A 57,671-nucleotide genomic window follows, 5' to 3' on the forward strand; every position below is an offset into this window, starting at 1 on the left:
GGCTGATCCAATAAGCCGTTGTGTTGGATGCAAAAGCCTTCCTGAAACGGTCCTGTAGATAGGCTTTATTTTTAATCTGAGTCTCAAGATCCGGGTAATGGATAGACAGATCTTCGCCCAGTTCCAACGCCTCACTGATATCCTGAAGCGGATTTACTTTAAATGCCCCGACAAGTACAACCGCACCATCGGTCGTATCGAAGACACCGGTCAACGGTAAAGCGGCCCAATTCAGGTCTGTCTGTTCTGATGTCCAGAAAGACGCTTCCTGCATCTGCATGGCCAGCATTGAATCGTAAAGGGAAACAGACACTTCCTGCCCGTCGCCTGTCTTATGGCGGTTTAGCAGGGCGGCCAGAATACCCTGAACCAGATGCATCCCCGCTGTATAGTCGCACAAGGCGGTTGGATAGATTGAACGTGGGATAGACCCATCGGCCCGACGCTCCATCACTCCGGTCATGGCTTGCGCGAGCACATCCTGTCCGCCCTTGTGAACATACGGCCCGGTTTGCCCAAACCCGGATCCAGAAGCATATATGATCCGAGGATTGATTTCCCTAAGCGTTTCATATCCGAACCCCATCCGGTCCATAACACCGGGACGGAAGTTATTGACAACAACGTCAGACTTTTTGACCAACTCATAGACAAGGTTTTTGTCTTCTTCATTCCGCGTATCCAAAGTAACGGACCGTTTGTTTCGATTAAGACTATAAAAAACCGGATTATTCAGATCCTTTTCGGTCTTGCCGCCAAAAACATTTCGGGACAGCTCGCCTGAACCGGGGCGTTCAATCTTCACCACATCCGCCCCGAAATCTGCCAGAACCTGTGTTGCACACGGCCCCAGCATTACTTGTGTAAAATCCACGACCCGGATCCCATCAAGGGGCAAGTCTCTCGTCTTGGTCATATCCACTATTCTCTCTTCAAAAAGCTTTAAATTGCTGCGAGTTCTTCAACCAGTGCATTGTCGGACGGCACGTCACCAGGATCAGCACCCTGTGCGCGCATCTGTTTCTGAATGGCTTTTGGATCGACGTCCCGCAGGGCAATATTTCCGTTTAGCGCCAGGGATGCGGCGATCCCGGCTGCCTCCCCCTGAACCATGCAAGGCGGAATCTCACGTGACATTTTTTGCGCATCCGGCTCTGCAGAATAATGGCGACCGGCGACAATCAATCCATCAAGGTTCTTGGGCAACAAGGCACGATAAGGCGTGTAATAATCCCGGCCACGGCAGACTGTATCTGCAAAATGGCGTCGGCTGGTGACATCCTCTTTCGTGACGATATATTCCCCTTTCAGCATCCGTGTTTGACGAACCCCCAACTGTTCTGCAGCCCCCAGCATGCTGGCATTCTGAAAACCGGGCAGGTTTTTCTTGGCATAATCGAAAAGCGCCATCATCCTGCGCCGCCCTTCATATTCAGCGTTGGTATTATCCTCGACCGACAGACCATCATAGCCCGGCATATGAGGGCAGTTGCACCAGACAACACCGGGAATTGGGGTTTTGAGCCACCACATTTCCCACGCACCGCCAATGATGCGGCGCGCCTCTCGATCCAGTTTGTTATATTCCTTAGGATGTTCGAACCGGAACCTTTCAGCTTCATCGGTATCGACATTTGCAATGCGGAAGACTGTTGTTACGATATACTGACCGGTCTGGAATTCGGCGCCGCCGCCTGCGGCAACATCCAGATCCCCAGTAGCATCCACAACAACATCCCCCAAAATGGCCTGTCGTCCGGTTTTCGTCTGGGCAATCACGCCTTTGACCTTACCATCCTCAACAATTGTATCGGCGAACCAGCTATGAAGGCGCAAATTGATATTCGCGTCCTTGACCATCTGAAGAGAGGCCCGTTTCCAGGCATCAGGATCAAAAGCCACTGCATGAATGATCGGTTGCGGATGTTGGGCAAGGTGGAAATTATGCACACCCCAACGAGACCATTTCTCCCACAAGGCTTGACTGGATCCGTAATCTTCAGGAGGTGGGAAAACGGCGCCATCTTCTCGGGCCATGTTTGCCACGACTTCGTCAACGATCCCCTTTACCGTCACTTCCATGCCGTTGACCATATCATCCAGGACCAGCACCATTCCTCCGGATGCCATCCCTCCAAGATGATGATAGCGTTCCAATAGTGTTACAGAACACCCGTTTCTGGCCGCAGATACAGCAGCAGTAAACCCGGCGGGTCCACCTCCAACTACGATGACATCTGATTGCGCCACAACGGGCACTTCACGCGTCATTTCAGTAATGCTTTTTCTATCGAAATTAGACACAGTTATCTCCTCAACCAGTGCCATCACTGGCACGATTTATAAATTTCTAATTAACGTGATTTAGATCAGACAGCCTGTTCGGGCTTCCACTTGATCAGTACTTTTTCGGCAATAGTTACCGACGCAAACAAGACAACGGCCAGCCCTGATGAGACGAAAACAGTCGCATACAGCAAGGGCGATCGGAAATTAAAGGTCGCATCGATAATCAAGGCCCCCAGTCCAACATCCGCCCCGACCCATTCGCCTACAATTGCCCCAATAACGCAGGTGGTTGAGGCAATTTTGAGCGCCGAAAACAGATATGGCAGTGACATTTGAAGGCGCATCTTCCAGAAAATCTCAGGCTTGGAGGCTGACAGGATCCGCGCCAGCTCCAGCATCTGTGGATTGATCGCCTGCAACCCCCGAACCATATTGACCAGGGTTGGGAAAAAACAGATCAAGGATGCAATGATTACCTTGGCGATTAATCCATTGCCAAAGATCAAAACAAGGATGGGGGCGATTGCCAAAATCGGTATGGTGTTCACAAATACAGCCAGCGGAAAGAAGGCCGCGTCCAGTTTCTTGAAGTGGACGAACACGATGGCGGCGAGAATACCAAACATGTTACCAAACAGAAATCCAAGCAGGCTTTCGATCAATGTGGGCCAGAAATTCTTGGCCAGAAGATCCAGTTCAGACACAAGAACTGTTCCAACATCGCTTGGCGCTGGTGCAATATAGGTGGGAACGCCCGCAAGCTTTACACCGATTTCCCAGACCACGATCAGGCCAAGGGCCGCTAAAACCGGCGGAACATATTTTATTTTGAACAATGCCATCAAAAAGTTTGCAGGCTTTGAAACCTTCTGATCCGCTGTGACGTTACTCATTGTGCTGCCTCCAGCAATTTTCTTAACCGCGCTGCGATTGCCACAAATTCCGGTGTCTCCCGAACGGGCAATTTCCTTGAACGGGGTAAATCAATATCCACAACCTCCATGACACGCCCGGGATGGGCACTTAACATGAGGCATTTTTGCCCCAGAAAAATGGCTTCAGGAATGGAATGCGTGACAAACAAAATGGTGACACCTGTCTCTTTCCAGATGTTCAATATCTGCTCATTGAGGTGATCCCTCGTGATCTCATCAAGGGCACCGAACGGCTCATCCATCAACAACAAACGGGGCTTACAGACCAAAGCCCGCGCAATTGCCACCCTCTGCCGCATCCCCCCTGAAAGTTCATGCGGTAACGCCGTTTCCCGACCTTTTAATCCAACCAGTTCCAGGAGCTCTTCAGGTGATTTTTCGCTCAGGTGAAGAGGGCGGTCTTTTCGAACGCCCATCTCCAGCGGTAACCTCACATTTTCAAGGGCCGTTCTCCAGGGCAGCAATGTAGAATCCTGAAAAACGAACGAAAATTCGCGTGGTAATCTTGCTTCTGTGGGTGTCCGGCCAAAAATCCGAACATCCCCCCCGGCGATCGGAACAAGATCCGAAATCAATCTCAGCAAAGTCGACTTGCCACACCCGGATGGTCCCAAAATTGTCATAAAGGTTCCATCTTCGACAGATAGATTTATTTTATCGAGTGCGGTGAAATCTCCAAACTTGACCGAGGCGTCGGTCAGGTGCGCGGCATAAGAAGACGGATCTATTTCCGGGCTTCGGTTCTCAACAGCAAGATTATTACGCATTTTCTTTAGCCCACCTTCGGACGATCAGCCTTCGTCGCGTCCAGAATGTCCAGAGTCATGACATCGCCCAGCGTCGGCACATCCCCTTTGAACTGGTCAAGCTTTGCATATGTTTCGATTTGCTGTTCCCAATTGATCGCCTTCATGGTGCCCCAGCCACCCGTTTTGGTTTCTTCATTGAAAACATATTTCAGGATAACATCGACCGCTTTTCGTTCGGATTCCAAGTTTAGATTTGGATATCTTTTCACCAGCAGTTCGACCGCCTTTTGTGGATTGGCATGAACCCATCCCCACCCTTTCGCCGTTGCCCGAACAAAGGCTTCCACTTTATCCGAATGCTGTTGCAAGGTTTCGTCTGTGACATAAAACGGGTTTGCATAAAGCTGGATGCCGCTGTCCCAAAGGCGCATATCAACACGTTGATCACCAAGAATATTGAGCGCGTTGATATTCGACTGCCATCCTGAAACCGCATCAACCTGACCGTTCATCAAGGGACCCATATCACCGCCCATAACAACAACGTTCACATCATCATATGCAATGTCGTGCTTCGCCAGCATAGCCCGAAGCAGAATACGCGCTGTTCCCTGAGTTCCGATGGTTTTACCAACCATGTCCTGTGGCGTTTTAATGGGGTTTTTCTTAAGCGAAAAATAGGTGAAGGGGTGCTGTTGGTATCCTGCAGCAACACATTTAATCGGAATACCGGCTGAACGCGCCAGCATCAGAGACGGGCTGGAAGACAATTGGCCAACCTGCGCTCTTCCGGAAGCGACGGACGCGACCCCATCGACATTGGGTCCCCCCGGCGTAATCGTTAAAGACAGACCTTCCTTTTCATAATATCCAAGATGATCCGCTGCGACTTCTCCCAATTGGCCGTTCGATGCGATCCAGCCCAATTGCATATTCACGTTGAACGTGTCTGCCTGTGCTGATTTTGCAAATCCAAGATAGGTTCCGGCTGCGGCCATGCCGACAGTTGCCCCAATCCCTTTTACAAAACGCCGGCGGTCCGTATTTAAATGTTGTTTGATTGCCATTTTGATATCCCCTTTTTTGTTTGATACAAACTGGTTTTCCTCCCAAAGAATAGTCAGTTTGACCTTATATTTCTTATAGGTTGACAGTAGCAGGATAAGTATGCTGCCATTAGAAGAGAAATTAGTCTATGGCGATGCCGAAAAGGCATCACACTTTAAGTCTTTGTAATATTTAAATAATATGCACCATCCATCTATTAGATATATCGATGAAGTCGCTCGTCAGGGCTCTATTCGCAAAGCCGCCAAGGTTTTGAACGTGGCTTCGTCGGCGATAAACCGGCAGATTCTAAAACTTGAAGAAGAGTTTGGAATGCGCCTTTTTGATCGGGTGCCAGAAGGAGTAGAACTGACGCCGGCAGGAAAGGTCATCGTTGAGCATTGCCGGAAAACACTTTATTATTTTAATCAGGCACGGGCCGAAATCGACGATATTCGCGAGTTAAAAACCGGACATATCAGGATCGCCGCAATAGACTCGATGGTTTTTGATTTTCTTCCCCGCGTCTTAAAAGACTTCTCCTCTGAATATCCTGGTGTTTCCTTTTCTGTTGAAACGTTGGGCCCCGGTGAAATTAATGAAAGCATCGCACGGGGGGAGACCGACATCGGTCTAAACTTCACCAATCAGGTCAACAGCCTGCATCCCGAACTCCGGGTTTTTGCCGAAGTGCCTGCCCCCCTTGGGCTGCTCGCCGCACCGAACCATCCTTTGGCCGATCGGGATTTTGTCAATATTGAAGACTGCATTCCCTTCCAGCAGGTAAGAACATTGGATGCCCGGCGAAAATCTTCTTTTATTGATCTAGAGATCGATACGATTAAAACGCCTCTCTCGACGATCTTTTACACGAACTCCCACGTCATGGCGAAACAAGCGATCCTTTCAGGGATCGGGATCGGGATTTATACCAAAATCGGATTTTTGTCTGAGGTCGAAAATAGGGAAGTCAGATTTATCCCGTTTCAGGACAACAGACTGAAGGACTATTCGGTGGGCAATATCGTTTCAGCCCACCAAAATCTGGGCAAGGCCTCTTATCTCTTTGCCAAACTCATTGAACGACATTTAAGAAACGCCGATTTTGTCTGAAAGCATCAACCGCGAGCGCAGAAAAGGGCCAGACAAAAATTATCCCTGATGGCGGACAAGGCCCCAACTGGTCTGTACGGCGCCGATAGAAGGTTTTTTGGCACCAAGCATACTCAACCGACACGCATAAGTACTCAACCTGCTATCAGACTCGGATTACCCCGCTTGGCAAAATCGGTCCCTCACACATCCTGTCGTTCTTGGTTGGCGATCCATCCATGCGTAATCAGCCAGAGTGCAATTTCAGACCTCTTCTTCATCGGGTGGGTCCGCCTCGTCAGACATGTTCGCGTCATTCTCTGCTGGTGCCTCACCGATCTCTAAATCACGGTCCCTAGGGTCTGAATTGCTGTTCTCTGGAATTTCCTCGATTAGGATGGCGCGCTCCGCAGCAGGCCGCACATCATCCTCTCGTGAAGGGCCGTCAACAACGACCTCCATTTGCACCGCTTCATCCATTTCCAAATGAGCTCTACCCCCTGGAAAAAAGGGAACCAAGTCTCCATGCCTTGGATGGTTTTCATCGTCAAAGACAGCCCGCGGTGAAAAACACCTGTTCATCCAGCTTGGGCAACTATTACTGAAAAGGACCGGTATCATGCCCCAAAATGGGTTGGGTTGGGACATCAGCATACTCAGCGGAATCTCACCGGTTGCAAAAGACAGCTTACCGGCCATTATTGTCATGGTATCCTGACCATATCCAAATTTCAGGACCACCAGATCCAGCGCCTGCCATGCAGCAAAACCCACCCATAGATTGACCAGACCCGAACAATAGCGCATGCAAAGCGAATTCCGATTACACTGACAGCGCGCCAATCCGATACGCATCAAACTGGATATAATCGAAGAACCGCCGCTTGCAAAAACACCTCTCGCAGCGTTCATAATGTAATAGTCCGAAGGGCACTGGAACAACGTCCATGGTCCACAGGTACTGTTTCCAATAAACGAGAGAAGAGGGCCCATAAAAACAGCCCCAACACTGGCACTGATCCCCGCACGGATCAGAACTGTACCGCATTCCCCTATTTCGTCAGTGCCGATTGCATGTCGGCGGGCACGACAGCACATAATCCGCCGATTTCGGTTTGCGGACGCATACACGCCCGGGATAACGGCCAATTGCGTAAACCACAAAGCAATGGAGATGGCCCATCTAAAGGCCAGTTCAGAATCATATCCAAACAACACCATATCCCAGGCAAAAAACAATCCGAACGAACTAATCGCCGTCATAACCGCGGTTCCCCAGATGGTCGCCGATCGACCATAATTTCGCCGCGCGGCTCGGGCACAGTTCGAACAGGGGCACAGTCCCTGATCATCAAAATTATTGATAGGATCCACCGGATAAGCATGCAGATCTGTAGTCGACCGCAAGGGGTCCGGGCTTAAAAACTGCTTCAGTGACGCCGCGTAAAATCTCTGTCCCGCATGATATAAACCGGAAGAAGGGTCAAACCTCATACCCGCATAAACCAGATCAAACCCGATACTTCCAACGCTGTTCTGTGGATCCAAACATCCGAAAGCATCAAAATCCAGACGGGCCGCGATATGGCCATTTTCCTTAGTTGCAAGAACGCTGGTCGCTTGAAAATCAAGATGCAGATAGAGCGTGCCGACCTGCTTCTGATGAAACTTGGCGCGTATGCCTGTCTCGCCCCCGTCACGGTTCCCGCCTGATATCGTTTCGTCCCGGTCATTTCTGGCATCAGATCGAGACCGCCTGGCCATGGGAAACAAAGTTTTTAGCCCCGGCCCCCGCGTGTAAGAGGCTGTCAGCTCCGCGACAGTGCCCAGTTCCGAACACACCTTAATCGTCGCTAGCAACCTGTCATCGGGCAGTCTGGTCAGCAGATAATCTTCATCGACGAAAAACGTTGTTGACCCCGCACCGTCTTCTTTAATCAGCAAATCGCCCAAGGCGTCATGCACGAACGAGGTGGACGCGATCCCGCCGTCATCGCTGCGCGACCGGTGACAGGTTTTAAGCCGGCCATCCGATCCATATTCAAAATGCCAGGCGTCGTTAATATGTGCCGCTCGCACCATAAGGCCAGCCGTATCAAATTTCATTTCTGGCTGAATTGGGTGCCCAGGCGGCGACCTCTCTTCGGTCGGCATTTCAGCCGCTTTGCTTATACTGCTGCCTGATTGCGCAACCGCCACCAATCTAGAAAACCGATCATAATCGTAGGTCTTTCTGATAAGTGAACGATCTTCATTCTTGCGGTCCACATTCTGCACAAGACCGGGAAAACCGGCTGATATTTGAAAATCCTGAGACAAAAGAGTTTTTGACGAGGTCCCCTTATTCTGGTGAACGGAAAAATGCTCAACCTGTCCATAACAGTTGGTTTTTCTGATTTCCTGAATACCATTTTCAAAGGTTGCCAGATGCGGACGACCAAAAATGTCGTGATCCTCAAAACAGACCAAAGGTGCCATCTGCCCCTGAAGCTTTGCCGATGAAAGCCATCCGCGCCCTTCATACTGAAATTCAAGACTTCGACCATCCGGGTAATGGCGACACCGGACACTGCCGTCTGGATGGAGGTCATTGCGAATTATTTCAGCATCTGCTTGACCGAAAAAAACCTGCCGCTCGATTATCTCGCCGTTTGGTGCATGCTTTAATGTTAATATCCACCCATCCGGATGGGTGGACGTGACGGATTGGCTACAGTTTTCTTGATCCAATGCATACTGAAATGTGTAATCTGCTTCGTCTTCTCTACCGACATTGTGGGTCTTTTTTATCAATTGTCCGAACCCGTTATAGTCCAGCTTTGACACTCTTTCATTGTGCGTCACACGGGAAATTCTGAGATCCGGGCCAAATTCCTGTTTCGTTATTCCGGTAACCGCATTTTCTTCCCATACACACTGCCCCAATGCGTTCCATTTGTAGGTTGTGTTCTGGTTATCAGGGCCGCATTTGGAAATAATTTGCCCGAACATATCAAACTCAATCCGGGTTTCTTCCTGATCGCCAGAAAGGACGGTGTGCAAACTTCCATTGTCTTTTACAGTTTCTATTTTCTGATCGACGACAATGCCATTGGGGCTGAAGGCCACTTCCTGTTTACAAAAATCCCCATCGTTATTCACGGAATAGGTAATGGAGGTATGCGAGCCATCGGGTAAGACCGATCCTGAATCCTGCCCAAACAGATCCCTTTTCTGCACGATCCACCTAACTTTGGTGGCTTTAATGGCTCGTACTTTTTTGGCCAGATTTTCTTTCTTGCAATGAATAACAAAAGGAAGGCTTTGGCGGCTTTCACTGGCCGAAATCGAGTTTTTAAAAAATTGAACCTGCCATTTTCCAGTGTCTATATTTGTAATCTCGGCAACAACTCGCATTTGACTATCGAGAATTTCATATCTTTCATGGGGGTCTCTCTGTGCACCCTGAAACCGTTTTTCCAACCGGACCATCGTATTGAAATGCTGATCTTGGTACAGATCAACCGAGTGCATGGGGACAAGTCCGGTGGCCTTCCCCCAACCGGAAGGGTTGCTTAAATCACAGGTATTGATGCCAATAACGGTGCCAAACGCATCCAACGTCGTCGTTGTAATCGCCCCAAATGGATTTTTTTCATACACCAGATGACCGAACGCCGGGGCATGTGTTTTTTCAATAATCTGTTCTTCGGATGTCTCTGGCAAAGAGATCGTTTCACGGCAAGGCAGGGAAAAGTCGTCATAATGATAAGTGTGAACTGTGCCGCCGACTTTGACCTGTTGGTAAATCAACCCCTTCGAATTCAATCGGCTTGTTTCGACGTTTGAATATTGATCTTTGTCGATCATCGACCGACGGGAAATGGAAACCGGCGCTCCCGATCCTTCTTCAAACCGATAATCGAATATCTCCTGCCTCAGCAAAGTCCCATTTCGATCATAGAGGGCGGACTGAACCAGATATTGCGCACGCCCTTCATCCGGGCCGTTGATATACTGCCGCTTAGCGATAGATTTATCATCCTCCAACCGGATCAGTAACCCGTCCGTATCATAAGCAAAATAGCGAATTTTCGACGGAAGCTTGTCCTTTTCAGTCACCCATGACGTGGTCACTTCTTTAGTTTTCAGAAATCCATTTATCAGATCAAACCATTGATAATCATACTGGATTTCTTCAATAATAAGATCTGACGCCTCGGCTTTCTCTTTTTTAAACGTACCTTCCAAACACAGCAGTCCCGTTTGCCGGCCAACAACATGATACTTCCAAAAGTTTCCTTTCTCTGAACCGACGGACCAGATCGCGATTTCCTCGAACATCAGCGTGCCGAACTGATCATGTGTCTCACCTGCCGCGGTGACTGTATATTCGGTCTCCTGCACCTTTCCCAGCGGGCCAGAGACATATTCCTGATACCCCGCCAAAATACCTCTTTCATCGGCGTAACACGGGTCGATTTTAGAACCGGTCGTATTAACAATGGAGGTCAGCAAGTGTTTGCTCTTCTCGTCATAAGCAAAGACAATCGGCTTTCGCGCGAAATATTCACCTTCGGATTTTGCTGATATCTGGATACGGCCAAGCATCCCGCATTCCTGAAAAAGGGAATATCCAAGAATTTCACGACTGCCTAAAAAACTGACAATACCAATCAGTTGACCGCTCTCATCGTCATAAGAAAAGACAACCCGTCTATCCTGAATTTGCCGGCAGCCATAAGCGATCGTTTTTGGTCGTCCGCGTTCATCGAAAGCGACCCGGATTGTATTACCGTATAGATCCGTCATGGCGAAGAGAGTGAACACTGTTTGGCCGGTACCGGGCTGGGGAACATACTCCGTTTTGGCTCCCTCACTATCAAAGTGAATAAGGGTGCCATCCTCGCAGACATTGACCGATAGTTCGGTGCCGTCCTGAATATATCGGCTTTCGCCGATTTTCTCGATCGTCGGGATACCACTTAAATCCCAGCCTGCGGAAAGGTAGGATTTTTGCGGAACCGATTGTAAACTTCTATACTGAAGGACAAGCACAGGCTGGACACCCCGCACGCCCACCGGAACATCAATAGGAAGCTCATAGCAGGCCGCGGCAGTTCTGGTATCGACATAAAAGCTGCCAAGTGGGGCGCATTCAATCACATTTGATATTTTCATGGGGGCGCTCATCCTTCCTGAAAAGAAAAAGCTGGCGAAAAATCGTCAGCACAAAACTGACGTTTTCTCAAACCTCCCTGTGAGATGAAATCGCAGGAATTTTTCTGAAAATCATTTCGTTTTTTGTGCCTTATGTGGCCAAGGCATAAAAAAGGCGGCAGGCTGAAAAAGGTGGCCCACCGCCCGACAGGGAGAAGATCGTTTCGGTTATCGCTATTGTATATCGCCCACCACACGGATGCGTGCCCTTATGGCATGACCTGGCAGATAAGAAATTGGCAGGTCTTCCATCTCCACAACTTTAAGATCAGCCTCCGATGCGCCCGCCGCTATTGCTTTTCCTTCCGCTAACCGGAGAGCTTCAGAAAGAGCATCTTCTCGCGACATTCCACTAAAGATCTGATCAACTTCACCACTGATTTGAGCGATCGCCGCCCCCACTGCGTTCGCGACTGCCTGATTTTCCACATGATGAACCTCACTGATGCCTTTTAGAATTTTTGGGACCAGTGCCGCGCCGCCGCCGACCGCAATCAGGGGCACATCCGCCGCTCCTATTTTGGTTTTATCAATCGCGATCTCGAGCTTTTCCCGAACCCCGTCCAATACGGTCTCCACGAAAGCCCCGCTTATGGACGAGACACGGCTTTTGTCGCCAACATCCATCAGTCCCGCAGCCACTGCGATATCCGTCAGGGTTAGCTGTTCACCGCCAAAAACCCGAGCCATTTTCTGTAATCTAAAGCCTACACTTTCCGGTCCAATCGTGACGGGATCCACCGACACTTTTGTGCCGCCACCCACGCCAATTGATAAAAGGTCGGGCATCCTGAACAGCGTGCGCACGCCACCAACGGAAACCGTGCTGTTGGCCTGCCGGGGAAATCCGTTAACAAGACAGCCGATATCTGCTGTTGTACCGCCTACATCGCAGACAATTGCGTCGTTCATATGAGATAAATACGCCGCCCCTCGCATACTATTCGTCGCCCCAGACGCGAAACAATAGACCGGGTATTTTCGCGCCATTTTCACACTCGTAACAGTGCCGTCATTCAGGCTGATAAAAAGCGGCGCAGCGATGCCGATTTCTTCCAGCGCATTTTGAAACGCGTCCGTCGCCCCTTCTGCAAGATCAAGAAGAGACGCGTTAAGAAGCGTCGCATTTTCCCGCTCCAGTAACCCAATTCGGCCCAAGGTGTGGGAACAGGTGACCCTGATATCCGGACATTCAGACCGTAAAATCTCCTCTGCCCGTTTTTCGTAATCGGAAATCAGTGGGGAAAAGACGGAACTCACGGCAACAGATGTTATGCCAGAATTCCGGATCGAACGGGCCGCCTCAGATATTGCTTTTTCATCCAGCGCTCCGATGGGGCGACCATCATATTCTGCACCGCCCCGAACCATATAGATGCCGCCGTTTGCAAGCGCTGCAATATCCGCAGGCCAATCAATAAAGGGCGGCAAGCTGGCCGCAGCAGGCAAACAAATTCTCAGCGCGGCGATTTTATTAAGCCGTTTTCTTTCAACAACGGCATTGATGAAATGGGTTGTTCCCAGTGTGATGCTTGAGGCAAGACCAGTTTGATCACCGCATAAGCGCTTCAACTCAACCAATGCATTTTTTATGCCCGTTGTGACATCTTCCGTAGTGGGGGATTTCACAGCCCCCACAACAGAGTTTTCATCAATCAACACTGCATCAGTATTCGTGCCGCCAACATCTATTCCAATACGAAACATAAGCCCCCCTAAAAAACGGATCTGTATTCAAAGTCGTATCCAAATGCTCTCGGGCCGACCAGATCCAGACCACGCTTTGAGAGGAATACAGGCGGGGATGGAAGCGCCAGAACGGAAACGCGCTGCCCATAACGCAGTGTTTCTGTCGCTATTCCATCTCCACTAACGCTATCGACCACACAGATAAGATCTGGCGTCATAACAACCGGTTCAAGGTCACAATACCCCACCGAAAATTCATTCTGAAAATCCAGAATAAAGTCAGCATTCTGGTCCTTACCCATACCTTCCAGTTTGGTTCTGCCTCGTAAAAACCCCTTGGTTGTCCGCCGCTCGACATCAACGATTTTTCCTTCGAAAATGAGCTTTCCGGTACATTGGTTCAGGATGGCCTGGACAGGATCCAAATGATCGGCGCGGGATTTCAGAACCGCATATCCCAGATCAATGGCCTTTGTCGTTGTGTACAAAACACCAAATTCCTTTACCTCTTTCCCGGTTCTGGGCGCCTTGCAGGTTGTGGCCGTGGACCCCATCTCTGTACAGATTGTCCGGCTTAGTCGTTCCATCCATTTCCAGTTTTCGGCTTTATGAATAAGGATTTCATTATCCCGAATATCGGCCATTGCCATCGGTGCACAGGGCAGGTCGGCCACAGAAAAACTGGTCATTTGGGCTTCCGGATACGCCCGTCCCATACTATCCGCGTCGATGACAGGCAGCCCCGCCAATATGGCCACCAATAAGGGAAGCAATCCGTTCCCGCCGCCAATTTCCAGCGCCATAACCGCGTCAAAATCCCGATTTTGAAACCGCTCCATGGCTCTCATCGGCTTGATCGAATTTTCCGGATTACTCAACCGCTCCTGTCCGACAATAGGCGCCCCCTGAGTAGACAGAACTGCGATACTCGCTGTATCCGGTAAATGATCCGGGTTCTGAAGAATAGCGCGATGACCCTCAGCATACAGTTTTCGCAGGTTCAAGAGGTTGAGATACGGCGACCCACCCCCGCCGGTTCCGAGAATCCATGCCCCCACAGCTAATGCCTCGATATCCTCTAACGTCAGAACACGCTGCCCCGGAGCGAGCGCTACTTTTCCTCCCTTTTCAAGGGCCGGGGTATCCTCTAATTCGAACATTGCTCAACAACGCTTTCATATCATCACTATTCAATTATTCTGAGCATAGACCGTGCGAAATTTTCAAAGAATACGTAGCTACACCTAATTTTTCCCTTTCCATTAAGGCATTTCATCCTAGTATATAAAAACCAATAGGTTGTACAAACAAGCAAAGAAGGGTTGAATGGGTCAGCGAATTACCTTTATTTCTATGGGACAAACGCCCCGCAACACCCTGATAAAGTCAATCTTGGAACATATCGACATGTCATGTGAGGTTACGGAATTTGGTGCTCTGGACGGACTAACCCGCACAGACATCACTGAATTGGAGCCGTCTGCCCATGAAGTCGGTATTTCCACGCTCCTGAACGATGGCACGGCTGTCGCCATTTCAGAAAGCTGGCTTAGACTACGTGTCAACGAATTATGCCAGGGGCGGGGAAAAAGCCTGTCAGATCTGACGGTTATTGCGTCAACCGGTGCCTTTGATGTGGGCAATACGAACGAATTTGTCATTCATAGTCAGAACACACTGGATCAGTTCATGGAAACCATGATCATTGCAGGACAAACTGCCGGCAAGATTGTTCCCTTATCAAGTCAGCCCTACCGGTTTGGTAAATCAAAGCACAGTTTTGCGACAGAGATATCCGCAGGATCAGGAGATATCAAGGCTTTGGAAAATGCGGCAGATAAGCTGAAATACTGCGATTTTCTGATCCTGAGCTCTATGGGTTATACAAATGAAGATCGGCAGATATTGTGCAAATTCGCAAATAAACCAGTTATTCTTGCTCATCGGATCGTCGCCGGTGTTATCAACAAAATTCTCAAGCAATCCTCGCCCACCTCGAACGGCGACAAACTGTTACAAGGGGGCACTCTAAGCAATCGGTTAAAGAAACTCACCAAACGGGAACGGCAGGTATTTGAATATGTCCTGGATGGGTTGGGCAATAAGGAAATTGGCCGAAATCTTGAAATCAGCTATCGTACTGTTGAAATCCACCGTGCCCGAATGCTAGCGAAAATGGGGGTATCCAATAGTCAGGAGCTTATGCGCCTGATCCTGCAAAATATCAGCAAAGCCAAAGCCAATTCAATCAATTGATGCTATTCCGCCTTTAACGGGATGGGCATTTCTGCTTGTGTTTCAGCCAGTTCCCTCTCTCGCGCAACCTTGATACAGCGGACCAGATGTCGGGACGGTAATTCGGTATTTGATATAGAAGACTGGTCACATAAACCGACAATTTTCTCGCGGCATCTCGATCCAAAAAAGCAACCTCTTGGCAAATTTAAAGGGCTGGGGATATCACCATGGAGCGGTTCTGAACGCCGTTTCTGATTAATTTCAGGCAATGGCACCGCCGCCAAGAGGGCTTTCGTATAAGGATGCTGGGGATTGCTAAATACGTCTTCTGTATCGCCCTGTTCAACAATCTGCCCCAGATACATGACGGCAACCTTATTGCAGATATGTCGAACCACAGCCAGATTGTGGGAAATAAACAGAAAAGTCAGATCCAGCTCAGTCTGAATTGATTTAAGAAACTCAAGGATCTGAGCTTGAACAGAAACATCCAATGCAGAAGTCGGCTCATCCAAAACCAGAAGTTCAGGATTGAGGGCGATGGCTCTGGCAATACAAACCCTTTGTTTTTGACCGCCGGACAATTCATGGGGATAACGGTATAAAAACTGCCTCTGTAACCCGACTATTTCGAGAAGCTCCTGAACTTTCCGCTTCAAGGCGCCCCCTCTTATTTTTGTTTGCAGGATCAATGGTTCTGCCACTGACCTGAAAATAGTCATTCTGGGATTAAGTGCCGAATGGGGGTCCTGAAATATCATTTGCGCTCGTTGCCGGTAACGCATCTCCTCCTTTGATGTCATTTTGGAAATTTCCTGACCATCAAAGACAATACGTCCAGACGAGTTTTTATTCAGCCGTAAAATCGTTTTACCAACGGTCGATTTTCCGGACCCGGATTCCCCGACCAGACCAAGGGCGTCTCCTTTTTCCAAACGAATATCGACCCCATTTACCGCCATCAATACCGCTTTTTCACCACTTTGACGGACAGGAAAACCGACTTTCAGATCTTTAACGTCAAGCATCCGTCATATTCCTTTCGCCAAATGGCAAAGCACTTCGTGATGCCCGGCATTGAAGCGTTTCAAGGGCGGCGGGTTATTGCACTGTTCATTGGCGCGCGAACACCGCTCGAAAAATCGACATCCCGCGGGCGGATTAAGAAGATTAGGAAGATATCCGGGGATACCCGACAGATCTTCTGGCGGCCGTTCCGGATGCGGAATGGATTTGAGCAACCCGTCTGTATAAGGGTGCTGTGGTTTGCCAAACACATCCTTGATCGTTCCATACTCCACGACCTCACCCGCATACATCACAGCAACCTTGTCACAGATCTTTGCAACAACGCCCAAATCGTGGGTTATGATAATTACGGACAGCCCCATCTGCGCCACTAACTCGGCAATCAAATCAAGGATCTGGGCCTGAATGGTGACATCCAACGCGGTCGTCGGTTCATCAGCAATTAGAAGTTTGGGATTTCCCGACAGCGCCATAGCGATCAAAACCCGCTGTCGCATCCCCCCCGACAATTCATGAGGATATCGGCTCAACTGTTTTTCCGGATTGGGCAGGTGCACTTTATGCAACATCTCTATGGCATGCAAACGGGCTTCCTTTTTATTTTTCCGCTGCGTTCTTGGCAGAAATTTCTGATGTGCCATAATCACATCCATCATCTGACTTCCAATCGAAAATACCGGATTGAGATAGGTCATCGGATCCTGAAAAATCATGGCGATCTCGACACCCCGAATAGATTGCATTTCCTTTTTCGATAACGTCAGCAGGTCTCTGTCTGCATAGAGAATTTCCCCCGAGACCACCTCAGCCGGTGGGCTTGGTAACAGGCCCAGAATATTGCGCACGGTTACAGATTTTCCGCATCCGGTTTCGCCAACGATGCCCAAGGCTTCCCCTTCTTTTACGGATAAATTCACATTGTTCAGCGCGTGATACACCCCATCGAACGTCTTAAAATTGAGAGAGTAATCTTTAATGCTCAGGATTGTATCCATGCCTATTCCCTCCCTCTGGGATCAAGAATATCCCGCAGGCCATCCCCCAACAGGTTGAACCCCAGAACCGTGAAATAGATGGCCAGACCGGGAAACATTGAATACCACCACCAGTCAGGAAGGTAGTTGCGCCCAATACTGATCATCGCACCCCACTCTGGATAGGGTGGTTGCGCTCCCAGTCCCAGAAATCCAAGGCTGGCGGCCCCAAGAATGGCCATCCCCATGTCCATACTGCCTTTGACGACAATCGGGGACATGCAATTAGGCAGAATATGAACGAACACTATTCTAAGTCGGCTAGCCCCAATAGAGCGGGCCGCTTCGACATAGATTTCATTTTTTAGGGATAGGGTTTTCGCTTGTATCAAGCGCACATATCCGGGCCACCATACCAGTGACAGTGCGAGCATGGCATTAAAGATACCCGGCCCCAGAACCCCGGCAATCGCAATGGCCAGAATAAGACCCGGGACCGACAGAAACACATCGGTTACCCGCATAATGATTTCTTCAATCCATCCGCCCATGAAACCCGCGATAATGCCCAGTGGCACACCGATGAGCATGGCAATGCCGGTTACAATCACACCAATCTGAAGAGAAATCTGCGCCCCGATCACCACACGGGTGAAGACATCATTTCCAACTTCATCTGTCCCAAACCAATGTTCCGCACTTGGCGGGAGAAGTTTTTTAGACAAATGCACCGCCCCCATCGCATCTTCCGGATAAGGAACAATGAAAGGACCAAAAATAACGAAGAACATAAAAACCGTTATGATGCCCAACCCGAACATGGCAGAGCCATTGCTTGAAAATGTTTTTGCATATAGCCGAAAGGTCCGGATTTTGCTCGCATGGCGATCCTGCCAACTGAAGTGATCTGGTTTTTCAAGGATGTCACTCAATGTCTCAACCCCCTAAGCCTTTTGAGCAATACGGGGATCCAGCCAGCCGTATAGTAAATCAATGACAAAATTGACAATCATGAACCACGCCCCAAGAACAAGCGTCGCTGCAATGACAGGTTCAAAATCTGACGCGGTCGCCGCCTGAACCGTATAGAGGCCAAGTCCCGGCCAATCAAAAACGGTTTCAATCAGAACTGTTCCGCCCAGCATCCATCCAAACCGAAGCCCGATCAGGGCCAATGACGGCAACATGGCATTTTTCAGCGCATAGAGATAAACGATCCGCGTCGCTGAAATACCCTGCGCTTTGGCGTTCGTGATATAATCCTGATTTAAGGTTTCCAGCATTTCGGCCCGATTGACCCGAATAATCGAAGCCAGTGCCGGAAAACAGAGAGCGATAGACGGCAAAATCAAGTGATGAAGCGCTTCAAAAAAGACTGCAAACTCAAAGGTCAGCAAGGCATCCAGCGTATACATCCCGGTAAGCGTGGTCGGCGGATCTGTCATAAGATCCAGTCGCCCCCCTAAAGGAAACCATCCCAGTTCCAGTCCAAAATAGAGTTGTAACATGAGGCCCAGCCAGAACATGGGAAGCCCCACACCGGACGAACTTAAAATACGTATGCAGTTATCAATCCAACTATTCTGCTGAACTGCGGAGATCACCCCAAGGGGAATTCCGATGAGAATAGACAAGGTTATTGAAAACAATACCAGTTCAAATGTTGCGGGAAAATACGTGATGATATCATCGAATACTTCCCGTGTTGTATGAATTGATGTTCCCAGATCCCCCCGCAAGATGCCTGTCGTATAAATGAAGAACTGCTCGGGTATTGATTTATCAAATCCTCTTTCTTTACGGATCTGGTCAATCATTTCCGATGTCGCATCCGGACCCGCCGCCAAGGCGGCCGGATCCCCTGGGGTCACATGCGAAATAAAAAAGGTTATGACCAGGAGGCCAAAAAGCATCCCGACCATTAAGACACTGCGTTTCAGAACCATGTTGACCATATCAGTTCCCAAAAAAAACCGGACCTGCGGACAGGTCCGGCTGATCACCTGAAGCGTTATTTACCAATACCCAGGCCGTATAAATCGATTTCTGCTGCCATTCGGACCGGGCTATATGTAAATCCTGTTACATAATCCCTGTAGGCAATGAGCCGTTTCCTCATCATGCCAAAGATTTCAGGCTGATCATCCACAATCATACGCTGAATATCTGCGTAAAGTGGCGCCCTCTTTTCCCATTCTGTTGTATTACGGGCCAGCTCAATCAACGAAGTGACTTTTGGATTATCGTAAAAGTGCGATCCGTAATACTTACCCCATGAATTCGGATGATATTGATAGGCCACTGCATCCGGATCTATGGAAACCGGCGTTGTGAAAATCGCCGTAATGTCGGCAGCCGTTTCCGGTTTTGATCCTCGTGCAACAATATTAGGCCATGTCAGAGGCACCATATTGACCGAAATGTTCAGCGCCTTCAGATTGTCGATAAGAACCAAACCCATTTTGCGGGTCACTTCAAAGCCTTGAACATAGACATAGTCCAAAGTAATGCCGCCCTCTGGATAGCTGGATTTCGCCAGATATTCCTTGGCTTTTACCACATTGTATCGCGGGATTTCCTCAACGCTGATTTTTCCCTTAATTCCATCTGTAAACGGACTGGTTTGCAACTCCGCCTTGTCATTGAAAATCTTGAGTAAACTGTCGTAATCAAAAGCAAAGGCGACGGCTTTTCGCAAATTCTTGTCCGACATGTATTTTCCCTTGGTATTAAACTTGAGTCCAAAGGAGGTCAGTGCCGGTTCAGTGGATGTTTTGATCCCTTTCGTTTTCGAAACCTGATCAAATTCATCCGGTGACAGCCCAAGAACGATATCAGCCTCACCCCTGAGCAAAGCGGCTCGTTGTGCTGATGACTCCCGAATAAGTTTATATACAACACCGCGAATATTGGCGCCGGTATCCCCGTCTTTCCAGTAGTCTTTTACTCTCTCGAGTTCGTAAAGTGTTCCTTGTTTAAAGCGTTTTAGCCGATAAGGACCACTACCCGCCTCATTCTCAATCATCCATTTCTGACCCAGATCACCCTCTTGCGTATTTGCGGCGATCTGCGCGGGGTTCATAACGTACCACCAAGGCAAAAACGAAAGAAACGCACCATACGGTTTTTCGAGATTAAACCGGATGGTATGGGGGTCGACGATTTCAATCCCTTCTTGTTTCAAGAAACCGGCGAGCATCCATGAGGGGCCTTTATTAATCTGCATCGTTCGCTTAAAAGAAAAAGCAACAGCCTCGGCCGTTACCGGATCTCCGTTGTGGAATTTAGCATTTTTGGCCAGATTAAATGTCCAGCTCTTACCATCTTCGCTCACGTCCCAGCTTTCCGCCAACCAGGGAACGACTCTGGGCGGTGTCCCCTCATATTTGACCAAACCGTCATACAGGGCCTGCTGCATCATCCGGATAGAGGCATTGTATTTAATACTCGGATCCAGAGTATCAACGGGCTGCCGGCCAGCCACCACCAGAACCTTTTCACCATCAACTCTTTCGAACGCGTGGGTGTTATTAACATTTCCAACCGCGACAGCTCCCAAAGCCAGGCACCCTGTTATTGCGCCGCTCGTTAGTCCTTTAAGCCAATGCTTCATCGTAAATCCCTCCCGGATTTCAGCACGAAATTCTACTGCGAATATGCAAGTGACGAACCGTTCTCCCACGAGATCAAAACAATATGTTTTTGCTCTCTTGATTTTCTTGTTTTCAGCGGAACAGCACCTACAGCGTATTCATTAGGATGAACCCAGCCTGAAAAATTGAAAATACGTACAAACGCGTACTATGAGCAACATCTCATATTATTATCTATAAGTTGAATTAAATCACATTATTTCTCTATTCCCGTCCTGTTTTTACTTAGATTTTAGTAGTAAAGGCATGGATTATTCATGACATTAGAAAATATTATTGAAGATTTTACGCGAGAATTTGGCGAATCTAATTTAGAACCGCAACACAAGGTCATGATTATGTGGCTGACACGAATTGCGAGTAACGAAAATGACCGTCCCATTTATTTTTGGAACAAAAAAGGTCAAAAAGCGGCCAAGTCCTTATGGCCAGACAATGTCTTCGCCCCCATTCTGGCAGAGTTGATGGGAGGTCCCCTTGACAATCAGGTCAGAGCCATGCTGGAGACCAAAAAAAAGGGAACAGCCGAACAGAAAGCGTTGGATTTCGTTTACAACAAATACTTTGGGATATTATCCAAAACCTTCAAGAAATTCAAAAAACCGGGCAAAGAAACGCCTGAAGACTTCAAACATTATAAAGAAGCTCTCAAGAAAATCCTGACGAGTATTGGGGTGCCTGACCGAAAAGCAAAGAAATTCTCTTTAAAAAAACTTCCCAGTCAGATTGTAAAAGATTTCCGCTGGGCGCTGGCGAATTGCGTCGTTCGAGACAATAAAGAAGATTTACTTCAGCCCATTGGGGAAATCAGAAAGCTGGAAGACCTGATCCGTTTTTCGAAATCCGCCGGTCTACGCGAACTCCACCGCAATATTGAGGCCGTCGATTATCTCCTTGGATCAGATCAGAGCGCCGACGGAAGTCGTTATCTGGTCGAAACCGTCGCGCACGATCACATACCGCCCTATGTCGCGGTACAATTAGCCACCCTTAAAGAGGGAAAAGAAATCAACCGACCAGCCCCGTTCGACCCATTGGCCGCAGCCCCTGCCAAGCTAACCATCAAATGTAATCAAAAAACCCTAAGAAACCTAAAATCACGAGACGCCAAGACGTTCCTCTCCTCATCGAAAACGGCTCGGGACGTGCAAAACTTCATCGCGGAAATGACAGCGGTCATTCACGCACACGAGGAGAATTTGCGCCTCGAACAAAAAGGGACCTATGACGATAATCACATTGAGCAAATTCGGAACGATATTTCGTTAGTGACGTCACTACTTGCCCAAGCCGTTGAAAAAGCAGCAAAATCGGGTCCTGCTTCGCCCGTGGCATCTGGAACACCCGCCTTGGCAGCTTCCGCGTCCTCCGATCGTATTTTTTCTGATCAGCTGGAACGCTGTTTTCAGGCTGGCAAGGGAATTGATGATTACAGAACCTTTGTCGAGGCTGTCGTAGCAGAAAGTCACAAAATCTTTGCTAGTCTGTCTGGCCCTGACGACAATTTCATGAAGGCCTGCGAATATGAGGCCGTTAATGCCTTGATTGCCGGTGATTTGCATAGACTGGACCCGGTTAACGGCGATGCCTCCTGTCAGTTCCGCGTCCCATTTGTTGCCGATTTATACGCGGCGGTTATCAAAGAGTTTGACCCCGCTGATCTTGCCGCAGCCGCTGACGAATACAAACGCAACGGCATTAACGTCATCGATTTCATGGCGCAAACCAGTCAAAAGACGGTGTCTTCAAAACAATCCCCTGCCATGAAAAAGATCAGTAAGCAGATTTCCCATAAATTCACGACATTTGATTTGAAAATACCTGAAATCCCTGCGCAGGATATCTGCCCGACCCTTGAACTCGATAACATGCCAGCGTTTAAAAAAGCGTACGAAACTGTTCTGGAAATCATTTCAACCCTAACTCTTTCAACGATGACCGGTTTTGCATCAGCCGAGCCAAAATCACTTGAAGAAGTTTGGAAAAATGTACAGGACGTTCCTGCCAGCTATATGACGACCAAATTCGAGCGGGTTTATTTCTCTGAAACCAGCACGCTGCGGTATCTTACGCTTTGTCGGGCCCTCACCGTTAAAAGACTGTCCTTTTACGATGATTTTTACGTCACGTCACATGTGATTTCAAAAGAGTTTCCCGTGATGACCGAAAGCGACATGCAGGAAATATATGTAGAATTAGCCTGGTATTCTTCTGCCTATATCAAGGCCATTTTTACGGATATGGTGGATCTACCGTATGAGAGAAGCGGCCCTGCTGATGACCTGAATTTTGACTATTCCCAACTTGCCCATGAGGACGGACGTTTTCACCTTTGTACCGATCAGGTCGACAACGGCTTTAATCCCGCCGCCGAGCACATGAACGAGATGCTTCAGGAAACCGAATGGTACTACATTCCAAAAACCGCTGCGGGCAATGTCATATCCTATTATGAAAACAAACGGTTGCTATATATGTATCTGTTCGTTCGCCAGATGCCAATTATTCTTGATTTGCGACGGATTATTGCGACGCCGACAGGCATAGATCAATATGCCTACGCCTATTCAGGCGGCGGCGTTTATTATTTTACTCCTTGCCCGAAAACAAAACGGTTTGTCCATATTCCTGCCGACCAATTGACACAGGAACAAGCCTGCACACAAGGATTGTGCATTGAAGGCTATAGCATGATGGTCGACAAGAAAAGCAAGGCTCATGAGGGCCTTCCTGACTTTGCAATGGAAAAAGACTATTCAAAATTCGAGGCGGCGCTTTTACAGAAGACCGACCTGATCGATCAGATTTTGATTACAACAATGTCTCATCCACCTGCAACGGGCAGTACCGTTCGGCGTTCAAACGATACGCAACACTATATGCGCAAAGCCCCCCATGACAATAATGGCTTCACCAAACTGACAAATGACGACGCCATTAGTCTTTACGCCCGGACACGATACTTCGATGACCATGAACCCAGCGTTGAAGCAGAGACGCCCGCAACCGATCTATATCTAAGCGAAAAATACGCAGATATTTCGGATTTTGATCTGGAACTAACCGGTGAAAAACGCGGTTTTCTGCCCCTCTTTGCAAATTCTTATAACGGAAATGAATGGAACCTCGAAAAAGAACGCGCGCTGATTGCTGCCATCAGTGAAGAAGCCGGATATCGCGGATATTTCTACGCCAAAATGGGGAACGATAAACAAGGAAACAGCTGCTATATCAGAAATGCCGTCACGTATCTTCTGACCTGCCGACATCTATATGTAAGCAGCTTTGAAAGAAAAATGGGGCATTATCAGGCATTCCACAAGATTTTAGGAAAGCCTGACAGTCAGAGAAAGTCTAAGGACCGCTACTTGTCACCAAACAGCGGAATTGATGGCAATCTGTTTATGGAATAAGTCTGGAGCCAACGGATGTTGCGCCGCTCTCTTTATCTGAGAGCGGCGTTTCCAAATGCAAAAGCCTGCAAGGCCAATCCACCCGGCATGCTTGGCCAAACATCAGTGTAATCACTGAAAAAATGGCAGTTTTTCTTTAACATTCAAGCGATATATGCACCCTGCTCTCAACTCATTCCCTGAACCGGCAGTCAATATTCTCTAATCCGATTTGGCGACTCTTCGCACCCTTCAAAAACTGTTTTGAAAGATAATGAACACTTACAATGTACAAGATAGGCACCTCTTGATTATGGGAGTAAATACCTGAGTCAAAAGGAAATATCTTGCACATATAAAGAGAGGTCAAATCGTTCGGCCGTTTTTTTAATGGGCTAGTCCTGATCGGTATATCTTTGAATTTTGTGCTGAACAAGGGTCACCGCCGATACATATCTTAGGAAAAATACGGACAACCAGTCGACCAAAACAGATCGGTTTTTGTTGAATATATAAATCGGTTTCAACCCAAAGATGGAACGCAGCTTCGCACTATAGAACTCCTTCGAATATCGAAAGGTCGTGGGCAAATGATGGTTTTTGCCATGTTTATATAACTCGCTGCAGGTTAAATAATTCGTGAAAAAGAAAATGTAGTCAGCATGGCGTTGTGCGAATTTTTCAACAGAAAGGGGGCTCTTTTTATTATGGTGTTTGTATTTTCCAAGGCCGAGCCAGCTAAGAAGACGGATATAGGAGACCAGCATATCATGGTTCGAAATTCTGTGGACCCAGGGTAAATGCAGGTGAACCTCGTACACACAATGTTTTGACGGGAAAAGATGCACCGCAATGCCATTATCACGCAGAGTTCTGTATGTTTCGGCAAAAAACATCGGATGGTCTGCGACATGTTCCAGCACTTGATTGGACAGGACAATATCAAAAAATCCATCCGGATAAGGCCACGGCTCATCCGCTGAGATTACCCGCAGCCTTTCCTGCCAGGGAATGTTCGGAAAGCTTTCTTCCAACAGGGCGATGGTCTGTGCGAAATACCCTTCTGATTGCACACCATGATCGTCAACATCAAATCCATATATCTCGAATTTCATCGCCGGATTAAGAACGCCGATATTCGCTGTCAAATACTTGATCAGATGGCCATCCCCACAACCAATATCAAGAACCCGAACCGTGTCGGCCAGTTCCAATTTTGCAAGTTCAGTATTCAAAACGCTCAGTAAATGTTGGTGCGTTATGCTTTCAGCTTCACTAATCATATGCCCCGCCAGAATTCCCCCAGATCGACACTTTACCGAAATCGTACCCGCCTTTTTTACGGCGTCTTATTTTGTGGCGCCTTATAGTGTCTTGCAGGTCAGTCCCTCATGCCGTTGACAAAGGGTCCAAACAAGAAAAACAAACCTTCTTGCTGTTGTTGAAATCAAAGTACCTGCGCCGATAATACAGGGTAATCTCAAATAAATTTCTATCGCAACCCCTTTATGGCCAATAATTATTTTTATTTTTATTTTGTCTAAATTAGATATAGTTCATTATAGACAGTAGGGTTAAATCAGTTTCCAGAAGTAATTCGCCAATAACAACGGATTATAGGGCTTGGTATGGATTTTAACGAACTGCTTATTCAATTAGGCGAAACCATCTCGCGAAGGCGGCGTTTGTTTTTGGTGTTTTTTATTGTCTGTTTCTTAGCGGCTATCGTCGGCGCCTATCTTAAGCCCCAAAAATTCGAATCTCAGGCGACCATCTATGTCACACTGGCCTCACCGCGCCTCGATACCTCCCAATCAGAAGAAAAGAACAATCTGGCCATAATCCAACCCTCGGAGTTTGTGGCATCCCAAGTTGAACTGATGCAAACCAAAAGCCTTGTCGAGGAACTAGTGGATACAGTACCCCCCTGGATTTTTGAACGAACACCCTCCTCTAAATGGTATATCCGCATGATAGTTGGTGTGGCCGATTTTTTCCTGCGTGGTTTGGACACCTTACTTGTCAAAATGAAGCTGATCGAACCTGAGAACAAGCGTTATGAGCGCATCAAACTCATCGAAGACAATCTCAAGATTTTCCCCGTTCGTAAATCGCAGGTAATTGAAGTGAGCTTCACTTCAAAAAATCCCGCGGTCCCTCAAGTCGTCCTAGAAACATTTATCGACATCTATCGGACCCGGCTAGCCAAATTGCGGTCTACCTCTGAGGGGGCAACCGTCTATTTGCAACAGGCCGAAAAGCTCAGTACGGAACTGGCAAAAGCAGAGCAGGCCCTGGCAGATTTTATGGCCGAAAAAAACGTCTTTGATATCGAGGCTGAGAAAGCGCAGATCCTCACCCGACTGGATAGTTTTGCCCCCCTTATAAACTCCCTAAAAGCGGCTAGCAAAAATGCAGACAGGCTGGAATTTACAGTAACCAGTTTTGCCGCCCCGCCGCAAATTCTTGAGAAAATCACCACCCTTAACGGTTTACTGATCGAGCGGATCCGGCTGGCAGCGAGTTACACGGAAAACCAGCGCGATGTCCTGCGATTGGACAAACAGATCTCAAGCCTGCGTGAGGCTTTGCGCGGCGATTTTGAGCGTTTAAGTGATGTGATCGAACAAGACCGGGCCAGACTTGAATACCTACAGAAAATTCAACCCCGCTACGATTGGCTGTCCCGTCAGACCCGTGTGCTGGCGGCTTCGTATGAAACTTACAGCAAGGCCGCAAAAGATCGAGAGACCTTTTTTGATCGCGACAATCAAATCCTGACTCAGGTTATTGATGCCCCGACCGTTCCATATCATCCCCTGAAACCCTCGCGGTTGTTTCTTGTGATCACCGGTTTTTTTCTATCGTTAATGCTGGCGATGGCAGCCGCCCTGATTACCGAATGGGTATTCCGCATCCGAAGCCTGTACGCCACATCGAATAACAAGATGCCGGGACAGTCCGGGCCTTCTGGAAAACCCGCCTCACCCGCATTACAGGATGCAGGGACGGCCGCTGATGATGGCACCCAAACGGCCACATTGCGACCAACTTCTAAGTGGCCTGTTCACCCCAATTCATCTGTTGGAGATTGAGACCCATGGCATCTGCAAGAGAATAACCAATGACCCAATGGGCAGAAAATCGCGGAACGGAGAGATATCTGGTCCTGACATTGGTCATTTTGGGCGGACTGATTGCTTTCGCTTTCGCCATCACAAACCCAATATTCGTTGGCGCCCTTCTGGGATTACTTGCAGCCGGTATAGCATTTGTCTGGCTCAGCTTCGAACGACCGCTTGTCTCGCTGATAATTGTCACCGTTGCGCAGGTTTTAATCCCGCCCTACATACGATTGCCCATTCCTGGATTACCGCCTGTGCCATTGGCACTGCTGTTGATGGCCATATTTTGCAGCATAGTCATTCTAAAAGGAATGCTGAAGCCTGCTCGCATTGACATTGGCAGGGACGAGCGGTTATTGACCCAAACCCTCCTTCTATACAGCGCTGTTCTGCTCTTCACTACGACCATCGGAACGTCGGATCTTTCGGCCATACAGATGTGGATAAAAACCGGGTTTATTCCTGTTCTGATGTATCTCATTGTCGTTCGGATAATTAACAGCATCGACGCCTTTCAGCGCCTCCTGGATATGTTGCTCCTGTCAGCGGTCGCCTGTGGTGTTCTTGCCGTTCATGAATTTGTGACAAACACCAACATTGTCGCGCTTTATTTTGCACCAGAAGTGTCTCCGGAAGATGATTTTTTTCTCTGGTATTTGGTGGCGGGGGAACGAGAAACCCTTGAACAGCCCTACCGTGTGTTCAGTTTCTTCACCCAACCACTGGAATTTTCTGCCTTCATGATAATGATGATGCCTTACGCCATTCTCAATTTTGTAAATCAAAAACCATTAGGACGGCGGTTAATGTATGGGCTGGCAATCATTATCGTTTTTGCCGGTTATGTTGTCACATTTTCACGCGGCCCTACGCTGGCACTGATTGTTACGATCTTTGTCCTCGCAGTCCTTGAAAAGCCGCTGCGAAAATGGGTCATGGTTGGTATCACCTGTTTAACAATTCTATCCATTAGCGCGTCTCCCTGGATTATCGATCAAAAATTGATGGATCGAATTCAAGGCACTGAAAATGTTTCCCTTCGGTTTCAGCTTTGGCAGAACGGTTTAGCAATTTTCCAGAAAAATCCCCTATTCGGGATCGGCTATGGCGCTTACCCCTCCCATCACGTTAAATCCATTCGAGAAAACAAGATCGGTCCAATGTACGAATATCATTGGAAACGAATAGAATTGGTAACAACGGTCGAAAATATCTATGTCACCCTTGCCGCCGAAACCGGCTTGGTCGGCCTGACAGCTTTCTTTTTCATGTTGTTCAGATATTTCAGCATCATACGAAAAATCCTGCGGCAAACACTCTCCGTCAAGACACGTACATTGGCGCTTGGGTCCTTGGGGGGGGTTCTCGCCTATCTGCTCAGCGGCATGACCGTCGCCAATATTTTGGGCTACACCATCTCTATTATATTCTTTGGCGTATTCTTGGCCGCAGCGGCCATATTACCCCGCAGCCTGCCAGACAAGACGCGCCCACCAGCCCGTTTGCAACCGCACTAACCAACCCAGGATAACCATAAATGCTCTTTAATTCGTATAGCTTTATTTTCCTGTTTTTACCGATCGCCTGGATCGGTTATTGGATCGCCCGCGGGCGCAGCAATGAATGGGGAATGATCGCGCTCAGCATAGCGTCCCTTTTCTTCTATGCGTATTGGGATGTGAGATTTCTGCCCGTCCTTCTTTTCTCGATCGGCATAAATCACTTCGTTGCGGGCATGATCACCCGAATAGGGCAGTGGCATTCACGCAGTTGGCTCATGGCTGGGATTGTCTTTAATCTCGGTTTGCTGGGTTTTTTCAAATATATGAACTTCTTTTCAGAAGTAAGTGAAAGCCTGACTGGTGTCGCGATCCTGTCTGTTCACATCCTGCTACCCATCGGAATTTCTTTTTTCACGTTTCAACAAATCACCTATCTTATAGATGCCTATCGCGGAAAAACGGCCCGCTATGATCTGCTGCACTACACGGTCTTTGTCGCTTTTTTTCCGCAACTGATTTCCGGTCCGATCGTTCATCATTCTGAAATGATGCCACAATTCAAAACGGCGTCACGCCCAGAGGCTCGAAGCATTGCAATCGGCTTAAGTATTTTCATCGCCGGTCTGTTCAAGAAACTGGTTCTGGCAGACAATATAGCCCCCTTCGCCAGTGCTGTTTTTGCCGCAAGCGATAGCGGCGCAGACGTTACTTTTGTCGAAACCTGGGGGGCGCTCGTCGCGTTCAGCTTCCAGATGTATTTTGATTTCTCAGGGTATAGCGATATGGCCATCGGATTGGGGCTAATGTTCGGTATTCGCCTGCCGATCAACTTCAGAAGTCCCTATCAGGCGCTATCAATCCGCGAATATTGGCAACGCTGGCATATTACCCTGGGCCGGTTTTTGACGGATTATGTGTATATACCGCTTGGCGGCAGCCGGGTGACGCTTCCCAGAAATCTTGCCAATCTAATAATCTTAATGTTTCTAAGCGGGATGTGGCATGGTGCGGGTTTAGGCTTTATTTTATGGGGTCTTTTGAACGGGTTCTGGCTGTGCTGCAATGTGATCATGTCGCGGATCAATCAGATGCTGGGCATCACCCGGGGCAGTCTCATTCCAGCGCCTGTCGCCTGTATCATGACCTTTTTAGCCGTCTCATTTGGCTGGTGTTTCTTTAAATCCGCTAATTTTGCAGGGCTTGTCAATATGACGGAAACGGCCATGGGGTTTAACGGATTAACGCTGCCTGCCAGTTTCGCCTTGGAACTGGGCAGCTTCGCCCCAGTACTGGAATTCCTTGGTTTTTCCTTTTCCGGGCCCGGTCATGTTGCAATTGGAGAGTGGGCGACCCTTGGGGTACCGATGATAATTGCCTCCTTTTTGATTGTCTGGACAATGCCAAATACAAACCAGTTATTCCTCTCGAACGATCCGGAATATAACGTGGAGGAACAGGGGTTTCTCATCTGGCGGCCAAACATGGTGGGCTTTGTCTCCGTCTCCGGCATTTTCTTCTTCGCCATGCTTTTTGCGAGTTCAATCAGCGAATTTCTGTATTTCCAATTCTAGGATGGCCGACAATTAGATGCATAGAGAAATCACCATAACAAACACCCACAATGCCAAACTTTTCTCGATTTTGATCGTTCTGGTTATGGCCTTATGCGCCATTGGCATCAGCTTATTCGGCAACAGTCTCGGACCTCCGGTCGGGGATCTCACCCGGATTGGTGGTTTGTCCGAAAAAAACTATGGTTTTCGTCGCGAAGGTATCGGATTTACTGACAATCATTTTACCGTATTGAGGTATGACGACCTTATGAGCGGGAAGGGAAAAGGCCAGATCCTTACCTTCGGTGATTCATTCTCGACCCCTAAAGATCATAATATCACCTGGCAAAATACACTTTATGAGAAATCCGGACTGACAATTGATTTTGTAGAAATTGAAACACTGAAAGAGATTCGCAAGTTTTTCCAATCAGATACCTTTCGAAAAGCACCTCCAAAGGCAATTATCCTGGAAATGGGGGAACGCACGATCTTTCGTCGCGCGCTCCCAAATATGGAGCAGGTGAACTGCGCCATGCCACCCAAACAACCAGCGCTTACCCTGTCTCCTCAAACTGTCCCGCGCATCCGCTGGAAGCAGCGCACGGACTTTGCGAGTTTTGACGAACGGCTCTCCTGGGGGGCTCTTGCTTTACGCTTTCGCCTGCTCAAACCAGGTAAAACAGTGGACGTTGCTTTGTCACGGTCCGATCTTTTTTCCAGTTCACGCTCTGATCGGCTATTAATCTATCAAAGCGACATTATTCGGCATACAGAGCGGGCCTTTTTACCAATGGAACCAGAGGTTGCCGCAAAAAAAACCCTATGCGCCATGCATGATGTGATCAATGCCGCAAATGGATTATCACCTGTGTATCTATTGATTGCCCCCGACAAACGATCCGTCTATACCCCGTGGATACAAACCGGCCTACCGCCAAAAGCCATCAATTTTCTGGAGGTCTTCTCCAAGCAGGCAGGCAGCTATTACATTGACGTCTTCTCACCGCTATCAGCCGCAGTCCATGCTGGCAAAAAGGATGTTTATTTTCCGAATGACACGCACTGGAGTGCGGAAGGTCATGCAATCGTCGGCAGCGTAATTGCCGAAACCCTAGGTCGGTAATTCCGCTTCTAGCTCAGACTCCATATCCCTCAATATTCAGTTTCACTAATTTATTGTTGACGCATCGCGTTTTATTTATTCTAATTTAACATTCTGTAATGTTTTGTAACTTTCTTACTGATTATGGCCTGAACAAAAATTTGGGAAATGCGTCCATAGGGGGGAGGCTAGTATGAAGATCGCAAGCATTAGAATTCCTCGTACAGCACAAACGATATTTTTTGTGGATCTGCTGGTTATCGGAACGATGACCGGACTGTTTGCGAACGCTATTTTCGAGCTTGCGAATACCTCCGCTATTGACGCGCCAACAAGATTTCAATTTACCCCGATCATGGGAAATGTTGCCGCTATCGTTTATGGCCTGTCAATTCATGCGGCCTTGTTTTCAATGGGTCTTTATCAACGCAGATATATGCGCGGTATCGGACTACTGAAAAGCGGAATAACAGCGGGATTATTAACCTGGCTGCTTGTAGCGTGGCCAATGGCAACAGCTGGTTTACTGCACAACCATGTCCCTACCTTCCATTTTCTGCTGGTGCATGTCATTCTATTTGCCCAATTAATCTGTGTCCGCCCGATCGTCTGTTTCTATTTTCGTCGGTTTGCCAAAAAACGCCGTGTCGCCTTGGTCGGTTCTGAAGCCATGCATTCGATTTTTATGGATATAATTCGCCAGACCACACCAACAGAATTTGAAGTGGTTCGAAACAAATACGTGGATTGCAAACTGGCAAAAGACGACTTGAGAACGGTTCTGAAGGATCTGTGCAAACAAGACGATATTGATCAGGTTATCGTCGACCTTCCACCCAGAGACATAAATGCACTATACACCCAGAGCGAGCCAAACCAGCCGGGCAGCTTACCTGTCAAACTCACCACCATTTCCAACACCATAGAACAATGTGCCCGCTGGTCAGAAACCGAAGATAAAGACCTGACGGTTGCTCGCGTTCAGAGCCAACCACTGGCGCGACGCGCAAAATATCTTGCGGAAATTTTCATTGCGCTTTGCGGTGTGATCTTTGTTCTCCCGGTTATGATCGGCGTTGCCCTTGCAATTAAACTGGATGACGGCGGACCAATTTTATACCGCCAAAGAAGAGTTGGTAAAAATAATCGTGTGTTTGACGTTCTGAAATTTCGATCAATGCGTCAGAATGCCGAAGCCGATGGAAAAGCCCGCTGGGCCAGTATCGGAGACAGCCGTGTAACCCGCATCGGGCGTTTCATCAGAATGACCCGTATGGATGAATTGCCGCAACTCATTAATATCATTCGCGGTGACATGGCTTTGGTAGGACCACGACCTGAACGGCCTGAATTTGTAGAGCAGATCGCCGAGGAAATTCCGGGCTATAGACTTCGTTTGAGCGTGCGTCCGGGCCTCACTGGATGGGCACAAATCAACATGTCTTATACCGCCAATATGGCGGAGACGATCCGCAAGACCCAATTGGACTTATATTATATCAAAAACTGGTCTCTATGGCTGGATCTGGCCATTATTATTCAGACTGTCCGCATCGTCCTATTTGCGGAAGGGGCTCGTTAGTTTTGACGGTACAGGGCTTCGTTCTCATATTTTCAAAATCGAATACGGGGGCGTGTTACCGAACCGCAATGATGCCACAGGAAAGATTGATCGCTTCAGGACTGTCAGGCAGCCTTTTTAAATGTTTCAAACGATAATGAAGAGAAGGCTAATACAAATGGACCGCTCAGGCATATTATTTTCGCACACAAGGCTGTTTATAAAAATGGTCCTTAAATGTCTGTTGATGCCTGTCGGTTTGTTAATCCCCGGAAAAAATAAAGGTTTACGCGTTCTTTTTTATCATCGGGTCAATTCGTTTGCGTTTCACGAACTGGGCCTTGTCTCGCGAGAGACAACCGTACGGGAAACCGCTTTTGAACGCCAACTTGCCCATCTGGCGCGCTGTGGATATCGCTCGGTTACGGTTGATGAATTTGAAAAAATGAGAACCGGAAAGCAGGCCATCGACCCGAAGGCAATTTTGATCACGTTTGATGATGGATATGCGGACAATCTGGAATGTGCTGCGCCTTTGCTCAAAAAATATGGATTTACTGCCATTGTATTTGTCGTCACTGACATGATCGGTGGAAATAATGCCGTCTGGCCGATGAGTGACGCTGAAGAATTTGGTCGGATGATGGATGTTCAGGCCCTGCATCAATGGGTATCAGAAGGCCATGAAATTGGCTCGCACAGCTGTTCACATCCAAACCTGACAACACTCGCGATGCCCGCTTTAAAGCACGAAGTCAGTGCGTCGCGCGCCTATATTGAATCAGAATTCAAACGCTCCTGCACGGCCTTTGCCTATCCCACCGGGGATGTAAATGATCAGGTTTCCGGTGCTGTCGAAAATGCTGGCTACAGCCTCGCCTTTACAACCCGTTCCGGCGTCAACAAAGCGCAGGCTCAGCCCTTTAGAATTGACCGAACAGAAGTTTCAGCCAGTGACCCCTATTTCATCTTCTGCTTAAAAATAAGAGGCGTATACGACTGGCTGGGCTTTCGCGACACAATGCTCTACCGAAATACACTGCGCAAGACCTACACATTGTTTGCTCGCAAAAACAGAACCACTCATAAAGTGACGACATGATGCTAAATCGTTATTCTGCTAACACACCTATCCGCATTGCAATCCTTGTCACCCGTATGGATATTGGGGGTGTCCCCGACCATATCATGACATTGCTCGACGGGATGAGTGACGGAATGAACGTAACCCTGATAACGGACAGCCTTCACCCGGAGCACCAAAACGCCATAGAGGCCAAAGGCATCAAGATCATCTTTCTTCCAATGAGCCGGTTGCTTGATATCCGCGCCGACATAAAAGCGCTACGGCAGCTTCGCCATATCCTGAAGGAAGGCGGCTTTGATATTCTGCATACACATATGTCGAAAGCCGCTCTTCTCGGCGCCATTATCGGCACCCTTTCCCGCGATCTCATTGTTGTTAATACCGCCCACAACCTTGGTTTTATTGCCATGCCCCAACGCTGGAAGAAACTTGTTTTCTGGGCTTATGACAAGATCATCAGTGCGCTTGGCATTGATGCGACAATCACAGTTTCACAACGGGTTGCAGATGCGGTCATTCACGCAGGCATCCTGCCTCGCAATCGTGTATTTGTCATTCCAAACGGCATTCGGCTACAGAGTTTTTCAAGTCGGGCCGCAGAAGACAGCAGCTTCCGGCAAGAGATTATTGGTAATGAAGGATCTGGAAAAATCATCATCTGTGTAGCACGACTGGTCTGGTTTAAAGGCATTGAAACGCTGATTGACGCCTTCGCCCTTGTCGCCAAAAATCATCCCGACGCGCATCTTGCCGTTGTTGGCAGCGGCGAACTGGAGGAAAGCCTTCGCGCTCAGACACGCCAACTCTCTTTGGAAAAACATGTTCATTTTTGCGGGGAAAGACGAGATGTGCCAGCCCTGTTAACTGCCTCCGATTTATTTGTTTTATCATCAGTATCTGAGGGACTACCGATTTCGCTTCTGGAAGCCATGGCGGCTCGCCTGCCGATTGTCGCAACCGATGTAGGGGGTGTTTCCGAAATGATCATTGCTGGAAAAACCGGCCGGATCGTTCCCGCTGCAGAGCCGCATTCCCTCGCCCAACATATCTCTGATCTTCTGGCTAACCCTGATCTCTGCCATCAGTATGGAGAGGCCGGATTTGACCTCTTGAACGAAAAATTTTCTCAGCAGGCAATGGTCGCCCAAACGGAAATTCTGTACCAGAACCTTGTTCTTGCCCAAAGCCGGGAGGTCGTCCATGCATGAACGCCTCTATTGTCCCGGTGAAGATGACGCCGCCCTGCTCAGCCTGCGGGCAAAAGTATGGGGCGCAGACCATCCCCATACTAATCCGGCTTTCTTCAAATGGTTGTTCCGGGACAATCCAAATGGAGAGGGTTCCGGGATCTTGAAAATCCGGGACGATACCATCATCGGATTTGCGGGCTTTATCCCGCGGCCCTGCCAGGCAGGCGAACAGACCTTAAAGATGGCCCACGGCCTGGAATTTATGGTCGATCCTGAAACCATGCGCCACTTGAACCGCGTACCTTTTCAACTAATGGCCGCCCACAATCAGCGCATTGAAGAGGCGGGGAATGACTTTGCCATAAATTTTCCAAATGACAGTTCCGTTCGGATGTTGACGTCCAAGCATGTGGGCTATCAACAGGTTTTCGAACCCCAACTAATGGTGCGCCCTTTACCAGGCTTTTCATTTCTGACATTTGAAAAAGGCGCCATTTTCAGTCAAATTTTAAAAACCTGTGCAGCAAACCTCGCCTCTGTTTATTCCACCCTTATTTCATTACGCTTCAGAAACGATATTCAGATTGAGGAACTGGAAAGGTTCGATGATCGATTTGATGACTTGAATAAACGGCTCGCCAGTGACGGTAAAATTCGCCTAAACCGGGATTCAAAAACACTGAATTGGCGGTTTTGTCAGCACCCAATATATCAATACCAAAAATATGCAGCAATACAGCAAGGCCAATTGGTTGGGTATATCGTCATGAGCCCACGGCAACTGTTTAACACAAAGGCCGGACTGATTTGTGATCTATCCGTCGAGGGAAATGACCCGCGGGTGATTGCACTGCTTGTCAATGCGCTTTGCAAAAGGAAAGAGGAAAAAATTTCCATCCTTGTGGATCAGCAAATCCCGGGCAGCGCCCAAATGCGTGCATTGACACGGTGCGGTTTCTTTAAAATACCGCCAAGCCATAACCCCAAGCAATTCCGTATGGTCGCCCGTGTTTCGACAGACCGCGGCAAGGTTGCCTCTCATCCCGATAATTGGGCCTTTTCTTGGGGGGACATGGATGTTGTATAAGCAATTGTCCCCAGAAGGGCAGGATGGGAAGGGCCTGTGTAATCTTGATTTTGTAGATCGCTATGCAGATATCTTGCAGGCGAACCTGCCCAATAAATTCTCTGACTTTGACAGGTTTTTTTCCGGCACTCAAAGGCTTGAAACCCTGGCGGCCATTCTCAAGCGCCATATTCAGGAAGATGGGTTGACGGTTCTGAATGTCGGAAGTGGTCCTTTTGCAACCGAATTGTTCGTTGAACGATTGCAGAAACAGCAGGTTCAATCCATCGATTACACGCCTGAATTTGCCCCCTTTTATCAGCTTCTTTTGAACGAAGGGTATATTGCCAACACGTCTTTTGAGCAGGTTGATGTGATGGAGGTGGAGTTTCCGCAAAAAGCCTTTGATTTGATCATCATACATGACGTTCTGTTTGAAAAAGCCCTTGAAATGGAAACCCTGATCACGCGTTTATCACCCTTTCTAAAGCCCGGCGGATATTTGTATTTCGACTTTATCAACAGCCGAACACAATGGGTGAAACGTCTATTTGGCCGGCATGATCAGTTTCGATATTATGACCCGGTAAAGGTGAAAGGTTTTGTTACCCATGCCGGATTTGAAATCCTGTCCTTTGAAGCAACCCGCAAAGCACATTCCTGGCCGATTAGAGTATTACATCATGCGCTTCAGATCCTATCGAGAGGGAGCGGTAATTATTCTGTTCTTGTCCAAAGTAAGAGCCGCCCATGACAGACAAAAAAGAAACAGTCTCGGTGATCATTCCCAACTGGAACGGTGAGAAACTGCTGCGCCTTTGCCTGAATAGCCTGCGCGCACAAAGCTTTCAGGATTTTAAAGTATATGTGGTCGACAATGGTTCTGTTGATCAATCTATTCCTTTGTTGGAACAAGAATATCCCGAAGTGGTTATTTTACGGCATTCTGAAAATCTAGGATTTTCTGCGGCCATAAACACCGGTATTGAACAGTCCAGGGGCCCCTATATCGCCGCTTTGAACAATGATACAGAAACCGACCCCAACTGGTTGGAAACGATTGTCAAAACCATGGACGCTCATCCAGAAGCGGGCTTCTGTGCCTCGCAGCTTATGGATTTCACCGACCGCGATACGATCGACTCATTGGGCGATGGATTTTATCCTTTTGGCGTGTCTTTTAAAGTGGGGAGTCGCCGCCAGAACAATGTCTGTGCAGTCACAGAAATCCAGAGTGCCTGTGCCGCAGCTTCTGTTTACAGACGCGATATGCTGGAAAAAATCGGCCTGTTTGACCCAGATTTTTTCGCATATATGGAAGATATTGATCTGGGCCTCAGGGCCCAGATGGCAGGATATCGTTGTATTTTTGTGCCCGGCGCCATTGTTTATCATATGGGGAGCGCATCATCGGGCGGAACGGCCTCTGCCTTTTCAGTCAGGCTCACAACCTGCAATGCCTATCAGGTAATCCTAAAAAATGTACCGGCTCTGTTGATCCCCCTCTACTTGATCTTTACCTTTGGCACACACTGCCTTGCTTTCGTTATCAGTTTGATTATTGGCAAGCCACGATTTCTCCGCACCCACTGGCAGGCTTTTTTCTCGGGACTGCTCGATGCCTGCAAAGAAGCCCGCAAAAGCCTTCACAAACGGCGCAAGCTTGCAAATTTGCGCGCTGAAAGTACTTATGGCTTTCTCACAACGACAATACGGACAATTCGGCTTAATCGATCAATTTAATTATGATTTTATTTATTAGTTTGTTAAGGTATTCGTGCAATGAATAAAAAGTGAATATTTGAAGTGATTAGTATGTTGATCTGGGAAGCTCATCAGATCGTTGGAGGTATACATTGCATAGTACGAGCAACAGTCAAGATTTGAACTCTCAGAACGGGTCCCTTATTTCAGACAGGGCAGATCTTTTTGAATTTACCCCCCCAAGCCAAAAAACAAAGCGACTGAGCAAACGTGCCAGCCTATTGGTTATTGGCGGTCTTAGTGCGTTGGGTTGGGTTATAATTGTCGCCGTTTTACAAGCCTTATAGGGCCCTGTTAAGTCTCGAAAGTAAACTGCCGGGCGCCCCCCGGCAATAAGCGTCTTGTCATAAAAACCACCGCTGCATAGCTCGCCAGTGCGACAGTCAGCCTAATCATTTCCATGCTTGCAGGCATCAACCAGTAGATCAGGGCCACCACTGCCAACCCGGTGCCCGGTGCAATGAACGCCTGCGCTGTTTTTGCCAATTCGACAAATCGGTTGAGAATGAAAAAAGTCGATGCAAACGCGGCAATGCTCATAAAGCCCAGAAAACTGTATGCCGCCCCCCAAAGCCCAAAACCGTTTTGCAGCACCGCGTTTATCGTGACTTGCAGTAACGCAAGAGCGATTAACAGGATCAGGGGCTTCGACTGTTTCACGGCGCCAAATAACACAAAGGTATTCAGCAAGTACAGGCAAGCCGCTGGGTAGCCAAGGAACAATAGCTTCAACACACTGTCCAGCTGCGCAAACCCTCGGTCAGGCAGGATCCAGACGAGCACCGGTGCCAGACTGTAGGCAAGGAGGGCACACGGGATGACCATCAACAACAGGACCTCTACGCTGGACCCATATAACTTGGTCAGCACTTCCATCGGACGGGCATGGGCAATCGCAAAGCGCGGGGCCAGCACAGTGCCGAAGACAACGGGCAATAGCAACGCAGCTTCAAGGATTTTTGTGGCCATACCATAAAGACCCAGATCTTCGGCGGACCCAAAGTAACCCAAAATCAAAAATTCCGCCCGCATCACCAGAATGACAATAAGTGCGGAACACAGATACGGAAACGCAGGTTTTAGCAATTGCCCCAGAGACACCAGCCCACCGAAATGAAACGGTCCAAGATCAATTTTACGCACGCCATAAATCATCAGCGAACAATAAAAAAGATTAGAGACCGAAAAGACTAATCCGATGATCAGGGTAGAGCCACCGCTCAAAAGAACGACCACCCCGATCACGAATTGGGTGACACTAAGGCCGACATGCGCCATCGCAATAATTGAGAATTTTTGGTGAGCCTGTAACACGCTTTCAAATAACATTGAAGGCGCGGTGAATAAGATACTCAAAACAGCGACAACGAAGATAAGGCCATTATCGCCAAAGTCACTTCCATACAGGATCAGGACACAGGACAGGCCGTACACAACTACTGAGGCGCATAATTTAAAGGGCAGCAGGGTGCCTATAAACCAGCCGGTTTGATCCGGAAATTTGGAGATTTCGCGCAGCGCATACCGCGACAGGCCCAGGTCGATCACGATATCCAGAAAAACAATAAAGGTCAGCGCAAAATTGAGGATCCCAAACTCTGCTGTTGGCAACGACCGGGCAAGCATAATGAAAAAGACAAAATTCAGGGCCCGAGCCCCGAGCTGTGAGCCTAGATAGAAAATGCTTGATTGGGCCACCTGTCGCCCGCTATTTGTTTCTTCAGGCGCACTCATGGGCGAGCATCGCTTTTGGTCATTTTTGTCTTCGGCGAAGGCATCAGAATAGGCGTCATCTGGCAGCCGTTTCTCTAAGAATTTCCAATAACTTTGGTGCTGTCACTGAAAGGGAATATTGCTCGGCAACTCTTTGGCGTCCTTTTTCTGCCATTTGTTTGCGAAACGTCTCATCCTCTATCAAACGGGAAATCTGATCTCGCCATTGATTTGGAGTATTGGCAAACAAACCGGTTTCGCCATCAGTGACAATATCGGTATTGGCGCCAACCGGACTGACAACAGGGGCCACACCACAGCTCATATACTGAATGATTTTAAAGCCGCATTTTCCCCGTGTTTCTTCATCATCCGTCAAGGGCATAATGCCGATATCAAAGTCTGAAATATCGTCTATTTCGCGCTTAAGTGACCAGTCTCTAAGTTCAATTGGCAAGTTTTCAGTATCAAACGGCTCAACCCCTACAAACACCATGCGCAGTTGCTGGAAACGGTTACATAACTCTTTGAATACCGGCATTAAGTCCGCAACATAATGGGAGCCGCGCGGTGTCCCGATCCAGCCCAGTGTGATTGTTTCATCTTTTGCGCGATTATTTTTTGGTCGGTATATCTGATCATCGACAACGGTGGGTAAAACGCGAACCTGTCCAGTAGACTGACTATGTTGCTTTGCATAGGCTGCAAGATAGGAACTCCCGGTAATGATGGTGTCAGCGGCCGCAATCACCTTTGCCGTTTTGCTAAAGTCCCGAAGGCGATCAACCGGATTATCATAGGCCAGCGACCGCGTGTAAATTGCATCGTCAAAATCAAAAACCATACGCCCACAGGCTTTTTTCAGGGCGCGCTCCAAAAAGGGTGGCCCCAAGGCAAACGCCTCACGCAGGATAAACACAATGTCGTATTTTTGCGCGTATACAACATCGCGCATACGGGCCGCCAGCCCCCGCAAGGTCAACACAATTTTTGTGCCGGTATTGCCGGTTGCATACAGTTCCTGAACATGTTCGGACGAAACAAAGGGCCTGATATCACACTCAATCCCATGCTCTCTGAGATAAGGAATATATTGATAGACGCGAAACCGGCTTGAAGGGCCTTCAATCGGGTGGGGAAGGATAAAAAGAACACGCATGGACACTCCCAGCATATTTTTGCAAACCTGATCGTTGCGTGCCCCTATTCGGACAACCGTTCGATTTGTACCGTAAAACCTACATTTGAAACCCGACTGACCGCAGTAAAAAATAAAACACAAATAACTAATATTATGAGTATATGCATAGATAAATAACATCGCAAGACATGCTGAAGTTATGGCAAAGAATAGTCCCCAACATACCTGCCCCTTCTTAATATTAGAAAAATATAAAAAACACTCTGTTTATGCATAAAATCTGATATAATATCGAACATAACCCCTTTGTAATGTTGTGTAATTCCAGTCTCCTTAACCGATTAAGGAGAGTCTTGTTGCTTTTGAGGCCCGGTGACGCGGCTTCCCTATGCATTAGAATAGAGGTTTCAATAAATGAGCATTTTGATTACTGGAGGTGCAGGCTATATCGGCAGCCATATGGTCCTGCAACTATTAAACGAACAAGAAAAAGTTGTTGTTCTGGATAATCTTTCAACAGGGTTTCATTGGGCCGTTCCGCCCTGCGCCATCTTTGTGAAAGGGGATGTGGGGGATCAGGAGCTTGTCACCAACATTATTCAGGATCATCAGGTAACCGCGATCGTGCATTTTGCTGCCTCTTCCGTTGTGCCGGAATCATTACGCGATCCAATGGGATATTACTACAATAATACGGCCAAATCCTGCGCGTTAATAAGAACGGCGCTGAAACAAGGGATTAAACATTTCGTCTTTTCCTCAACAGCGGCGGTTTATGGGGTCACGGATACATTTATTGTTACCGAAGACACACCAAAGAAACCGATTTCGCCGTACGGATCCTCAAAATTGATGATTGAGAAAATGTTATCAGATGCCGCCGCCAGCCATAATTTCAACTATGTTGCGCTTCGGTATTTTAATGTGGCTGGCGCAGATCCGGAGGGGCGTATCGGCCAGTCCACGCCAAACGCCACACATTTGATAAAGGTGGCCTGTCAGGCCAGTCTTGGACTTCGCCCGTATCTGGAGATCTTTGGCTCTGATTATGACACTACTGACGGGACAGGTATCCGAGACTATATTCACGTTTCAGACCTCGTGGCGGCCCATTCAGCAACCCTTTGTTATTTGCGAAACGGCGGCCGCAGTGAAGTTCTGAACTGCGGATATGGCCGTGGGAGTTCCGTACTGGAAATCGTGAACTCTGTTAAACAGGCGGCGAACAGAGATTTCAGGCTAAAATATTCCCCGCGGCGTGCGGGTGACCCTGCGGCCCTGATTGCCAATACAGAAAAAATTCATGAAATCTTGGACTGGTGCCCCCAATATAATGACCTCGACCTGATAACCCGCCATGCACTGCATTGGGAAAAACACTTGTCCAGAGAGGCCTGTGCGAAAGACAACAGGTTGACCGCCAAAGTCATTTAATCAGAGAATTGCTTGGCAAACTTTAGAATATCTGGCCACGGGGCTTGTGTCGTATCACGCAAAGCTGCCTGCCCCCACCATATCACGGCCTCAACCTCATACGCCTCGGCGGCGGCCAGCATGGTTTCAAGCTGGTTGCTATCCGGGGGCTGTATGATTGCCCGCAACGCATATGGTACGGCGGATTTAAGAAAATCAAATTCATACATATCCGTATAGGCAAAGCCCTGAAGTACCATCAGCTTGCGTTTTTCCGGAAGATGATCCGACATCCATTTAAGGTAGCCCGGTACTGCCTGATCGGTTTCTACCTGTTCCCCGTTGCTTAGCGGGGTCGCCAGTTTGGCAATCATTCCGGGCACTGGGTAAACGTCAAAACCGACAATATCTGCATAACGACTATAACGTACGACATCATGAAGGTATTTCTGACGTTTGGAATGGTTGGAAAATTCCGGTCGGTCCATCACCAGCGGGCCATGCACCATTAAGACGGTAAGGCTTGGATCCACGGCTTTCACCCGCTCATACAACCGCTGCACATCTGTGATGGAACGACCATGAAAGGCGGCCTCGTCATAATTAGTAATACCGTAGATTTGATCCCGTCCGACACAGGAAATCAACTGTACCAATGGATCATTTTCCGGGATCGGCCCCGATAATTGTCCGGCGTCGGGATAAATAAGTTCGCCCGGAACCAATAGCTTCACGCTAGATCTGCGAAGGGCTCTAAACGGCGGATCATTTGCCGAACAGGGTGCAACAAAGTCACTTTCAAAGCCAAATGACCGCGGCTCGGGAATTTCCTGATATTGAAAGGTCGGCAGAAAGGCAGCAATTTTATTAGCCTGCAATAACGCAAATAGTGCCGAGTAATTCTCATTTTTTACCAGCGGGCGTGGGGCCCCTGCCAACAGGAATTCCATGGCCTGCCCCTGCATGATGGTGGATGATAGAAATAAAAAGGCGATCAGCAATGACCTAACGAAAAACCGCAGGCCGGGCCACCTGACTTGGGCGCCGTTTTTCATGGTGCATTCCCATAGGCCGCGCTCGCTATTACACCGCTTGCCTGCTGGGGCTTTGAAAGGGTGGGGATCACCTCTTCATACACCTCTCTCATCGGCGCCCATGAAAAATCAGTTAGCAATTTGGTTAGTTTATTTTCCATATGAGACAAGCCGCCATAATGGCGGAGGCGTGTTTTCATATTCACAGAAGCGACCGGTTGGTCAGGGTCAATCTCCCACGGATGCGCATAAAAAACCATTGAAGTGGCGGCTTTCTTTCGCAGGGCAGAAGCAAACCCTTGTTTGAAAATCGCATAGGGCATCAAACGGAAGAAACCGCCGCCCGACGGAATTTTTCGGCGCAACATCGACAGTGTTGTGATCGGTATTTCCAATAAATCATGGTCGGTCGGATAAAACGGAATGGCAGGAATTGAAAGATCCGCCCGGTCAAGACGCCCATTGCACAAACTTGAACTATATGTGAAGCCCGCCTCTGCCAAAATCTCATAGGCCCACCAATTCGCCGGGCCTATGGAAAAACTGGCGGCCCGGTATCCTGATACAGGCTTGCTTATAATCTGTTCAAGAATAGTTTTTGACCGGCTCACATCTTGACGAAAGGTTTGTGGATCCTGACCGTTGGCTTTGTAGTGATCAAGACCGTGGCTGGCAACTTCGTGCCCTCGATTGATCATTTCCCGGATCAGCGCCGGAAAGTTTTCGGCAACAGTGCCTAGAACAAAAAAGGTAATGCGAACATTATGCTCATCAAATAGATCTAATAACCGCTGGGTCGACCGTTCAACGCGCTTTTCCAGTTCGAACCATTGATTTCTGGGATATTGGGATTCCAATGCATGGGCATGATAATAGTCTTCAACATCAATACTCATTGCATTGATAACACGGTGATTATCGTCGCGCCGTGCGACCGGTTGAACAACCCTATATTCAGCCCTACCGTTCATGCATTCACCCTATTCTGAAGTTGTTCGTTGATCGACAGGCCCCTTTGTCATCCCCCGCCTCTTTCATAGAGTTGAACCGTATCCAGACTGGGACGAATGCGCAGGACAATGAGCGTATCTCCCGGCAGGATCGGCGTGTTGAAGTCGATTTTTCCAGTAAGCAACTGATCTTTTCTATGTATTTCAAACCCATACCCGATTTGATCAGACCCGGCGGAGGGTCTATACCCATCGCCGGTGCTTTCCATAATTTCCAATTCCCCTTTGATGGAGGTTTTGAGAATTGAAATCTGATCTTCCAGCTCACGCACTTCCTGAGCCAGTTCGACTTTGAGCCCTTCAGTCAGCGAAATCAGTTTTTCCTGGGAAAGGCTCAAGGAAACCTGCGCTTGCCGAAGAAGGCTGTTGGTTTGCAAAACCTGTCCGCGGATATTCAGTTGCTCGCGGATCAATCGATTAACCCGCTCGACAGGAACAAGTCCCTGTTTTCTGAGTTTTCGGACTTCTCTGACCTCTTTATCAATTTGATCATTCAGATCGTCTTTTGATGACATTCTTTTCTTGTAACTTTGCAATTCCAACTGGCGAGCAGCAATTGTCTCTTTGACCTGATCCAATTGTTTTTTATGAGAGATCCGTCGCTTGGCAAAAAGGGACTGTTCGGTTTCTATGATGGTGCCCAGATTTGGCAGTTTTGAAATAATCCCTGACCCTGGATCGAAGGTAAATGTGTCTTGATCAGCTTGTTCGGCCAAAACGCGTGCCCGACGAACTTCCGCAGAGGCCAGCGTCGTGACGTTATTGCCCAACGCCTGTTTTGCGCGCAAGTTAGCGAGCTGTTTTGAAAATTGGTTCAGATCATTGCGCGTGCTTTTAAAACCTTTTGCAACGGACACAGCCTTTAAAACGGTCAAACCCGGCTGGTACGGGTAACCACCCGCCTCACCGACTTCACCCAGAATAAAAAACGGACGATACTCCACCATCTGGACGGCCAGCGAAGGCTGGACCACCGTTTCGGATATACGTTTTAGGAGTTTTCTTTCCAGACCACGGACCGTTTCGTCCCGGGCAACAATCGTGCCGATGCCCGGCAAGGAAATTGTGCCGTCCATACCAACGATGACATCCCCGGATATTTCGTTGCGTTCCAACAATTTTATGCTCAATACGTCCCCGGTATCCAGCGTGTATTCTGCTGCTACACCAGATTTTCCGAGCGATAGGCCCGTGCATAGCACAAACGTCATTATCAGTAAGTTTGAAATAAAGTGACGCATATATTCTGCCAACCCGGTTTTCACGTATGTCATAAATGAAATGGACGATATTTCTTAATATTAGATAAGACTTAAGCGTATCACCCAGCTCAAAAATCTGCAACATTTTAACAATCTAATATGGAATATGGGAATATCTGTGACGGCGGGCAGGAAGCCCAAAAAATGGGGTTTAACAGCAGAGCGGAAATAAAAAAATCGGAAAGGCGTTTCCGCCTTCCCGACTGTAAATTCCGCTACGGTTCTGCCTGTTAATGGGGCGCTGTTACGTCACCCTTAGAAAGGACAGATACGATTTACTCGAAAAGAAAGTTGATATTGCCCCAGTCAGCTTCTGCAACGCCGATCAAGACAACACTATCATCCCCATAGGTAATCTGGGTATGCTCTGACAGGGCCGAAATAGATAAATCTTCGGCAGTTATACCCCCTTCGAATAACAAGGCATCCTGCCCAACGGCAAAGTCCAGAACAAGATCGTTTCCATCGCCATTTGCAAAAATGAAGATATCATTATCCTCTCCGCCCTGCATAGTATCGTCACCGATATTTCCGGAAATTCTATCGGCGCCGGCATCGCCCGTCAGTTGATCTGCACCGGAACCACCCATAAGCACATCCTCGCCATCGCCGCCTGAAAGATAGTCATCATTGGCATCGCCAAACAATGTGTCATTCCCAGCTTCACCGACTATTGCATCGATACCGTCGCCGCCAGAAACGTCGTCATTCCCGGCGCCTCCATAGATAATATCGCTGCCAGCTCCTCCGAAAATGACATCATCTCCGTCCAGCCCAGCAACAACATCATCGCCTGCCATCGCGGTTATTCGATCGGCACCGCTTGCACCCGTGATTTCATCCGATGCCAATGTGCCGTCCACAATATCAATCTTATCATTTACGTTTAAGACAACATCCAGTCTTTCCTCAGACCCATCTGTAGAGCGGGCCGTTGCGTTGATGGATATAGAAGCTTCCGTTTCAAAATCGAAAGCCGCATTCTCGCCAACCCGTAAATGACCCTCACTATCAATGTAGAACCTGTCATCATCCAGCGTGTAGGTAACGACGTCGATAGCATCGGGATCGTTTGCCGATAGCTGCACACCGGTGAAGTCACCTTCTTCTGCATCCTCATCGATCAAATTCGCACTCGTATCGATATCCAGTAGGGCTTCGATTGATGTATTTTCTGCACCGCTTGCCATCATCTCGGAAACTGACAGCGCTCCTTGCCATGTTGGATCGGATTGAGATTCCAGAAAACTCGGGCCAAACCAATATACAGAATCAACATCAGAGACAGCGTTTAACATGGCCCGCATTTCCAACTCTGTAGGGGGTCGAGAGGCGGCCTGCTCTTCCGCTGAGAAGGTTGCCAACGCCTCGTCAGAAAACAGATCACCAAGTTCAAAGGCCTGCAAAACCATCACATGGCTCTTGTCAGCCAGATTGGTTTCAAGCCAGCTCACATATTCTTGCAGGCTTTGGACAGGCTCAACGATCTCACCGCCACTAAGGGGGGATTGCGCCCCGGGTTGCCCATGTATGGGATAGACGTCAAAACCAACAGTGTCAGACCAGGTTGCATGATCGAGAACGGCAGACAAATAGTCTGATGGATCCGCCTCTGGCCCAACAGGGGCATGCACCTGCTGAACGTCAATTGATGGATCAATAGACTTGATATGCTCATACACGGCTTGTGAATTGGTTGAACTGATGCCCCGCAGAACGGGCTCGTCATAGTTAAAAATGCTGTGAATAATATCGCGGCCGCCCGCATCAAGTATGGCATGTAGCGGGTCCTGCGTTGCCGGCGGCATGTCACCGCCGAGCGGGTACATGATATCCGCACTGAAGGCGATCTTAATGCCATGCAATCGAGCAAGATCATATAATTCCGGGGTCGCGCTCCCATATGGCGGGGGGAAAAAGTCCGCTTCGAAGCCCAGACTTTTCACTTCTGGATATTCTTCATAAATTGTCAGCGGGCAAAAAACATCAATCCCTGAGTCAGACAGCGTCTGAAAAATCTGGTCATAATCTCTGGTCATTGCCAAATCGATCGGGATACCTGCTGTTCCAATGACCGGCGCTGTGCTTGTCTCTGCTGGCCCCTCCGATGGAGGAGGCGTTGGCTCGCTCGTGCCGTTTACCGATACTTCGATAACCTGCTCGGTACCATCCAGCGTGGTGGCGACAAATGTCTCAACAAACGTATCACCATCCTCCAAGGACTGGAATTGATCGGTATCGCGGGCCGCATAGATCCAGTCGCCAGCCGTATCAATACTGAAATCACCATAGGTGCCTGAAATCGCGTCCGCCCGAAAGCCGCTTTCGCCTGCATCCGCATCGTCCGCCGTCAGCGTACCACTTACCGATTGCGTGACATCTTCAGTAATGATGCCCGATAGATCCCCGGTGATAATCGGGGCTTCATCGGCACCATCGATTGTTATGATAACGTTCTGCGAGGTGCCGTCGATGGATTGAACAACAAACGTTTCGGTCGCTTGATCATTTCCTCCCAGCGCTCTGACCGCCGCTTCTTCTGTCGCCGTGTAAGTCCAAGCGCCGTCTGAAGTCATCGAAAATGTGCCATAAACGCCCTGTTGAGTCGCCGCAACAAAGTTGCTTTCGCCCGCGTCCACGTCTTCTACGATCAATTGTCCGGTTGCTTCCAGACCATCAGCCTCCTGGATCAAGCCCGCTTGATCACCAGAAATATCTGCAGGCGTATTTTCAACAGGGGTTGGTTCAGGAGTCGGCTCCTCAATAGGCGGTGTTTCACCAGCCATGGTTAGCATTCGATCAAACAAGGACTGTGTGGGATCGATTGTCAGTGCCTCATCTACGACAGCAACATCCGCTACTTGGCCATCAAGCATATATCGATCACCGCTTCGGCCCCCTGCCGTTACATCTCGGTATACTCTCGATGTTAAATTCACCCCGTCACTTGACCCCGCATAAACAACAGCTCCGTCAAGCCAGAACGCCAATGTACCGGCGTCCTCATCCATGACGACTTGAACATCATGCCATCCGGTGTCATCAAAGGCGTCACTAATTGTCGTGGTATGAAGTCTGCCGTCATCACCGCGCAGAGTAATTTTCAAATCATCATCTTTGATACGGATGCCAAACTGCCGGGGGTTCCAAACAACTGTTTGCAAACCACTGTTCAGATTGTTCAATTCAAATGTGGCGCTAAGCGTAAAATCACCGGTGGGAAACAGCGATGCTTCGCGACCCAGATTAACAACGCCGGAACCAAACTCTGTTGCTGACTGCTCTAATAAATCTTGTTCTAAATTGGAAACAACGGAACTCATACAAATATACTCCTGAATACAGCACCGATCCGCTCGGGCTGCACACTACCTCAACTAAAATCAGAAGAGACACTAGACTATTTTCGTAAATAAAAAATTACTAATTTCACCAAAAAATAAGCAACAAAATACTACTAATGGTGATATTTATATATATACAATTTTATAAATCGAATAATGAAAGTAATAAATAAAAATATTCAAGTAAATATTATCAATATTTTATAATTTAATTTATATAACACCAAGTATTTGCACAATAATTTGAAATTGTCTTTTAAATACGAAACAGATTTAGAACAGACGCACTTCGCAGCTAAAAAACCTGGTTTCAAAATACTTGTATGCAAAGAGATTCCAGAATTTCCAAGCGCATAAGCTCCCCACATGAAAAGACTACCGGGACAAACAGGCCCGATCAATTATGGGAACTAATCAGATTTAAATATCCTTTTTCAGCGCGGGTTTTGCCAACACTAACAGTGAACATCCGCCAAGCAAACGGACACTGAAATCCGGGCAAAAGGCAAGGCCCGCCGCGCGGGGCAACTCAATAAGGCGTTTCGACAAAGAGCGCTTTGCCTTCGCTGTTTGAAAAACAGGCGTATAAAACCAGTCAATAACATCAAAGCCGGCATCTTCAAGGGTCAGCAGGGCCGAGGATTTTGAGAAATAATGTAAATGCCCTGCTTCAGCACGGCTGCGCGTTTGATGATCCAGCAGAACATGCAGAACATTCATATCCAGTGGTATGTGAAAGAGGAAATGATGGCCAGACTTTCGAAGCTGTGACAAAAAACCAAGATAGTCGGGGACATGTTCGAACACATCCATCAACAAAACCAAATCGTATATTTCCCTGTTCTCTACAAGGAAATCGGAAACTTTAAACTGCAAAGACGAAGTTTCTTTTCGTTTGGCAATATTAATAGCAACTTCTGCAATATCGAAACCTTGGCACTTAACGTCTGCATCAAGAGAGTGCGCCAATGTCGACAAAACCTCTCCCGCGCCGCATCCCACATCGACAATGGTTGACGGTTTTAAGGATTGCTTGGCAAGCATCTTGAGGATCTGACCGGCTTTCCATGCGCCATCTTCTTCGTGCCAGTCAGAATTTGTCTCCAGATATGCCCCTGTTTCATAGATTGTCACCGTCAGACCCCCCAATTGCCGTACCGATCCATTAATGTAAACATTTTCTAATGTAATGGGGAAAACCGGTCATGTCAGTAGAAATCCTCTTTTTGACAAATTCATAAACTGGACTGTTGCCGCGATCGGGACAGAAAAAAGTTTTTTGGTTCTCAGCAATTTTATTCACAGGGTCTTTTATTTGTCCTCTGACATTGCAAAAGACGGCCCTCCCCGGTTAAACTTTATCTAATAAACAAAAAAGAACAGGGAAAACACATGCCTGCGACATCCATGCAATTGCTGAAAGGCTCACCATACTCGCCGTATACCCGTAAAATGACGGCATTATTGCGTTATCGTCACATTCCGTACCGCCTGCTTTTAACGGAAGCCGAGGAACTGAAAGCGTTACCAAAATCGAAAGTCGGTTTATTGCCTACCTTCTACTTTGAAACAGAAACGGGAGCGATTGAGGCGGCTGTCGACAGCACACCCATCATTCGTCGATATGAGAAAAGCCACACCGAACGATCCGTCCTACCGGGCAATCCGGCCCTTGCTTTTCTAGATTACTTGCTTGAAGACTTTGCTGACGAGTGGTTGACGAAGGCCATGTTCCACTACCGCTGGCATTATCAACCGGATATTGAGCGGGCGAGCAAAACGTTACCGCAATGCCGAAGCTTGACCCCAGCCAGCGATGCAGACTTGCATAAATGGCAAAAGGTATTTGCCGACCGGCAAATTTCACGCCTTTATGTCGTTGGCTCCAACAATGTGACCACCCCTATTATTGAAGAAAGCTACAAGCGATATCTGACGGCCTTTAACACCCACTTGAAAGAGCATATGTTTCTGTTCGGTGCGCGCCCGTCCGCGGCTGATTTTGGGGCGTATGGTCAATTGACCCAATTGGCAGGATTTGATCCCACGCCAACTGCACTAACTGAAAAAATTGCTCCGCGAGTCTTCGCCTGGGTCGAATTGATGGACGATCTTTCCGGCATGACGGTCAGGGAAGACGCCTGGATCAAGACCCACCAAATCCCTGATAGTCTGCTCGATATTTTTCGGGAGTTGGGCCGGGGATATGTACCGGTCATGCTGGCAAATGCAAAGGCCCTGGTAAACGCAGATAAGGAAGTCAAAACCGAGTTGCAGGGAAGACTCTGGACGCAGAGCCCCTTTCCCTATCAGGGGAAATGCCTGCAATGGATACGCGAAAAATATGCAAAGCTTACGGACGGCGACCGAAAAATCGTCACTGACATCCTGGCCGAAACCGGGTGCCTGTCGTTGGTTGAATAACGTCACCTGTAAAAACGGAAAATGCAATTGACGGGCAGCCCTTTGTGCCCCCGTCAACCCCAGCACGGAACGCAAATCCCGCACCGACAAAATGTCCGCTCGCCAGGAAAACATGCGTTATAGTCAGTAACGGGGCAGCACTCCAAAACTCAGGAATGTCTATTTCAGTCGCTCTTTACTCTGCGACGAAAAAGGTGGAATTAATGCGATCCACCTTCCTGTTTTCACCAAACACCCGTTTACCCGCTATTTCTCAAACCAGCGGCGATACCATTGATGGACAATTGGATACCCGTCAGGGTTTTTGCATCCTTTTGATCTGCCCGATAGCGTTTCAACAATTGAACCTGAATGTGATTCAATGGATCGATATACGGGAACCGATTGTGGATTGAGCGTGTCAGCATAGGATTACCAGCAAGCAACGTGGTTTGTTGCATAATGGCCAATAAGGCTTTCACTGTTTTCTTATGCTCTTCAACGATTGTGCCAAATATTTTTTCTCTAAGCTCGGCGTCCTCGACCAAGGCCGCATATCGGGATGCGATTGCCAGATTGGTTTTACTGAGGACCATATCCATGTTGGAAAGCTGGGATTCAAAGAATGGCCAGTTCTGATACATTTCCTGCAGGAGTTGCAGACCATTATCCGGGTTTTCTTCAATAAACGCTTCTATGGCATAACCAAACCCATACCAGCCGGGAAGCATAAGTCGACATTGAGCCCAACTGAATACCCACGGAATAGCTCGCAAATCTTCAATTTTGCGGGTTTTTTTACGAGAGGCAGGACGACTGCCGATATTTAGCGTTGCGATCTCGTTTATGACCGTTGAAGACCAGAAATAATCAATGAACCCTTCCGTACCATATACAAGGCCACGATAGGTCTCAAAAGCTTTGCCAGAAAGACGATCCATGGTGTCCAGCCAACTGTCTTCAGGCTCGGGTTCATTCTTTGAGAGCAGAGTCGCTTCGAGGGTTGCCGATGCCAGAATCTCCAAATTCCGCAAACCGAGATCTGGATTGGTATATTTACTGGAAATAATTTCGCCCTGCTCGGTCACCCTGATCTGGCCGTCAACGGCACCAGAGGGTTGCGCCAGTATGGCTTCATAACTTGGGCCGCCCCCGCGACCAACGGTTCCGCCGCGACCATGGAACAACCGAATGCCAACGCCATGTTTGCGGAAGACCTCAATCAGAGTGACCTCTGCTTTATATAGCTCCCAGCCAGACGTGATATACCCGCCATCCTTATTACTGTCCGAATATCCCAGCATCACTTCCTGAATATTTCCAAGGCTTTTTACCAGCCGCATATATTCCGGGATGCCGAACAACTGATCCATAATGCCAGAACAATTTTGCAGATCTTCGATTGTTTCGAACAGGGGTACAATATTCATTCGGCTTTCGCCTTCGGGTATTACAATGCCCTTTTCTTTCAGGATCAGCGCAAGCTCCAAAACATCAGAGACCGATTGGGTGTTGGAGATAATAGCCGTGGAAAGAGCCTCAAAATTCTGGGTCTTTTGGATTTTATGCGCCGTTTCAAAAATCTGGAGTTCGCTTGTGGTCTGTTCTGAATATGTCCAGTTTTGCCGTATGATCGGACGAGAGGAAGACAACTCCTGCGACAGCAACGTAATTTTGTCACTTTCAGATAATTTTTCATAGCGATCCGTTATATCAACAGCCTTGAACAGCTCCGCCACCGTTGCACCGTGAACCGCTGAATTTTGGCGCATATCAACGCATGCCAGATGAAAGCCGAAACAGTCTACCGATCGGCAAAGTTCCTCTAGCCGTCCTTGCGCAAGTGCCTCTGAATTATTGGATTTCAGTGAGTCTTCTATGACTTTCAGATCCGCCAGAAGTTCTTTAGGGTTTTCGTATGGATTGGCGTCCCCTAACGGACGGATAGCAGCTTCCTCATTATCCATAAACTGCAAGGTTGCGGATACGCGCGCATACAGTCCTACCAGTGCTCTTCTGTAAGGCTCTTCCTGGCGATGGGGCGAGGTGTCAGGTGAATTTTCGGATAAACGGTTGAGGGCGTCAGAGGCGGTAACAAGGCGGGTAGAAAGAGACAGTTCACGCCCCAACTCGTTCAATTGCTCAAGATAGTGGTTGAGAATAAGGCTACTCTGCCGTTTAAAAGTTTCATCCAGTACCTCAGCGGTTACAAACGGATTGCCATCACGATCCCCGCCGATCCAACTCCCAATCCGCAGAAAAGAAGGAATAGACACATCCGCCGCATCATCGATTTTACGATTGATGCTCGCTTCGAGTTTTCGGTAAAACCGAGGCAACTGCTGAAGAAAAGTGTAATCAAAATATGTGAGACCGTTCTTGAGTTCGTCAATTACGCTCATCTTGGATTGACGTAACAGGTTAGTTTGCCAAAGCGTCAATATCTTACGCTCCAGCTCATTTTCCTTCTCTTCAATTTCTGAAGGTGTGAAGTCAACGCGCTCTAACTCATGCAGCAGATCCGCAATTCGCATTTCCTGCGTCATTGTACTTTTCCGGCGAACTTCCGTCGGATGGGCTGTCATTACAGGTGCGATAAGCGCCTTGTCATAAAATTTAACAATATCGTCAATGCCGTAACCGGCTTCTTCTACCCGCTCAATCGCTTTTTCAGTGCTACTAAATCGGGCTGGACTGCGGGCAATCTCATGATAGCGAATACGCCTTACATGATGCTGATCTTCTGCGATATTGGCCAGATGCGAGAAATAACTGTAGGCGCGCAGAATTTGCACGGCAAGTTCCGGACTAAGAGAGTCCAGAAGGGCTTCCAGCTCTTTGCGGGTTTCAGGTTTCTCATATCGCAGATAATCAATGGACGTCTGACGAATAAGTTCAACGATATTAAAAACATCGTCCCCTTCCTGTTCCTTGATCGTGTTGCCCAGTAATCGCCCAAGAAGCCGGATATTTTCAACAAGAGGCGTGTCTTTATCAGAACTGGACGGATCCATAATTTTCTCTTTCAAATTTTTCACTAAAAGGCGTGTAATGTGATTGCAATATTACAGATTTAGCGCCGCTTTGATAGATTGAACACTGGTATCCCAAATGGAACAAAATCCGCGGCGCACTAACATTCCGATAAGCATGGCTTCCTTTAAGACGGCAAAATGGGATTGGCTTGCCGTAATGTCAGGATAAAACGCATCCGAACCTTCTCAATAAAGGATGGGGGCGTCCGCCCAACCGCCGACACCGACAGTTTATGCAGGCCTCCCCACGCGAGGCTGTTCTCACGAGGCTTTCCCTGAGCATGACGGGTTGCCCGCAAGGAATAAGGGCGCGTTCAAAACAAACCTGCCCGCCCCCGAAAACCGTTTTTATCAGCGTTCACAAAAGACTATCAGCATTTGATATTCTTCATGTCAGGGTCATATAAAGGCTTCAGATGGACGTTTGCTTTTACCCGCTTCGTTGCCACTTCCAATTCATAGTCTGCGTTCAAAACATACTCGGCATCGACCCCCTGTTCATTGCGGATATAGCCATATCCGATGGAACACCCTACGGTATAACCGTATCCTCCGCTGGAGAGCCAACCCACTCGTTCACCGTTGCGATAGACGGTCTCCCGGCCCAGCAAAATGACAGTCGGTTCATCAACCGTAAAACAGGCCATCATTTTCTTAATCCCGGCCTCCTTCTGCCGCAGTAACGCATCGCGTCCGAGAAAATCAATGTCTTTGCCCAATTTTACAGCCCATCCCAAGCCCGCTTCCAAAGGGGTATGATCGGGACCGATATCACTGCCCCACGCACGATATCCTTTCTCAAGACGCAGGCTTTCAATGGCGCGGTACCCGGCCAGTTTCAGAGAAAATTCTTCTCCCGCCTGTTGCAGGATCTGAAAAACGGTAGCGGCATATTCGACCGGCAAATGCAGCTCCCAGCCCAGTTCTCCCACATAGGTCACTCGCATTGCCTGAACCGGGCATCCGCCTATGCCAATTGTTTTTGTTTTTCCGAACGGAAATGCCTCGTTCGACACATCATTCCGGGTCACTTTTTCAAGAATTTTTCGGGCCTTTGGTCCCATCAGGGAAAGGACTGCGTTGCTGGAAGTTATATCGAAAAGTTGAGCATTCACCCCGTTTGGAATATTGCGTTTGATCCAATTAAAATCATGGGTCGCGAAACCGGTTCCCGTCACAATATAATATTCATCATGGGCGATACGGGTAACGGTCAGGTCGCATTCTATGCCGCCGCGCCTATTCAGCATCTGGGTATAAATAAGAGACCCAACCGGTTTGTTCACATCATTTGCCGCAATCCAGCTCAGTGCTTTTTCAGCATCCGGCCCTTTCAGCGAAAATTTGGCGAAAGAGGTCTGATCAATCAGCACTGCCGCCTCCCGGGCCGCTTTATGTTCCCGGCCCACCGCATCAAACCAGTTCTGACGCCCAAAACTATAATGATCGACCGGCTCCTCGCCTGCCGATAAATCTGCAAACCAGTTTGGCCGCTCCCACCCTAGTTTTTCGCCAAAACACGCACCCTGCGCTTTCAATTGATCATATAAGGGCGACTTTCGGCAGGGGCGCCCACTCGAATGCTCCTCATTTGGCCATGCCATCGTGTAATGTTTGCCATAAGCTTCAAGCGTACGCGTTCTGACCCAGTCCGTATCGAAATGCGGGCGCCCAAATCTGCGAATATCCACCGGCCAAAGATCAAGGGTCGGCTCACCTTTATGAACCCATTCGGCCAAGGCCATGCCTGCACCGCCCCCCGCCGCGATACCAAATGCGTTAAAACCTGCACCAACATAGAAGTTTCTAAGCTCAGGCGCTTCCCCAAGGATAAAGTTCCCATCAGGTGTGAAACTTTCCGGTCCATTAATCAGCTCTTTAATTCCTGCTGTCTCCAAAGCCGGGACACGCCCCAGAACCAGCTCCATAATCTGTTCAAAATGATCAAATTTGGAGTCTAACAATGTATAATGAAATCCGCGCGGGATCCCCTCAACGGCCCAGGGGATCGGGTTCGGCTCATACCCGCCAACCACAAGGCCGCCCACTTCTTCCTTGTAATAGGTTAAACGATCAGGATCTCTCAAAGTCGGTAAATTACGGGGAACGCCATCGATTTGTTCGGTCACCATATATTGATGTTCGACTGAAACGAGCGGCACATTCACGCCCACTGTCGCCGCCAAATTCCGCGTCCATTGCCCCGCGCAACAAATCACCACGTCGCATTCAACACGGCCGTTTTCCGTCTGAACGGCTTTGACTTTGCCGTCTTCTGTCTCAATGGAAATGACTTTCGTATCCTCAAAAATGCGGGCACCTGCCATTCTCGCGCCTTTTGCAAGGGCTTGGGTAATGTCAGAAGGGTTGGCCTGACCATCTGTTGGTAAAAATGCCGCGCCGATCACATCCTTGATGTCCATCAACGGCCAAAGCTCCTGCGCCTCCTTTGGGGTCAACAGCTGCATATCCAACCCGAATGAATTGGCGGTGGTGGCCTGCCGCTTTACTTCTGTCCAGCGGTCTTCGTTACAGGCCAGACGCAATCCGCCGTTCATTTTCCACCCTGTCGCCAGTCCTGTTTCCTCTTCCAGCTTGTTGTATAAATCCACCGAATAGCCCAGCAACTGAGTGATATTTGCGTTAGATCGTAATTGCCCAACCAGACCGGCCGCATGAAAGGTTGTCCCTGAAGTCAATTTCTTACGCTCAAGGACAATCGTATCTGTCCAGCCCAATTTGGCCAGATGGTAGGCCGTTGAACAGCCGATAATACCACCACCAATAATCACGGCTTTTGCTGTTTTAGGTAAATCGGTCATGTCATAAAATCCTTAGGACTGGAGAAACACGTCATACGCATTACGAAACGACGTCAGGTTTTCTTGTGAATAGGAGGCGTAATCAAAATCAATTTTCGAGTGAATTTCCGAGACCATGCTCCACAATGTTTCCCGCAGCAATGAGGCACATTTCATTGCTTGATACTGATGAAGTAGCTCACTGGTAACAGGCTTCTCAAAATAATTCTCCAACAACCATTTTTCCTGGGCTTCGTCCAAATTATTGTTAGACGC

General features: G+C 48.3%; 39 protein-coding genes (1 of these 39 running past the window's edge). 15 read left to right on the forward strand and 24 right to left on the reverse strand.

The window, feature by feature from the left end:
- The 5 genes from ACJAYR_RS00910 to ACJAYR_RS00930 all read right to left on the reverse strand — a co-directional run.
- On the reverse strand, positions 1-916 hold a 916-nt coding region (locus tag ACJAYR_RS00910), incomplete at its 3' end, for a CaiB/BaiF CoA transferase family protein (protein ID WP_415234854.1).
- A gap of 26 nt (positions 917-942) precedes the next feature.
- The gene (locus tag ACJAYR_RS00915; protein WP_415234982.1) at positions 943-2,271 is read right to left on the reverse strand and encodes an FAD-dependent oxidoreductase; all 1,329 of its coding nucleotides are present in this window, start codon (positions 2,269-2,271) and stop codon (positions 943-945) included.
- A gap of 98 nt (positions 2,272-2,369) precedes the next feature.
- Positions 2,370-3,182: an ABC transporter permease gene (locus ACJAYR_RS00920; RefSeq protein ID WP_415234855.1), complete on the reverse strand. Its 813-nt coding sequence runs from the start codon at positions 3,180-3,182 to the stop codon at positions 2,370-2,372.
- Positions 3,179-3,991 (reverse strand): ABC transporter ATP-binding protein, encoded by an 813-nt coding sequence (locus tag ACJAYR_RS00925; protein ID WP_415234856.1) that lies wholly within the window; start codon positions 3,989-3,991, stop codon positions 3,179-3,181. Before ACJAYR_RS00925 ends, ACJAYR_RS00920 begins: the two co-directional genes overlap by 4 nt.
- Before the next feature lie 5 nt (positions 3,992-3,996).
- Positions 3,997-5,040, reverse strand: coding sequence for an ABC transporter substrate-binding protein (locus tag ACJAYR_RS00930; RefSeq protein WP_415234857.1), 1,044 nt, complete (start codon positions 5,038-5,040; stop codon positions 3,997-3,999).
- 181 nt (positions 5,041-5,221) lie between these two features.
- Here ACJAYR_RS00930 and ACJAYR_RS00935 point away from each other — a divergent pair, with 181 nt between their 5' ends.
- A complete protein-coding gene (locus ACJAYR_RS00935) occupies positions 5,222-6,133 on the forward strand; it encodes a LysR family transcriptional regulator (protein WP_169544025.1) in 912 nt (303 codons plus the stop codon).
- 243 nt (positions 6,134-6,376) lie between these two features.
- Here ACJAYR_RS00935 and ACJAYR_RS00940 read toward each other — a convergent pair whose 3' ends face one another.
- The 3 genes from ACJAYR_RS00940 to ACJAYR_RS00950 form a co-directional block, all read right to left on the reverse strand.
- On the reverse strand, positions 6,377-11,272 hold the full coding sequence (locus ACJAYR_RS00940) for an RHS repeat domain-containing protein (protein ID WP_415234858.1): 4,896 nt from the start codon (positions 11,270-11,272) through the stop codon (positions 6,377-6,379).
- Between the two features lie 213 nt (positions 11,273-11,485).
- The gene (locus tag ACJAYR_RS00945) at positions 11,486-13,018 is read right to left on the reverse strand and encodes a hydantoinase/oxoprolinase N-terminal domain-containing protein (RefSeq protein ID WP_415234859.1); all 1,533 of its coding nucleotides are present in this window, start codon (positions 13,016-13,018) and stop codon (positions 11,486-11,488) included.
- 8 nt (positions 13,019-13,026) lie between these two features.
- Positions 13,027-14,160: a DUF917 domain-containing protein gene (locus ACJAYR_RS00950; RefSeq protein ID WP_415234860.1), complete on the reverse strand. Its 1,134-nt coding sequence runs from the start codon at positions 14,158-14,160 to the stop codon at positions 13,027-13,029.
- A 166-nt stretch (positions 14,161-14,326) separates the two neighbouring features.
- Between ACJAYR_RS00950 and ACJAYR_RS00955 the strand changes: the two genes are divergently transcribed.
- Entirely contained in the window at positions 14,327-15,256 is a 930-nt protein-coding gene (locus ACJAYR_RS00955; protein ID WP_415234861.1) for an AroM family protein, read from the forward strand.
- Positions 15,257-15,258: 2 nt separating this feature from the next.
- Here ACJAYR_RS00955 and ACJAYR_RS00960 read toward each other — a convergent pair whose 3' ends face one another.
- The 5 genes from ACJAYR_RS00960 to ACJAYR_RS00980 are packed head-to-tail and all read right to left on the reverse strand — an operon-like array spanning position 15,259 to position 20,854.
- On the reverse strand, positions 15,259-16,266 hold the full coding sequence (locus tag ACJAYR_RS00960) for an ABC transporter ATP-binding protein (RefSeq protein WP_415234862.1): 1,008 nt from the start codon (positions 16,264-16,266) through the stop codon (positions 15,259-15,261).
- Positions 16,267-16,269: 3 nt separating this feature from the next.
- Positions 16,270-17,262, reverse strand: a complete 993-nt coding sequence (locus ACJAYR_RS00965; protein ID WP_415234863.1) for an ABC transporter ATP-binding protein — start codon at positions 17,260-17,262, stop codon at positions 16,270-16,272.
- A gap of 2 nt (positions 17,263-17,264) precedes the next feature.
- Positions 17,265-18,173: a nickel transporter permease gene (gene nikC, locus ACJAYR_RS00970; RefSeq protein WP_415234864.1), complete on the reverse strand. Its 909-nt coding sequence runs from the start codon at positions 18,171-18,173 to the stop codon at positions 17,265-17,267.
- 12 nt (positions 18,174-18,185) lie between these two features.
- Positions 18,186-19,196 carry an ABC transporter permease gene (locus ACJAYR_RS00975; RefSeq protein ID WP_415234865.1) on the reverse strand — a complete coding sequence of 337 codons (1,011 nt, stop codon included), beginning with the start codon at positions 19,194-19,196 and terminating at the stop codon, positions 18,186-18,188.
- 56 nt (positions 19,197-19,252) lie between these two features.
- Positions 19,253-20,854 carry an ABC transporter substrate-binding protein gene (locus ACJAYR_RS00980; RefSeq protein WP_415234866.1) on the reverse strand — a complete coding sequence of 534 codons (1,602 nt, stop codon included), beginning with the start codon at positions 20,852-20,854 and terminating at the stop codon, positions 19,253-19,255.
- 297 nt (positions 20,855-21,151) lie between these two features.
- Between ACJAYR_RS00980 and ACJAYR_RS00985 the strand changes: the two genes are divergently transcribed.
- Positions 21,152-24,307, forward strand: a complete 3,156-nt coding sequence (locus tag ACJAYR_RS00985; protein WP_415234867.1) for a hypothetical protein — start codon at positions 21,152-21,154, stop codon at positions 24,305-24,307.
- Between the two features lie 374 nt (positions 24,308-24,681).
- Here ACJAYR_RS00985 and ACJAYR_RS00990 read toward each other — a convergent pair whose 3' ends face one another.
- A complete protein-coding gene (locus ACJAYR_RS00990; RefSeq protein WP_415234868.1) occupies positions 24,682-25,569 on the reverse strand; it encodes a class I SAM-dependent methyltransferase in 888 nt (295 codons plus the stop codon).
- Between the two features lie 345 nt (positions 25,570-25,914).
- Here ACJAYR_RS00990 and ACJAYR_RS00995 point away from each other — a divergent pair, with 345 nt between their 5' ends.
- The 10 genes from ACJAYR_RS00995 to ACJAYR_RS01040 all read left to right on the forward strand — a co-directional run bounded on the left by ACJAYR_RS00995 (position 25,915) and on the right by ACJAYR_RS01040 (position 38,218).
- Positions 25,915-27,381 (forward strand): GumC family protein, encoded by a 1,467-nt coding sequence (locus tag ACJAYR_RS00995; RefSeq protein WP_415234869.1) that lies wholly within the window; start codon positions 25,915-25,917, stop codon positions 27,379-27,381.
- 29 nt (positions 27,382-27,410) lie between these two features.
- Positions 27,411-28,928 (forward strand): O-antigen ligase family protein, encoded by a 1,518-nt coding sequence (locus ACJAYR_RS01000; RefSeq protein WP_415234870.1) that lies wholly within the window; start codon positions 27,411-27,413, stop codon positions 28,926-28,928.
- Positions 28,929-28,948: 20 nt separating this feature from the next.
- Entirely contained in the window at positions 28,949-30,484 is a 1,536-nt protein-coding gene (locus tag ACJAYR_RS01005) for an MBOAT family O-acyltransferase (protein ID WP_415234871.1), read from the forward strand.
- Positions 30,485-30,500: 16 nt separating this feature from the next.
- The gene (locus ACJAYR_RS01010) at positions 30,501-31,592 is read left to right on the forward strand and encodes a hypothetical protein (protein ID WP_415234872.1); all 1,092 of its coding nucleotides are present in this window, start codon (positions 30,501-30,503) and stop codon (positions 31,590-31,592) included.
- A 172-nt stretch (positions 31,593-31,764) separates the two neighbouring features.
- On the forward strand, positions 31,765-33,153 hold the full coding sequence (locus ACJAYR_RS01015) for a sugar transferase (RefSeq protein WP_415234873.1): 1,389 nt from the start codon (positions 31,765-31,767) through the stop codon (positions 33,151-33,153).
- A gap of 205 nt (positions 33,154-33,358) precedes the next feature.
- Positions 33,359-34,234 (forward strand): polysaccharide deacetylase family protein, encoded by an 876-nt coding sequence (locus ACJAYR_RS01020; protein WP_415234874.1) that lies wholly within the window; start codon positions 33,359-33,361, stop codon positions 34,232-34,234.
- Positions 34,231-35,427, forward strand: coding sequence for a glycosyltransferase (locus tag ACJAYR_RS01025; RefSeq protein ID WP_415234875.1), 1,197 nt, complete (start codon positions 34,231-34,233; stop codon positions 35,425-35,427). Before ACJAYR_RS01020 ends, ACJAYR_RS01025 begins: the two co-directional genes overlap by 4 nt.
- A complete protein-coding gene (locus ACJAYR_RS01030; RefSeq protein ID WP_415234876.1) occupies positions 35,420-36,496 on the forward strand; it encodes a hypothetical protein in 1,077 nt (358 codons plus the stop codon). The genes ACJAYR_RS01025 and ACJAYR_RS01030 overlap by 8 nt, the downstream gene beginning before the upstream one ends.
- Positions 36,486-37,229, forward strand: a complete 744-nt coding sequence (locus ACJAYR_RS01035; RefSeq protein ID WP_415234877.1) for a class I SAM-dependent methyltransferase — start codon at positions 36,486-36,488, stop codon at positions 37,227-37,229. Before ACJAYR_RS01030 ends, ACJAYR_RS01035 begins: the two co-directional genes overlap by 11 nt.
- Positions 37,226-38,218 carry a glycosyltransferase family 2 protein gene (locus ACJAYR_RS01040; RefSeq protein ID WP_415234878.1) on the forward strand — a complete coding sequence of 331 codons (993 nt, stop codon included), beginning with the start codon at positions 37,226-37,228 and terminating at the stop codon, positions 38,216-38,218. Before ACJAYR_RS01035 ends, ACJAYR_RS01040 begins: the two co-directional genes overlap by 4 nt.
- 315 nt (positions 38,219-38,533) lie before the next feature.
- On the opposite strand, the gene ACJAYR_RS01045 is transcribed toward ACJAYR_RS01040, so the two are convergent.
- Positions 38,534-39,973 carry an oligosaccharide flippase family protein gene (locus ACJAYR_RS01045; protein ID WP_415234879.1) on the reverse strand — a complete coding sequence of 480 codons (1,440 nt, stop codon included), beginning with the start codon at positions 39,971-39,973 and terminating at the stop codon, positions 38,534-38,536.
- A 55-nt stretch (positions 39,974-40,028) separates the two neighbouring features.
- Entirely contained in the window at positions 40,029-41,111 is a 1,083-nt protein-coding gene (locus ACJAYR_RS01050) for a glycosyltransferase family 4 protein (RefSeq protein ID WP_415234880.1), read from the reverse strand.
- A 396-nt stretch (positions 41,112-41,507) separates the two neighbouring features.
- Between ACJAYR_RS01050 and galE the strand changes: the two genes are divergently transcribed.
- Entirely contained in the window at positions 41,508-42,527 is a 1,020-nt protein-coding gene (gene galE, locus ACJAYR_RS01055; RefSeq protein ID WP_415234881.1) for a UDP-glucose 4-epimerase GalE, read from the forward strand.
- On the opposite strand, the gene ACJAYR_RS01060 is transcribed toward galE, so the two are convergent.
- The 5 genes from ACJAYR_RS01060 to ACJAYR_RS01080 form a co-directional block, all read right to left on the reverse strand.
- Positions 42,524-43,561: a hypothetical protein gene (locus ACJAYR_RS01060; RefSeq protein ID WP_415234882.1), complete on the reverse strand. Its 1,038-nt coding sequence runs from the start codon at positions 43,559-43,561 to the stop codon at positions 42,524-42,526. The two genes, galE and ACJAYR_RS01060, sit on opposite strands and share 4 nt — an antisense overlap.
- The gene (locus tag ACJAYR_RS01065; protein ID WP_415234883.1) at positions 43,558-44,511 is read right to left on the reverse strand and encodes an XrtA system polysaccharide deacetylase; all 954 of its coding nucleotides are present in this window, start codon (positions 44,509-44,511) and stop codon (positions 43,558-43,560) included. Before ACJAYR_RS01065 ends, ACJAYR_RS01060 begins: the two co-directional genes overlap by 4 nt.
- Before the next feature lie 47 nt (positions 44,512-44,558).
- A complete protein-coding gene (locus ACJAYR_RS01070; protein WP_415234884.1) occupies positions 44,559-45,791 on the reverse strand; it encodes a polysaccharide biosynthesis/export family protein in 1,233 nt (410 codons plus the stop codon).
- A gap of 296 nt (positions 45,792-46,087) precedes the next feature.
- Entirely contained in the window at positions 46,088-49,135 is a 3,048-nt protein-coding gene (locus ACJAYR_RS01075; RefSeq protein ID WP_415234885.1) for a VCBS domain-containing protein, read from the reverse strand.
- A gap of 441 nt (positions 49,136-49,576) precedes the next feature.
- The gene (locus ACJAYR_RS01080; RefSeq protein WP_415234886.1) at positions 49,577-50,290 is read right to left on the reverse strand and encodes a class I SAM-dependent methyltransferase; all 714 of its coding nucleotides are present in this window, start codon (positions 50,288-50,290) and stop codon (positions 49,577-49,579) included.
- Positions 50,291-50,548: 258 nt separating this feature from the next.
- Between ACJAYR_RS01080 and ACJAYR_RS01085 the strand changes: the two genes are divergently transcribed.
- The gene (locus ACJAYR_RS01085) at positions 50,549-51,580 is read left to right on the forward strand and encodes a glutathione S-transferase N-terminal domain-containing protein (protein ID WP_415234887.1); all 1,032 of its coding nucleotides are present in this window, start codon (positions 50,549-50,551) and stop codon (positions 51,578-51,580) included.
- Positions 51,581-51,819: 239 nt separating this feature from the next.
- On the opposite strand, the gene ppc is transcribed toward ACJAYR_RS01085, so the two are convergent.
- The 3 genes from ppc to ACJAYR_RS01100 form a co-directional block, all read right to left on the reverse strand.
- Entirely contained in the window at positions 51,820-54,573 is a 2,754-nt protein-coding gene (gene ppc, locus ACJAYR_RS01090; protein ID WP_415234888.1) for a phosphoenolpyruvate carboxylase, read from the reverse strand.
- A gap of 392 nt (positions 54,574-54,965) precedes the next feature.
- Complete coding sequence (locus ACJAYR_RS01095; protein ID WP_415234889.1) at positions 54,966-57,416, reverse strand: GcvT family protein; 2,451 nt, start codon at positions 57,414-57,416, stop codon at positions 54,966-54,968.
- A 12-nt stretch (positions 57,417-57,428) separates the two neighbouring features.
- Positions 57,429-57,671, reverse strand: the 3' end of a protein-coding gene (locus ACJAYR_RS01100; RefSeq protein ID WP_415234890.1) for a phosphotransferase. The gene runs 633 nt beyond the window's last position; 243 of the gene's 876 nt are visible here — the last part of the coding sequence; its start codon lies beyond the right edge, outside the window — the gene reads right to left on this strand; it ends in the stop codon at positions 57,429-57,431.

The sequence above is a fragment of the Sneathiella sp. genome (genome assembly GCF_047631475.1).
In the GTDB taxonomy this organism is placed as follows: domain Bacteria; phylum Pseudomonadota; class Alphaproteobacteria; order Sneathiellales; family Sneathiellaceae; genus Sneathiella.

Excerpts from the sequence above, each read along its gene's own strand:
- ACJAYR_RS00935 (WP_169544025.1), top strand. The coding sequence starts at position 5,222 with ATGCACCATCCATCTATTAGATATATCGATGAAGTCGCTCGTCAGGGC.
- ACJAYR_RS00990 (WP_415234868.1), bottom strand. The coding sequence starts at position 25,569 with ATGATTAGTGAAGCTGAAAGCATAACGCACCAACATTTACTGAGCGTT.
- ACJAYR_RS01025 (WP_415234875.1), top strand. The coding sequence starts at position 34,231 with ATGATGCTAAATCGTTATTCTGCTAACACACCTATCCGCATTGCAATC.
- ACJAYR_RS01015 (WP_415234873.1), top strand. The coding sequence starts at position 31,765 with ATGAAGATCGCAAGCATTAGAATTCCTCGTACAGCACAAACGATATTT.
- ACJAYR_RS00945 (WP_415234859.1), bottom strand. The coding sequence starts at position 13,018 with ATGTTTCGTATTGGAATAGATGTTGGCGGCACGAATACTGATGCAGTG.
- ACJAYR_RS00960 (WP_415234862.1), bottom strand. The coding sequence starts at position 16,266 with ATGCTTGACGTTAAAGATCTGAAAGTCGGTTTTCCTGTCCGTCAAAGT.
- ACJAYR_RS01005 (WP_415234871.1), top strand. The coding sequence starts at position 28,949 with ATGCTCTTTAATTCGTATAGCTTTATTTTCCTGTTTTTACCGATCGCC.
- galE (WP_415234881.1), top strand. The coding sequence starts at position 41,508 with ATGAGCATTTTGATTACTGGAGGTGCAGGCTATATCGGCAGCCATATG.
- ACJAYR_RS00940 (WP_415234858.1), bottom strand. The coding sequence starts at position 11,272 with ATGAAAATATCAAATGTGATTGAATGCGCCCCACTTGGCAGCTTTTAT.
- ACJAYR_RS01035 (WP_415234877.1), top strand. The coding sequence starts at position 36,486 with ATGTTGTATAAGCAATTGTCCCCAGAAGGGCAGGATGGGAAGGGCCTG.
- ACJAYR_RS01010 (WP_415234872.1), top strand. The coding sequence starts at position 30,501 with ATGCATAGAGAAATCACCATAACAAACACCCACAATGCCAAACTTTTC.
- ACJAYR_RS01000 (WP_415234870.1), top strand. The coding sequence starts at position 27,411 with ATGACCCAATGGGCAGAAAATCGCGGAACGGAGAGATATCTGGTCCTG.
- ACJAYR_RS00965 (WP_415234863.1), bottom strand. The coding sequence starts at position 17,262 with ATGGATACAATCCTGAGCATTAAAGATTACTCTCTCAATTTTAAGACG.
- ACJAYR_RS00930 (WP_415234857.1), bottom strand. The coding sequence starts at position 5,040 with ATGGCAATCAAACAACATTTAAATACGGACCGCCGGCGTTTTGTAAAA.
- ACJAYR_RS01060 (WP_415234882.1), bottom strand. The coding sequence starts at position 43,561 with ATGAAAAACGGCGCCCAAGTCAGGTGGCCCGGCCTGCGGTTTTTCGTT.
- ACJAYR_RS01085 (WP_415234887.1), top strand. The coding sequence starts at position 50,549 with ATGCCTGCGACATCCATGCAATTGCTGAAAGGCTCACCATACTCGCCG.
- ACJAYR_RS01040 (WP_415234878.1), top strand. The coding sequence starts at position 37,226 with ATGACAGACAAAAAAGAAACAGTCTCGGTGATCATTCCCAACTGGAAC.
- ACJAYR_RS01095 (WP_415234889.1), bottom strand. The coding sequence starts at position 57,416 with ATGACCGATTTACCTAAAACAGCAAAAGCCGTGATTATTGGTGGTGGT.
- ACJAYR_RS00925 (WP_415234856.1), bottom strand. The coding sequence starts at position 3,991 with ATGCGTAATAATCTTGCTGTTGAGAACCGAAGCCCGGAAATAGATCCG.
- ACJAYR_RS01070 (WP_415234884.1), bottom strand. The coding sequence starts at position 45,791 with ATGCGTCACTTTATTTCAAACTTACTGATAATGACGTTTGTGCTATGC.
- ACJAYR_RS01030 (WP_415234876.1), top strand. The coding sequence starts at position 35,420 with ATGCATGAACGCCTCTATTGTCCCGGTGAAGATGACGCCGCCCTGCTC.
- ACJAYR_RS01050 (WP_415234880.1), bottom strand. The coding sequence starts at position 41,111 with ATGCGTGTTCTTTTTATCCTTCCCCACCCGATTGAAGGCCCTTCAAGC.
- ACJAYR_RS00920 (WP_415234855.1), bottom strand. The coding sequence starts at position 3,182 with ATGAGTAACGTCACAGCGGATCAGAAGGTTTCAAAGCCTGCAAACTTT.
- ACJAYR_RS01065 (WP_415234883.1), bottom strand. The coding sequence starts at position 44,511 with ATGAACGGTAGGGCTGAATATAGGGTTGTTCAACCGGTCGCACGGCGC.
- ACJAYR_RS00975 (WP_415234865.1), bottom strand. The coding sequence starts at position 19,196 with ATGGTCAACATGGTTCTGAAACGCAGTGTCTTAATGGTCGGGATGCTT.
- ACJAYR_RS00985 (WP_415234867.1), top strand. The coding sequence starts at position 21,152 with ATGACATTAGAAAATATTATTGAAGATTTTACGCGAGAATTTGGCGAA.
- ACJAYR_RS01075 (WP_415234885.1), bottom strand. The coding sequence starts at position 49,135 with ATGAGTTCCGTTGTTTCCAATTTAGAACAAGATTTATTAGAGCAGTCA.
- ACJAYR_RS00955 (WP_415234861.1), top strand. The coding sequence starts at position 14,327 with ATGGGTCAGCGAATTACCTTTATTTCTATGGGACAAACGCCCCGCAAC.
- ppc (WP_415234888.1), bottom strand. The coding sequence starts at position 54,573 with ATGGATCCGTCCAGTTCTGATAAAGACACGCCTCTTGTTGAAAATATC.
- ACJAYR_RS00980 (WP_415234866.1), bottom strand. The coding sequence starts at position 20,854 with ATGAAGCATTGGCTTAAAGGACTAACGAGCGGCGCAATAACAGGGTGC.
- ACJAYR_RS00995 (WP_415234869.1), top strand. The coding sequence starts at position 25,915 with ATGGATTTTAACGAACTGCTTATTCAATTAGGCGAAACCATCTCGCGA.
- ACJAYR_RS00915 (WP_415234982.1), bottom strand. The coding sequence starts at position 2,271 with ATGACGCGTGAAGTGCCCGTTGTGGCGCAATCAGATGTCATCGTAGTT.
- ACJAYR_RS00950 (WP_415234860.1), bottom strand. The coding sequence starts at position 14,160 with ATGTTCGAATTAGAGGATACCCCGGCCCTTGAAAAGGGAGGAAAAGTA.
- ACJAYR_RS01020 (WP_415234874.1), top strand. The coding sequence starts at position 33,359 with ATGGTCCTTAAATGTCTGTTGATGCCTGTCGGTTTGTTAATCCCCGGA.
- ACJAYR_RS01045 (WP_415234879.1), bottom strand. The coding sequence starts at position 39,973 with ATGAGTGCGCCTGAAGAAACAAATAGCGGGCGACAGGTGGCCCAATCA.